At 71.2% G+C, this 57,671-nt stretch carries 46 protein-coding genes (1 of these 46 running past the window's edge); 22 read left to right on the forward strand and 24 right to left on the reverse strand.

What is annotated here, in order from left to right; all coding sequences use genetic code 11:
- Positions 1–773: 773 nt before the first annotated feature.
- On the forward strand, positions 774–1,511 hold the full coding sequence (locus ACZ6S0_RS38630; protein WP_465924291.1) for a YaaA family protein: 738 nt from the start codon (positions 774–776) through the stop codon (positions 1,509–1,511).
- 418 nt (positions 1,512–1,929) lie between these two features.
- Here the strand turns inward: ACZ6S0_RS38630 and ACZ6S0_RS38635 are convergent, their stop codons facing one another.
- From ACZ6S0_RS38635 to ACZ6S0_RS38645, 3 genes are all read right to left on the reverse strand, one after another.
- Positions 1,930–3,585: an RNA polymerase sigma factor gene (locus ACZ6S0_RS38635; protein ID WP_465924292.1), complete on the reverse strand. Its 1,656-nt coding sequence runs from the start codon at positions 3,583–3,585 to the stop codon at positions 1,930–1,932.
- 242 nt (positions 3,586–3,827) lie between these two features.
- Positions 3,828–5,921, reverse strand: a complete 2,094-nt coding sequence (locus ACZ6S0_RS38640) for a SpoIIE family protein phosphatase (protein WP_344887253.1) — start codon at positions 5,919–5,921, stop codon at positions 3,828–3,830.
- 244 nt (positions 5,922–6,165) lie between these two features.
- Positions 6,166–6,735: an HhH-GPD-type base excision DNA repair protein gene (locus ACZ6S0_RS38645; protein ID WP_465924293.1), complete on the reverse strand. Its 570-nt coding sequence runs from the start codon at positions 6,733–6,735 to the stop codon at positions 6,166–6,168.
- A gap of 153 nt (positions 6,736–6,888) precedes the next feature.
- Between ACZ6S0_RS38645 and ACZ6S0_RS38650 the strand changes: the two genes are divergently transcribed.
- The 5 genes from ACZ6S0_RS38650 (at position 6,889) to ACZ6S0_RS38670 (ending at position 11,185) form a co-directional block, all read left to right on the forward strand.
- Positions 6,889–7,113 (forward strand): hypothetical protein, encoded by a 225-nt coding sequence (locus ACZ6S0_RS38650; protein WP_344887249.1) that lies wholly within the window; start codon positions 6,889–6,891, stop codon positions 7,111–7,113.
- A 200-nt stretch (positions 7,114–7,313) separates the two neighbouring features.
- Entirely contained in the window at positions 7,314–8,807 is a 1,494-nt protein-coding gene (locus tag ACZ6S0_RS38655; RefSeq protein ID WP_465924428.1) for a hypothetical protein, read from the forward strand.
- Positions 8,808–8,982: 175 nt separating this feature from the next.
- Entirely contained in the window at positions 8,983–9,738 is a 756-nt protein-coding gene (locus ACZ6S0_RS38660; RefSeq protein WP_465924294.1) for a LamB/YcsF family protein, read from the forward strand.
- Complete coding sequence (locus tag ACZ6S0_RS38665) at positions 9,735–10,352, forward strand: 5-oxoprolinase subunit B family protein (protein WP_465924295.1); 618 nt, start codon at positions 9,735–9,737, stop codon at positions 10,350–10,352. The genes ACZ6S0_RS38660 and ACZ6S0_RS38665 overlap by 4 nt, the downstream gene beginning before the upstream one ends.
- A complete protein-coding gene (locus tag ACZ6S0_RS38670; RefSeq protein ID WP_465924296.1) occupies positions 10,349–11,185 on the forward strand; it encodes a 5-oxoprolinase subunit C family protein in 837 nt (278 codons plus the stop codon). The genes ACZ6S0_RS38665 and ACZ6S0_RS38670 overlap by 4 nt, the downstream gene beginning before the upstream one ends.
- Here ACZ6S0_RS38670 and ACZ6S0_RS38675 read toward each other — a convergent pair.
- Positions 11,163–11,993 carry a PhzF family phenazine biosynthesis protein gene (locus ACZ6S0_RS38675; RefSeq protein ID WP_465924297.1) on the reverse strand — a complete coding sequence of 277 codons (831 nt, stop codon included), beginning with the start codon at positions 11,991–11,993 and terminating at the stop codon, positions 11,163–11,165. The genes ACZ6S0_RS38670 and ACZ6S0_RS38675 overlap by 23 nt on opposite strands.
- A 60-nt stretch (positions 11,994–12,053) precedes the next feature.
- Between ACZ6S0_RS38675 and sthA the strand changes: the two genes are divergently transcribed.
- Positions 12,054–13,457, forward strand: coding sequence for a Si-specific NAD(P)(+) transhydrogenase (sthA, locus tag ACZ6S0_RS38680; RefSeq protein WP_465924298.1), 1,404 nt, complete (start codon positions 12,054–12,056; stop codon positions 13,455–13,457).
- Positions 13,458–13,482: 25 nt separating this feature from the next.
- Here the strand turns inward: sthA and ACZ6S0_RS38685 are convergent, their stop codons facing one another.
- The 4 genes from ACZ6S0_RS38685 to ACZ6S0_RS38700 all read right to left on the reverse strand — a co-directional run bounded on the left by ACZ6S0_RS38685 (position 13,483) and on the right by ACZ6S0_RS38700 (position 19,042).
- Positions 13,483–15,330, reverse strand: a complete 1,848-nt coding sequence (locus ACZ6S0_RS38685) for a ricin-type beta-trefoil lectin domain protein (RefSeq protein ID WP_465924299.1) — start codon at positions 15,328–15,330, stop codon at positions 13,483–13,485.
- A 128-nt stretch (positions 15,331–15,458) separates the two neighbouring features.
- Positions 15,459–16,607 carry a LacI family DNA-binding transcriptional regulator gene (locus ACZ6S0_RS38690; RefSeq protein WP_465924300.1) on the reverse strand — a complete coding sequence of 383 codons (1,149 nt, stop codon included), beginning with the start codon at positions 16,605–16,607 and terminating at the stop codon, positions 15,459–15,461.
- A 135-nt stretch (positions 16,608–16,742) separates the two neighbouring features.
- Positions 16,743–17,477, reverse strand: a complete 735-nt coding sequence (locus ACZ6S0_RS38695; protein WP_465924301.1) for a DoxX family protein — start codon at positions 17,475–17,477, stop codon at positions 16,743–16,745.
- A 35-nt stretch (positions 17,478–17,512) separates the two neighbouring features.
- Positions 17,513–19,042, reverse strand: a complete 1,530-nt coding sequence (locus ACZ6S0_RS38700; protein ID WP_465924302.1) for an MFS transporter — start codon at positions 19,040–19,042, stop codon at positions 17,513–17,515.
- A gap of 253 nt (positions 19,043–19,295) precedes the next feature.
- On the opposite strand from ACZ6S0_RS38700, the gene ACZ6S0_RS38705 reads away from it, so the two are divergent.
- The 6 genes from ACZ6S0_RS38705 (at position 19,296) to ACZ6S0_RS38730 (ending at position 29,295) form a co-directional block, all read left to right on the forward strand.
- Positions 19,296–21,107: a hypothetical protein gene (locus tag ACZ6S0_RS38705; RefSeq protein ID WP_465924303.1), complete on the forward strand. Its 1,812-nt coding sequence runs from the start codon at positions 19,296–19,298 to the stop codon at positions 21,105–21,107.
- Positions 21,108–21,194: 87 nt separating this feature from the next.
- Positions 21,195–23,546 carry an AAA family ATPase gene (locus ACZ6S0_RS38710; RefSeq protein ID WP_465924304.1) on the forward strand — a complete coding sequence of 784 codons (2,352 nt, stop codon included), beginning with the start codon at positions 21,195–21,197 and terminating at the stop codon, positions 23,544–23,546.
- Positions 23,547–23,657: 111 nt separating this feature from the next.
- Positions 23,658–24,641 (forward strand): ABC transporter permease, encoded by a 984-nt coding sequence (locus ACZ6S0_RS38715; protein ID WP_465924305.1) that lies wholly within the window; start codon positions 23,658–23,660, stop codon positions 24,639–24,641.
- On the forward strand, positions 24,641–25,552 hold the full coding sequence (locus ACZ6S0_RS38720) for an ABC transporter permease (RefSeq protein ID WP_465924306.1): 912 nt from the start codon (positions 24,641–24,643) through the stop codon (positions 25,550–25,552). Before ACZ6S0_RS38715 ends, ACZ6S0_RS38720 begins: the two co-directional genes overlap by 1 nt.
- Complete coding sequence (locus tag ACZ6S0_RS38725) at positions 25,549–27,570, forward strand: dipeptide ABC transporter ATP-binding protein (protein WP_465924307.1); 2,022 nt, start codon at positions 25,549–25,551, stop codon at positions 27,568–27,570. The genes ACZ6S0_RS38720 and ACZ6S0_RS38725 overlap by 4 nt, the downstream gene beginning before the upstream one ends.
- Positions 27,571–27,600: 30 nt before the next feature.
- Positions 27,601–29,295, forward strand: coding sequence for an ABC transporter family substrate-binding protein (locus ACZ6S0_RS38730; RefSeq protein WP_465924308.1), 1,695 nt, complete (start codon positions 27,601–27,603; stop codon positions 29,293–29,295).
- A gap of 82 nt (positions 29,296–29,377) precedes the next feature.
- Here the strand turns inward: ACZ6S0_RS38730 and ACZ6S0_RS38735 are convergent, their stop codons facing one another.
- Both ACZ6S0_RS38735 and ACZ6S0_RS38740 read right to left on the reverse strand, forming a co-directional pair.
- Complete coding sequence (locus ACZ6S0_RS38735) at positions 29,378–29,629, reverse strand: hypothetical protein (RefSeq protein WP_465924309.1); 252 nt, start codon at positions 29,627–29,629, stop codon at positions 29,378–29,380.
- Positions 29,630–29,711: 82 nt separating this feature from the next.
- Entirely contained in the window at positions 29,712–30,806 is a 1,095-nt protein-coding gene (locus tag ACZ6S0_RS38740; RefSeq protein ID WP_465924310.1) for an MFS transporter, read from the reverse strand.
- A 77-nt stretch (positions 30,807–30,883) separates the two neighbouring features.
- Here ACZ6S0_RS38740 and ACZ6S0_RS38745 point away from each other — a divergent pair, with 77 nt between their 5' ends.
- On the forward strand, positions 30,884–31,333 hold the full coding sequence (locus ACZ6S0_RS38745) for a hypothetical protein (protein WP_465924311.1): 450 nt from the start codon (positions 30,884–30,886) through the stop codon (positions 31,331–31,333).
- 432 nt (positions 31,334–31,765) lie between these two features.
- The gene (locus tag ACZ6S0_RS38750; RefSeq protein WP_465924312.1) at positions 31,766–31,936 is read left to right on the forward strand and encodes a hypothetical protein; all 171 of its coding nucleotides are present in this window, start codon (positions 31,766–31,768) and stop codon (positions 31,934–31,936) included.
- A gap of 31 nt (positions 31,937–31,967) precedes the next feature.
- Here ACZ6S0_RS38750 and ACZ6S0_RS38755 read toward each other — a convergent pair whose 3' ends face one another.
- Both ACZ6S0_RS38755 and ACZ6S0_RS38760 read right to left on the reverse strand, forming a co-directional pair.
- The gene (locus ACZ6S0_RS38755) at positions 31,968–32,588 is read right to left on the reverse strand and encodes a pyridoxamine 5'-phosphate oxidase family protein (protein ID WP_465924313.1); all 621 of its coding nucleotides are present in this window, start codon (positions 32,586–32,588) and stop codon (positions 31,968–31,970) included.
- 19 nt (positions 32,589–32,607) lie between these two features.
- Entirely contained in the window at positions 32,608–33,141 is a 534-nt protein-coding gene (locus ACZ6S0_RS38760) for a winged helix-turn-helix transcriptional regulator (protein ID WP_465924314.1), read from the reverse strand.
- Between the two features lie 55 nt (positions 33,142–33,196).
- On the opposite strand from ACZ6S0_RS38760, the gene ACZ6S0_RS38765 reads away from it, so the two are divergent.
- Positions 33,197–34,534 (forward strand): MFS transporter, encoded by a 1,338-nt coding sequence (locus ACZ6S0_RS38765; RefSeq protein WP_465924315.1) that lies wholly within the window; start codon positions 33,197–33,199, stop codon positions 34,532–34,534.
- 33 nt (positions 34,535–34,567) lie between these two features.
- Here the strand turns inward: ACZ6S0_RS38765 and ACZ6S0_RS38770 are convergent, their stop codons facing one another.
- Complete coding sequence (locus ACZ6S0_RS38770; protein ID WP_465924316.1) at positions 34,568–35,653, reverse strand: PrsW family intramembrane metalloprotease; 1,086 nt, start codon at positions 35,651–35,653, stop codon at positions 34,568–34,570.
- Positions 35,654–35,713: 60 nt separating this feature from the next.
- Positions 35,714–36,925: an amidohydrolase gene (locus ACZ6S0_RS38775; RefSeq protein ID WP_465924317.1), complete on the reverse strand. Its 1,212-nt coding sequence runs from the start codon at positions 36,923–36,925 to the stop codon at positions 35,714–35,716.
- A 69-nt stretch (positions 36,926–36,994) separates the two neighbouring features.
- On the opposite strand from ACZ6S0_RS38775, the gene ACZ6S0_RS38780 reads away from it, so the two are divergent.
- The 3 genes from ACZ6S0_RS38780 (at position 36,995) to ACZ6S0_RS38790 (ending at position 41,196) form a co-directional block, all read left to right on the forward strand.
- Positions 36,995–37,459 (forward strand): TIGR03618 family F420-dependent PPOX class oxidoreductase, encoded by a 465-nt coding sequence (locus tag ACZ6S0_RS38780; protein WP_465924318.1) that lies wholly within the window; start codon positions 36,995–36,997, stop codon positions 37,457–37,459.
- Between the two features lie 129 nt (positions 37,460–37,588).
- Complete coding sequence (locus tag ACZ6S0_RS38785; RefSeq protein ID WP_465924319.1) at positions 37,589–40,150, forward strand: glycosyl hydrolase family 18 protein; 2,562 nt, start codon at positions 37,589–37,591, stop codon at positions 40,148–40,150.
- A gap of 212 nt (positions 40,151–40,362) precedes the next feature.
- Positions 40,363–41,196, forward strand: a complete 834-nt coding sequence (locus ACZ6S0_RS38790; RefSeq protein ID WP_465924320.1) for a glycerophosphodiester phosphodiesterase — start codon at positions 40,363–40,365, stop codon at positions 41,194–41,196.
- Between the two features lie 23 nt (positions 41,197–41,219).
- Here ACZ6S0_RS38790 and ACZ6S0_RS38795 read toward each other — a convergent pair whose 3' ends face one another.
- The 8 genes from ACZ6S0_RS38795 to ACZ6S0_RS38830 all read right to left on the reverse strand — a co-directional run bounded on the left by ACZ6S0_RS38795 (position 41,220) and on the right by ACZ6S0_RS38830 (position 49,576).
- On the reverse strand, positions 41,220–42,647 hold the full coding sequence (locus tag ACZ6S0_RS38795) for an MFS transporter (protein ID WP_465924321.1): 1,428 nt from the start codon (positions 42,645–42,647) through the stop codon (positions 41,220–41,222).
- 93 nt (positions 42,648–42,740) lie between these two features.
- Entirely contained in the window at positions 42,741–43,187 is a 447-nt protein-coding gene (locus ACZ6S0_RS38800) for an Rrf2 family transcriptional regulator (RefSeq protein ID WP_465924322.1), read from the reverse strand.
- Positions 43,188–43,298: 111 nt separating this feature from the next.
- Positions 43,299–43,871 (reverse strand): hypothetical protein, encoded by a 573-nt coding sequence (locus tag ACZ6S0_RS38805; protein WP_465924323.1) that lies wholly within the window; start codon positions 43,869–43,871, stop codon positions 43,299–43,301.
- Between the two features lie 109 nt (positions 43,872–43,980).
- Positions 43,981–44,193 (reverse strand): hypothetical protein, encoded by a 213-nt coding sequence (locus ACZ6S0_RS38810; protein ID WP_465924324.1) that lies wholly within the window; start codon positions 44,191–44,193, stop codon positions 43,981–43,983.
- 330 nt (positions 44,194–44,523) lie between these two features.
- Positions 44,524–44,940, reverse strand: a complete 417-nt coding sequence (locus ACZ6S0_RS38815; protein ID WP_465924325.1) for a prevent-host-death protein — start codon at positions 44,938–44,940, stop codon at positions 44,524–44,526.
- A 192-nt stretch (positions 44,941–45,132) separates the two neighbouring features.
- Positions 45,133–47,955, reverse strand: a complete 2,823-nt coding sequence (locus tag ACZ6S0_RS38820) for a vitamin B12-dependent ribonucleotide reductase (protein WP_465924326.1) — start codon at positions 47,953–47,955, stop codon at positions 45,133–45,135.
- Positions 47,952–48,407, reverse strand: coding sequence for a transcriptional regulator NrdR (gene nrdR, locus ACZ6S0_RS38825; RefSeq protein ID WP_465924327.1), 456 nt, complete (start codon positions 48,405–48,407; stop codon positions 47,952–47,954). The genes ACZ6S0_RS38820 and nrdR overlap by 4 nt, the downstream gene beginning before the upstream one ends.
- Positions 48,408–49,264: 857 nt before the next feature.
- Positions 49,265–49,576 (reverse strand): LysM peptidoglycan-binding domain-containing protein, encoded by a 312-nt coding sequence (locus ACZ6S0_RS38830; RefSeq protein ID WP_465924328.1) that lies wholly within the window; start codon positions 49,574–49,576, stop codon positions 49,265–49,267.
- Positions 49,577–50,581: 1,005 nt separating this feature from the next.
- Here ACZ6S0_RS38830 and lexA point away from each other — a divergent pair.
- Positions 50,582–51,289 (forward strand): transcriptional repressor LexA, encoded by a 708-nt coding sequence (gene lexA, locus ACZ6S0_RS38835; RefSeq protein WP_465924329.1) that lies wholly within the window; start codon positions 50,582–50,584, stop codon positions 51,287–51,289.
- 610 nt (positions 51,290–51,899) lie between these two features.
- Here the strand turns inward: lexA and ACZ6S0_RS38840 are convergent.
- Positions 51,900–52,763, reverse strand: a complete 864-nt coding sequence (locus ACZ6S0_RS38840) for an aminoglycoside adenylyltransferase domain-containing protein (protein ID WP_465924330.1) — start codon at positions 52,761–52,763, stop codon at positions 51,900–51,902.
- A gap of 164 nt (positions 52,764–52,927) precedes the next feature.
- Here ACZ6S0_RS38840 and ACZ6S0_RS38845 point away from each other — a divergent pair, with 164 nt between their 5' ends.
- Positions 52,928–53,938, forward strand: a complete 1,011-nt coding sequence (locus ACZ6S0_RS38845) for a MalY/PatB family protein (protein ID WP_465924331.1) — start codon at positions 52,928–52,930, stop codon at positions 53,936–53,938.
- A gap of 100 nt (positions 53,939–54,038) precedes the next feature.
- Here the strand turns inward: ACZ6S0_RS38845 and ACZ6S0_RS38850 are convergent, their stop codons facing one another.
- Positions 54,039–57,191 carry a S41 family peptidase gene (locus ACZ6S0_RS38850; RefSeq protein WP_465924332.1) on the reverse strand — a complete coding sequence of 1,051 codons (3,153 nt, stop codon included), beginning with the start codon at positions 57,189–57,191 and terminating at the stop codon, positions 54,039–54,041.
- Positions 57,192–57,351: 160 nt separating this feature from the next.
- On the opposite strand from ACZ6S0_RS38850, the gene ACZ6S0_RS38855 reads away from it, so the two are divergent.
- Positions 57,352–57,671: the 5' portion of a hypothetical protein gene (locus tag ACZ6S0_RS38855; protein WP_465924333.1), read on the forward strand. Its footprint extends 109 nt past the window's final position; the window shows 320 of its 429 coding nt (coding positions 1–320); its start codon is at positions 57,352–57,354; the stop codon falls past the right edge of the window.

Raw genomic sequence — 57,671 nt, forward strand, 5'->3', positions numbered from 1 at the left:
AAACCCATTAGTTTCCCCCCCCGGGGTGGCCCCCGCCCCGCCCGGTTGTTTATTAAAAAAAAAATACCCCCCCCCCCCCCCCGCGGCCCCCCCGGCCCCCCGGGGGGGGGCCCGCCGCTCTGCGCATTGACCACGCTCAACGCCCTCAAGGCAACCGAAGAGCGCGAAACCGAACGACTCCGGAGCGTCCGGACCCGTTCGGAGTGTCCGGACAGACGGCGAGGCCGGGCGGCGACTCCGGACTGTTCGAGGCGGGACTCCGAGATGTCCGAAGTAGTGAGACTCCGGGCTCTCCCAGGCGTTCGCGGCGGTGATGAGTGTGGTGGGCAGGAGTCGTACGCGGGTGGTCAGGGGCTCGCCCGCGCGTATGCGGCCGGCCAGCCGGAGTGCGAGATCGGCCAGGCGTGCGGGGTCCTGGGCGGCGGTGGCCTTGAGGGGGCCGCCGGTGGCGATGGCCGTGGTGGCGGCGGCCGAGCCGTCCACGCTCACCACGGGCGGGGCCTCCGGTGAGGCTCCGGGCCGTCCGAGATGGGGCTCCGCGATGTCCCGGGCAGGGCTGCGGAATGCCCGAGGTGAAGCTCCGCGATCTCCCGGGCAGGGCTCAGGGATGTCCTGGGCGGGGCTCCGCAATGGGCCGGGCGGGGCTCCGCGCTGGGCTGGGCGGGGCTGCGGAATGTCCTGGGCGGGGCTCAGGGATGTCCGAGGCTGGGGCGCGGGGTTGCCGGGCAGCGCGTTGGCCTGGGCCGATGCCTGGGCCAATAGGGTAGGGCGTTGTGTTGATCCTGTTGCCGCCGTCAGAGGGCAAGGCGTCAGAAGGCAGCGGCCCGCCCGTCGGCGAGCTGTCCTTCCCGGCCCTCGACAAGCACCGCAAACGAGTGCTGACCGCCCTCGTCCGAGCCTCCAAACGCCGCGACGCCCTCGACGTGCTCGGCCTGACCCCGGGCCTGGCCGGTGAGCTGGAGAAGAACGCGGCGCTCAGGACGGCCCCCACGCTCCCCGCCGCGGCCCTCTACACCGGGGTCCTCTACGACAACCTCGGCCTGCGCTCGATGGACGAGGAGTCCAGGAGGCGGGCGGAGGAGTCGCTGCTGGTCTTCTCCGGCCTGTGGGGTGTGGTGAGAATCACAGACCACATTCCGCCGTACCGGCTCTCCATGGGTGTCAGCCTGCCGCCGCTCGGCGGGCTGGCGGCGTTCTGGCGGCCGCAGATCGCCAAGCAGCTCGACGGGCTGCCGGGGCTGGTGGTGGATCTGCGCTCGGCCACCTACGCGGGCGCCTGGCAACCGGGTGAGCGGTCGGTGACCGTACGCGTGTTCAGGGACGGCAAGGTCGTCAGCCACATGGCCAAGGCGACCAGGGGCGAGATCGCCCGCGCGCTGCTGCTCCGCGACACCGCGCCCGCCACGCCCGACGAACTGGTCAAGACTCTCGACGACCTGGGCTACACCGTCACCCTCGCCCCACCGCCCCGCGCCGGACGCCCCTGGACCCTGGACGTCCACGTCAACTGAGACCTCCCGCGAGACCGTCCTCTCACGGAAAACGGAAACGGGAGAACGGCCACCTTCGCGGACGTCTTCTGGTGGGAAGCACGCCACCCCCGCGGGCACCTTCCCGCAGGCAGAAGCCGCAGAACTCCCGCAGACGCCTTCCCGCAGACAGGAGCCGCAGGACTCCCGCGGAGCCTTCCCGCAGAAGCCGCAGGGCTCCCGCGCGCGCCTTCTCGGGAAGGCGCGCGCTCCTGCAAGCGGCCACGCGCGGCAGGAGCAGGGATCTCCTGAGCGTTCTCCTGTGGAAGCGCCGGAAGCTGCCTGCGGAAGGCTGCTCGCGAAGAGCCGCGCGTTCCCGGAAAAGTCGCACGCCCCGTCCGGGAACTCCCGGCGGGGCGTGCGGCGACGCGCGTGTGGTCGGCCCATGGCCGACCGGCCGTCAGTCGAGGTAGTCGCGCAGCACCTGGGACCGAGACGGGTGGCGCAGCTTGGACATGGTCTTCGACTCGATCTGGCGGATGCGCTCACGGGTGACCCCGTAAACCTTGCCGATCTCGTCGAGCGTCTTGGGCTGCCCGTCGGTCAGGCCGAAGCGCATCGACACGACGCCCGCCTCGCGCTCCGACAGCGTGTCGAGAACGGAGTGCAACTGCTCCTGCAGCAGCGTGAAGCTGACGGCGTCGGCCGGGACGATGGCCTCGGAGTCTTCGATCAGGTCACCGAACTCGCTGTCACCCTCCTCGCCCAGCGGGGTGTGCAGCGAGATGGGCTCGCGGCCGTACTTCTGGACCTCGACGACCTTCTCGGGCGTCATGTCCAGCTCGCGGGCCAGCTCTTCCGGCGTGGGCTCGCGGCCCAGGTCCTGCAGCATCTGCCGCTGGACGCGGGCCAGCTTGTTGATCACTTCGACCATGTGGACCGGGATGCGGATGGTCCGCGCCTGGTCGGCCATGGCCCGCGTGATCGCCTGCCGGATCCACCACGTGGCGTAGGTGGAGAACTTGTAACCCTTGGTGTAGTCGAACTTCTCGACGGCCCTGATCAGGCCCAGGTTGCCTTCCTGGATCAGGTCGAGGAACAGCATGCCGCGCCCGGTGTAGCGCTTGGCCAGCGAGACCACGAGCCGGAGGTTGGCCTCCAGCAGGTGGTTCTTGGCGCGGCGGCCGTCTTCGGCGATCCACTCCAGCTCGGCCTTGACGTCGACCGGCAGCCCGTCGGTCTCGCCGCCGCCGAGTTGCTCCTCGGCGAACAGGCCGGCCTCGATGCGCTTGGCCAGCTCGACCTCCTGCTCGGCGTTGAGCAGGGGGACCTTGCCGATCTGCTTGAGGTAGTCCTTGACCGGGTCGGCGGTGGCGCCGGCGGCGGCGACCTGCGCGACCGGGGCGTCATCGTCGTCGTCGGAGAGGATGAGGACCTCGTCCTCGCTCTTCTCCGCCGTGACCTCGGCGGCCTTGGGCTCCTCCTCGGTCTCTTCCTCGGACTCGGACTCGCCTTCGGAGTCGGACTCGCCCTCGGCGACGATGTCGTCGTCCTCGACGTCGATGTCTTCGAGGTCCTCCAGCTCCACGTCGCCGTCGAGCTCGATGTCATCGTCGTCGTCGGCGTCGGCCCGCGAGGACTCGGACGCCTTCGGCTTGGTCTCGGCAGGCCCAGCGCTCTTCGGCTCGGCCTTCTTGGCGGCGGCGGTGGCCGCGGCCTTCTTCGCCGCCGGAGCGGCCTTCTTGGCAGGGGCCGCCTTCTTGGCGGCCGGCTCGGCTTCAGCGGTGCCGACGACCGCGGTCACGGTCTCGGGCTGCTGCTCTTTGGCGGCCGCCGCCGTCTTGGTCTTGACGGGGGCGGCGGTGCGGCGCTTTGCTGGACGAGCCTTCTTCGGCGCAGCCGAATCCGCGGCGGTCACCACCACGGTCACGCCCTCTTTGCTGAGGTTCCGCAAGAACGCGGCGGCGTGCGACATGGGGATGTCCGCCTCCTCGAAGGCCTGGCGGACATCCTCAGACTCGAGGAAACCCTGCGAGCGCCCACGCTCGAGCAGTCGCTGAATGACGGGCTCGTTCAGCTCTTGTGGCTTCGAGCGAGTCGAACTTGCAGGCGACACGAACACCTCTCGAACGAACGCGTGGCGACAATGGACCCAGATGCCCGCTGGGGGGCTGTTGCCTCTCTCGGAGATCGTTGAGGCCGTGCGGACCGCGACGGACCTGCACAGCATTGTGACACGACCCCGCGCTTCACACGGCCACCTCCCGGCGGTTGACCTCCACCCTAGGCCGACCAACACAGTAGTGCGTACGTAAGCGGGGCACTGATACCCGAAAGCAACCGTTATGACTGTTTCATTCAGTCACTCTTCGTAGCTGGTGGGACGTGAATTGCGAGCGCGGTAACGTCATCATCCTGTTCATATCCGAACAACATCCGGTCAACCAGGAAGTCCAGCAGCATGTGCGGACTTCTCACCACCTCAGGCGGGGCTTCGGTCACAACACTGCAAAGCTCTGCCAAACCGGCATCCAGCCCGCGCTTCCTGTTCTCGACGAGGCCGTCGGAGTAGAGCACGGCGGTATGGCCGGGCGGCACCACGAACCGGAACTGCCTGCGGCTGGTCGGCCAGCCTAGCGGAGTGCCGGGCTCTGCGTCGCACAGGATCGCCGTGCCCTGCGGAGAGACCAGAACAGGCGGCGGGTGACCGGCCAGGGCCAGCGTGCCCTCACCGGTGACGGGCTCGACGACCATGTACGCCAGGGTCGTGACCTGCTCTTCTTCCTCGGTGGCCTCGAAGACCCGGTCGAGGCCGGTGAGCACGGCCGCGGGCGGCGGGTTGGTCAGCGCCAGGGCCCGCATGGCGTTGCGGATGCGGCCCATCCCCGCAGCCGCCTTCACGCCCTTGCCCATGACGTCGCCGACCACCGCCGCGACACGCCCGTCCTGCAGCACGAACGCGTCGTACCAGTCGCCGCCGACCTGGACGTGGCGGCTGCCCGAGCGGAACCGCTGGGCCAGCTCCAGGCCCTTGACCACGGGCAGGCGGTCGGGCAGCAGGCTGCGCTGCAACGTCTCGGCGGTGCGGTGCTCACGCTCGAACAGCGTGGCCCGCTCCACCGCCAGCGCGCACTGCCCGGCCAGCGCCTCCAGGAAGACGCCGTCCTCCTGCGAGATCTTCTGCGGGCGGGTGAAGGAGAATCGGAGCGCTCCCAGGGCGCGGCCCGCAGCCAGGAGCGGCAGCCCCACCCAGGCTTTCTCGTCGCCGTGGGCCAGGAACCCGGCCAGGACCTCCTCGTCGCCGCCCACCTCGAGGAGCTGGGCCTTCAGCGAGTCGGGCGACTCGGCGAAGACCGGCCTGCGGCTGTTGACCGCCATGGTCATCACGTTGGAGTGGGACAGCGGGATCTCGTCGCCGGTGGCCCCGGACGCCTCGAGGATGCCCTCGCCGTTGATCAGCTTGAGCGCGGCGCGGTCGGTGTCGAGCAGCGCGACCGCCGAGCGGTCGGCGGCCAGGGCGGTGCGGCCCACGTCGATGATGACCTGCACCACCTGCTCGACCGTGAGCGCCTCGGCCAACTGCGCGGTGGCGCCCTGCAGCCGGGCGGTGCGCAGGGCGGCGGCGCCGAGCTGGTCGGTCAGCCTGCCGCGCATCTCCTCGGCCTCGCGCTGCGGCGTCACGTCGGTGTTGGCGCCCACCCACTCGACCACCCTGCCGTGGCGGATGATCGGCACGGCCCGCACCTCGAAGTGGCGGTAGCCGCTGGCCCTGGTGCGCACGCGGTAGTTCCACTCGAACATGGTCCGGCCGCGCAGCGCCTCGCGCCACGCCTCCTCGGTCTGCTGGCGCTCTTCCGGATGGACGACCTCCAGCCAGCCGCTGGCGAGGTATTCCTCGAGGCCCTGGCCGGTGATCGCGCGCCACTGCGGCGCGTCCTCGACGACCGCGCCGGTGGGCGAGGTGATCCAGACGAGCTGCGACTGCGCCTCGACCAGCGAGCGGTAGCGCTCCTCGCTGCGGCGCAGGGCCTCCTCGGTCTGGCGGCTCTCGGTCACGTCGAGGCCGACCAGGGCGATGGCGCGCAGTTCGCCGGCGTCGTCGTGGACCGGCGAGAACGACAGCGACCAGTGCCGGGTGTCGCCCTCGGCGGACCGCACCCGCACGCGGCCCTCGGTGACCGGCGCGTCGGTCTCGATCACGGCCTGTACGGCGTGCGTGATGATCTGGCTGAGGTCGGCGGCGAGCACCTCGACGGGCTGTCGGCCGGTCATGCGCTCGACGGCCACGTTGACGACGTCGCTGAACACGTCGTTGACCCGCTGGATGCGGCTGTCGGCGTCGAAGAACGCGAAGGCGAACTCCGCCTCCGACAACATGCCCCTGAAGAGGGCGGAGTCTGAGATGTCCACATCCGACTCCCGGGGACGGGGAACGGAGGTCTCGGCGCTCATGGTCCGCACCTCCGTCGCGTGCCAGGGTCTCCCACGCGGCACATCTCCATAACTGTGTATCGGCGTAGCGCAGCTCCGGGCGACCGGATCCTGCAGTACATCATCGACGATGGGCAGGTACGGACGGAAGCCCCCGCCGCGGCCCTGTCGCCTCTAGGGTCTACGCATCCTGTCAAAGTCGCTCCACGTTGCGCAGCAAGATCAGGTTACAGCGCCAGATTGCCGGGACGAATGCCCGCCACGACTACTGGGCCTTGGCCGCGCGTTTGGCCTCCTGCTTGGCCGTCCGCACGCGCGCCAGACTGTCGGCGTCGATCACGTCGGCCACCGATCGATGCGAGCCGTCCTCACCATAGAGCCCGGCCGCCTCACGCCAGCCTGGCGGCTGGACCCCCAGTTGCTTGCCCAGCAATGCCAAAAAGATCTGGGCCTTCTGCTTGCCGTATCCCGGAAGGGCCATGAGTCGTTTCAGCAACTCTTGGCCGTCGGCGGCGTCGGCCCATATCCGCTCCGGCCGCCCGTCGTAGTGCTCGACCAGGTAGAGCGCGAGCTGCTGGACCCGCGCCGCCATCGACTTCGGGTAGCGGTGCACGGCCGGCTTGTCCGCCAGCAGCGCGACGAACGCCTCCGGGTCGTAGGCGGCGATCTCGCCCGCGGTGAGGTCGCGGCCGAGCCGCTGCGAGATCGTGTACGGCCCCGTGAACGCCCACTCCATGGGGATCTGCTGGTCGAGCAGCATTCCGACGAGCAGGGCGAGCGGGCTGCGGCCGAGGAGCTCGTCTGCCTCGCTCCGCTGGGCGAGCTGGATGCGCATGGAGACAGCTTCGCACGAAAGCACGCCGGGTGAAGTGAACACAGCCGTCGCTGGGCCTTGACACCTGCCCGAGAAAAGGTGAAATGAGAGCGCAAGTCGCCCTGCAGACATTCCTGGGGGTTTGCCCCGGGGCTCCAGAGGAATCTCACTTCTATGCTCGCTCTGGCCATACGGTTCCTGCGGGAGCCGGTCAGTCTCAGGCTCGCCGAAGAGTTCCTGACCGTGCCCGTGGACACGATCGACCGCTGCGTCGCCGACGTGTGCGCGTGCGCGCAGCACCTGGGCATCTCGGCGACGCCCGAAATCGTGGAACGCATCGCTCGTGAGCACCTGCTCGCGATCGTGAACTCCGCGCCGCCGCCCCGCGGCATTCGCTGACGCGTCGAAGGGGCGAACGCGGGCAGAGTAAGAATCGTCCGGATCGGCGTGCCCGCCGAAATCGCCGTTCCCGATAACATCGAGGTCACCAGGCCGAGTTCTACGCACCGTTTGCGCCTGGAATACGAGAGAGTGAGGGCGTGCGCCGACACCGACGAGATCCCCGGGAGAGCACCCCTCCGGACGACGTGTTCAAGGAGATGGTGCAGGCGGCTCGTGAGCTGCTGGCCGTGCGCACGCCTCTCGACGCCGAGTTGATGGTCTCCGACATGATCGGGGCCTGGTGGGGCAGGCGGGTCAGGGGAGGCGACGTCGAGCAGGTGCTCGGGGAGGGGCTGGTCGACTACGGCGCCAAGGCGGGCACGCCGGCCTCGCTGACGCTGCTGATCTGCCTGGCCTATCTGGGCACCGCCCGCCAGGGCGCCAAGGCCGAGGGCGCGGCGCTGGCGATGATGGAGTCGGGGGTGGCCAGGCCGGGCTGGGCCGACCGGGTGGGCGCGGTCAAGCCGGCCGGCTGCTACGTCTCCCGCGACGCCTACGGCGACCAGGACACGGTGATCTGCGTCTTCGCCTACCGCTCGATCGAGAGCGAGCAGCCGGTCGACCGCCACGCGCTGGTGCTGGTGGTCGACCACAACATGAACGGCATGGCGCGCGACGCCTGGGTGTCCTCCCAGGTCGACAAGCTGCTCGAGCAGGCCAGGGCCGAGGCGGCGGGCAATCCGCTGCTGCTGTTCGAGGAGATCGCGCCCGAGCAGGCCAGGGCGCTGCTGGAGTCGGCCATGAAGGCCACCAGGGAGCAGAAGACGCCGCCGCCGCCGGTCAGCGACAGCTACAGCGCCTACCACGCCTTCGCCCGCGCCCGGCTCAAGGCGCTGCCTCCGGGGCGCAAGCGGCCGGCGCCGCTGCACAGCGAGGCCCCGTACAGCAGGGAGCGGCGGGCCATGCTGGCGGCGGAGTTTCTGGCCTCCGACGCGGCCGAGCACCTGTCCGACCCGTCGGCGGCCTCGCGCTGCGCCGACCACATCATCGACTACGGGTGCGAGCAGGACTTCAACCGGCCGCTGCGGGTGAGCCCGACCAAGTGCGAGACGTTCCTGCTCGACTGGCTGCCGCGCAAGGTGATGCTGAGCGTGGCCGAGCAGGAGGCGATGCCGCACGCGCTGTCGGCCTGGGTACGCTTCGCCGCGCACCGCACCGGCCTGCCCGAGCAGGGGCTCAAGGCCACGCTCGACGCGGTGTGGGGGGCGATCGGGAAGTTCCCCGAGGCGTACCGCGACCCGACGTCGTTCGGGCTCGACCGGCCGCTGCTGGAGCGGCTGCTGCCGGACGGCGACCTGTCGGCGCTGGCCAGGCGGGCCTTCGCGTTCCCCTATCTGCAGGGCACGCACAACGGGATCGAGCTCGACCGGCTCGACCCCGCCGACCAGGCCGACCGGCGTACGTTACTCGAGATCGACCACGGCGGCACGACCGACCAGGAGCACCTGGCCTGGCACGAGGAGATCGCCACCCGGCTGTGGGACGGCGACCCGCCCCAGCTCTGGGAGGCGGCGCAGCGGCTGCTCGACCTCGGCCACGACCGCCACGACGTGCTGCACGTGCTCATCGAGATCGTGGAGCGCATCGGCGGCGACCCCGACGAGCTGGCCGCGGCCCTCGACGACATCGCCGACATACCCGACGAGTTCTGAGCCGCGGGCCCGCCCCTCCGGCGGCTTCGGCGGCGCTCCACTCCCCCGGCCGCACATCGCGCGTGGAGCACATGCCCTGGCTCGTTCCACTTTGTCCGGCGACGGCGGCGAGATCGGCCCGGTCACTCCCACGGTGTCCGTCGCGCCGGAGGGGCGATGCCGCCATGATGGTGCCATGGTGATCGACCTCAACGCGGACCTGGGCGAGGGTTTCGGCATCTGGCGGCTGGGCGACGACCTCGCGCTGCTCGACATCGTCACGAGCGCCAACGTGGCCTGCGGGTTCCACGCCGGCGACCCGGTGACGATCAGGCGCACGTGCGCGGCGGCCGTCGACCGCGGCGTGGCGATCGGGGCGCAGGTGTCCTATCGCGACCTGGCCCACTTCGGACGCAGGGAGATGGACGTCGAGCCCGAGGAGCTGTGCGCCGAGGTGCTCTACCAGCTCGCGGCCGTCGACGGCATCGCCAGGGCGATGGGCGGCCGGGTCTCCTACGTCAAGCCGCACGGCGCGCTCTACAACCGGATCTGCCGCGACGACGTGCAGGCGGCGGCCGTGATCGACGCGGTGGCCGACTACGACCCTTCGCTGCCGGTGCTGACGCTGCCCGGCTCGGTCGTGCACAAGGTGGCGGCGGCCGAGGGCGTGCCGACGGTGAGCGAGGCGTTCGCCGACCGCGCGTACACCGCCCAGGGCATGCTGGTGTCGCGCCGCGAGCCGGGCGCGGTCATCCACGACGAAGCCGCGGTGTCCGCGCGTGCCCTGCAGATGGCCGTGGACGGCTCTGTGACGGCCGTTGACGGGACTTCCGTCCCGATTTCTGCGCGTTCCATCTGCGTTCACGGAGACACGCCTGACGCCGTCAGGCTGGCGCAGGGAGTGCGTGACACGCTGCTGGCGGCCGGAGTGGTCCTGCAGGCGTTCGCGTGATCCGGACGGCCGGGGAGCACGGGCTGCTGGTGGAGACGGGCTCGCTGGAGCTGTCGCACCGGCTGGACGCGGCGCTGCGGGCGCGGCGGCCCGACGGGGTCGTGGAGATCGTGCCGGGTCCTGAGACGGTGCTGGTGGTGGCCCCGGGCGCGGATCAGGGCCGGCTGCGGGCCCGGCTGGAGGAGCTGGCGCGGGAGGAACGCGGCCGGGCGGCCACGGGCGCGCCCGGTGAACGGCAGGTCGTGACGATCCCCGTGGTCTACGACGGGGCCGACCTCGACTCCGTGGCGGCGCTGGCGGGGATCTCCGCCGACGAGGTGGTCGCCCGGCACACAGGGCGGGAGCTGGTGGTGGGGTGGCTGGGGTTCGCCCCGGGCTTCGCCTATCTCACCGGCCTCGACCCGGTGCTGGAGACGCCGAGGCTGGACACGCCGCGCACGTCGGTGCCCGCCGGGTCGGTGGCGGTGGCGGGGCCCTACTCGGCGGTGTACCCGGCCGCGTCGCCGGGCGGGTGGCGGCTCATCGGGCGGACGACGACGCGGGTGTGGGACGTGACGGCCGACCCGCCCTCGCTGTTCAGGCCGGGCATGCGCGTACGGTTCGAGGCGGCATGATCGAGGTCGTGGCGGCGGGGCCGTACGCGTCCGTCCAGGATCTGGGCCGGCCCGGTCTGGCCCATCTGGGGGTGCCCCGGTCGGGCGCGGCAGACGCGCCGAGCCTGCGGCTGGCCAACCGGCTGGTCGGCAACGCCGAAGGGCTGGCGGGGATCGAGCTGACGTTCGGGCTGGCGCGGCTGCGTTTCCTGGCCGGGGCGTGGGTGGCGCTGACGGGCGCGCCCCTGGCGTCGGGGGCGGACATGGGGGTGCCGTTCTGGGTTCCCTCGGGCGTTGAGCTGCGGCTGGGGCCGCCGGTGTGGGGGCTGCGCACGTACGTGGCCGTGCGCGGCGGGATCGCGGTGGAGCCGGTGCTGGGCAGCCGGTCCACCGACTCCCTGTCGGGGCTGGGGCCGGAGCCGCTGCGGCCGGGCACGCTGCTGCCGGTCGGCCGGCCGGAGGGGGTGATCTCCGCCGATCTGGCGCCCCAGGCGGGGCCGCGGCCGGCCGTGCTGCGGGTGCTGCCGGGGCCTCGGGACGACTGGTTCGTCACGGGGGCGGTGGGCGAGCTGTGCGCGCGGCCGTACACGGTGACGCAGGACAGCAACCGCGTCGGCGTACGGCTGCGCGGCCCCGAGCTGGCCCGCGCCAAGGACGGCGAGCTGCCCAGCGAGGGCATGGTCACCGGGGCCGTGCAGGTGCCGCCGAGCGGGCAGCCCATCGTGTTCCTCGCCGACCATCCCCCGACCGGGGGCTATCCGGTGATCGCCGTGGTGCGCGAGGCCGACCTGCCGGTCGCCGCCCAGCTCAGGCCGGGCGACGAGGTGCGCTTCACAACGCGACCCGGCCCGTGACGCAGGTGAGGACGGCGCCGCCGACCCAGACGTCCCCTTCCGCTCCGGCGGACACGTGGATCCGCCCCGCGCGGCCGATCGCGGTGCCCTGGGAGGCCACGTAAGGGGCCGTGGCCCGGCCGGTGCGCAGCAGCCACTGGGCCAGAGAGGCGTTGAGGCTGCCGGTCACGGGGTCCTCCACGGCGGCGCCCTGGTGCGGGATGAACGCCCGTACCTCGAAGGCGACCGGCTCCCCCGCCGGGTACGGGCCCACCACGCCGACGTCCACCGGCACCGCCCCCGGGCGCAGCGCCAGCACCGCCGCGGCGTCCGCCAGCAGCACCCCGACCCAGCCCGGGCCGTTGTCGGCCCATTCGGCGGCGACGACGTCGGCGCGTCCGATGCCGAGCGACCCGGCGATGCGTACCAGGAGGTCCTCGTCCACGGGCCCCGAGCGGATCAGGGGCGGCGCCTGGAACGCCAGGCCGTCGTCCGAGACGCGCAGGCGGACGAGCCCGGCCTCGCACTCCTGCACGACCTCGCCGGTCGCGCGCGGCTCGCCTCCGCCCTCCAGCCAGGCGTGGCAGGAGCCCAGGGTGGGGTGCCCGGCGAAGGGCAGCTCGGACTCGGTGGTGAAGATGCGGACGCGGTAGTCGGCGTCCGGCGTGGTGGGCGGCAGCAGAAAGGTGGTCTCGGCCAGGTTCGTCCACCTGGCGAAGCGCTGCATCTCGGCCGCGGTGAGCCCGTCACCGTCGAGCACGACCGCGAGCGCGTTGCCCTGGTAGGGGGCGGGGGCGAAGACATCGACCTGGGTGAATCTGCGCGACATACTACGGAGTCTCGCAGACAGGTCTTTTCCCGATAACGTGCCGCCCGCAAACTGGACCACGTGGCGGACTTTGACGTTGTGGTCCTGGGTTCCGGACCGGGTGGGCAGAAGGCGGCGATCGCGGCCGCGAAACTCGGCAAGCGGGTGGCGGTGGTCGAGAAGAAACACATGATCGGCGGCGTATGCATCAACACGGGCACGATCCCGTCGAAGACGCTGCGCGAGGCCGTCCTCTATCTCACGGGTCTCAACCAACGCGACCTGTACGGCGCCAGCTACCGCGTGAAGGAGGAGATCACGGTCGCCGACCTGGGGATGCGCACCCAGCACGTGATCGGCAGGGAGATCCAGGTGATCCGCAGCCAACTCGCCCGCAACCACGTGACGGTGCTGCACGGCACCGGCCGCTTCCTGGACGCGCACACGATCGGCGTCACGGGCGACGAGGAGCGGAAGATCACGGCCGAGAAGATCGTGATCGCCACGGGCACCTCGCCCGCCCGTCCGGCCACCGTCGAGTTCGACGACAGGACGGTGATCGACTCCGACGCCATCCTGCACCTCGACCGGGTCCCCGAGACGCTGGTCGTGGTGGGCGCGGGGGTGATCGGCATCGAGTACGCCTCCATGTTCGCCGCCCTCGGCACCAAGGTCACGGTGGTGGAGCGGCGCGAGCGCATGCTGGAGTTCTGCGACCTGGAGATCGTGGAGGCGCTGAAGTACCACCTGCGCGACCTGGCGGTGACCTTCAGGTTCGGCGAGAGCGTGGCGGCCGTCGAGCGCCGCCCGCGCGGTGCGCTCACCCTGCTGGAGAGCGGCAAGAAGATCCCCGCCGACTGCGTGATGTACTCGGCCGGCCGCCAGGGCAAGACCGCCGAGCTGTGCCTGGACGCCGCGGGCCTGGCCGCCGACGACCGGGGACGGATCTCGGTGGACGAGAACTTCGCCACCGAGGTGCCGCACATCTACGCCGTCGGCGACGTGATCGGCTTCCCCGCGCTCGCGGCCACGTCGATGGAGCAGGGCCGCCTGGCCGCCCAGCACGCGTGCGGCGAGCCCGCGGGCGACCTGACCGAGCTGCCGCCCATCGGCATCTACACCATTCCGGAGATCAGCTTCGTCGGCCGGTCCGAGGACGAGCTGACCCGCGACAAGGTGCCGTTCGAGGTGGGCGTCTCGCGCTACCGGGAGCTGGCCAGGGGGCAGATCATCGGCGACTCGTACGGGATGCTCAAGCTGCTGGTGTCCTCCGAGGACCGGCGGCTGCTCGGCGTGCACGTGTTCGGCACGGGGGCGACGGAGCTGGTGCACATCGGGCAGACCGTCATGGGGTGCGGCGGGACCGTCGACTACCTGGTCAACGCCGTGTTCAACTATCCGACGCTGGCGGAGTCGTACAAGGTGGCGGCGCTGGACGCGATGAACAAGATGCGGACGGTCGCCCGGCTCACCGCGGAGATGTGAGCCGGGCCGAACGTCTGTCAGCGGGTCAGTTGAGCGTCCACTTCTGGTTGGCGGCGCCCGTGCAGGCCCAGATCTGCAGCCGGGTGCCGTCGGCGCTGGAGTTTCCCGTGGCGTCGGCGCACTTGTTCGTGACGGGGTTCACCAGGTCGCGGCCCGCGGTGTGGGTCCATTGCTGGTTCGCGCCGCCGGTGCAGGACCACAGTTGCAGCATGCTGCCGTCGGCGGTGCCCTGGCCGACGACGTCGAGGCACTTGCCGAGGGCCCGCAGCGTGCCGTCGCCCGGCCTGGTCCACTGCTGGGCGGCGGTGCCGTTGCAGGCGTAGAGCTGTACGGCGGCGCCGTCGGCGCTGCTGCCGCCGGCCACGTCGACGCACTTGCCGCCCAGGCCGGTGATCTGGCCGCCCACGCCGGAGCCCGGCGTGCCCGACCAGGTGAACGTGGCCGTGGTGCGGGCGGGCAGCGTGTACACGAAGGACTGTGCGCCCCAGTTGACCCTGACCGACTGCGCCGAGGTGCCGCCGTTGTGGGCGATGAGCGCCTTGGAGCCGTCGGGGTTGCGGTAGGCCACGTTCTGGACCGTGGAGTTGGCGGTGGAGTCGATCCGGTACGCCCCCGGCTTGACGAACTTGGTCAGGTGGCCGGTCGTGTAGTACTCGACCGTGTAGTCGACCTGGCCGGCGCGCGGGCCGCCCTCCTGGACCGTGATCAGGCCGGTGCAGGTGCCGCAGCCGCCGTTGTGCGGGCCCATGTTCTGGTTGAGGCCCAGGCTCCACTTGACCAGGCTGCCGCTCCAGTTGCGGGCGTAGTTCACGATGTCGGCCATGTCCTCGTTGTGCTGGTTGGCGATCCAGGTGCCGCCCGAGTGCTCGGTGCTGAACTGCCGTACCGAGGGGTACTGGTTGTGCACCTGCGTGCCCACCGCCGGGTCACCCCAGTAGCCGTGCCAGGCGATGCCGCCGAACAGCGGGTCGTTGCGCAGCGCCGAGTCGGCCAGGATGGCGCTGCCGATCTGGCCGTAGTCGCCGTAGTTCCAGTCGTGGACGAGCACCTTCGTGGTGATGCCCGCCGCGCGGAAGGCCGGGTAGACGAAGTTCTTGGTCAGTTCGATGAGGCCGGAGGCGTTCCAGGACATGCCGGGGTAGTTCATGGCGGTCGGGTTGGACGCCTGGCAGCAGTTGGGCTCGTTCTGGACGGAGACGTAGTCGACGCGGACGCCGGCCGCCTGGTAGCTCTGGACGTACTTGACCAGGTACTGGGCGTAGGTGCCGTAGTGCTCCCACTTCAGCCAGCCCATCTGGTCCATCCGGCCGTTGTCCTTCATCCAGCCGGGAGCGCTCCACGGCACGCCCTTGACCCGCAGCGCCGGGTTGAGCTGCTTGGCCTGGGCGGTCAGCAGGCGCACGTTGGTGTCGTAGCCGTTGGCGCCGAAGTCGTTGAGGTCGCAGCAGGTGTCGTCGAGGGAGACCATGCCGGGCCGCGACAGGTCGGAGGCGCCGATCGGGTTGCGGACGAAGGACAGGCCGATGCCGTCGGTCGGCGAGAACAGCCCGCGCATCACCGCGTCGCGCGTGGCCGCGCTGACGGGACCGCCGCGCAGCAGGTAGGCGGTGGTGTCGGTGATCGACGCCCCGCCACCCTCGAACTGCTGGTACGTGGTGCCCTCGTTGACGGTGATCGTGTGGTTGGCGGTGCCGCCCGCGGGGCCGAACGCGATCTGCGTCTGCTGCTGGAGCCCCCGGGTGACGTTGCGTCCGCCGGAGTCGGAGGTGGTCGTGAGCCAGACGTTCACGGGCTCGTTGGCCGCGAGGGCCGGGGCGGGCGCGGCCACACATAAGGCGGCCGCGCAGGTGAGCGCGAGCAGGATCCTGGACACGGCGTTGTCCTTTCAGGGCTTGGGGGGTGATGCCCTTGAAACAAATGAAACAAATGCGTAACACTGCTTGCATTGAGCAGAAGAGCATGAGTCAAGCGGGCAGTCAAGCCATGTAACAAATGAAACAATCAGCGCGGAGCCGGGCCCGTCGAGCCCCGGACGACCAGCTCGGTGCCCAGCGAGACGTGCAGCGCCTCAAGGGTGTGCCTGCTGATCAGCCGCATCAGCAGCGTGACCGCCATCCGGCCCATCTCCTGCAGCGGCTGCCGCACGGTGGTCAGCGCGGGCGAGGTCGCCCTGCTGATGTCGATGTCGTCGAAACCGGCCACCGACAGGTCGCCCGGCACGCTCAGCCCGCGCTCGGCCGCCGCCCGCAGCGCGCCCACCGCCATCTTGTCGTTGAACGCCACCAGCGCCGTCGGCCGCTCCGGCAGGTCGAGCAGCTCGCCGGCCGCCCGGTAGCCGTGCTCGATGTTCGGCTCCGGCACGCTGCGCAGCAGCTCGGGCGCCGGCAGCACCCCGGCGTCGGCCAGCGAGGCGGTGTAGCCGGCCAGCCTGGCCTCGCTGGGCAGCCACTTGAGCGGGCCGCCGATGATGCCGACCCGGCGGTGGCCCAGCTCCACCACGTGCGCCATGAGCGTACGCCCGCCCGCGAAGTGCGCGGCAGAGACGGCCACGATGTCCTTGGGCGGCGGGGTACGCGGGTCGATGACCACGAAGGGGAAGCCGCGGTCGCGCAGGCGTACGAGCTGCTCCCCCGGCTCGGGCGGCAGGATCAGGATCGCGCCCGCGACGCCGGGACGGTCGGGCAGGCCGGGCAGCACCGCGCTCCCCTGCGCCGCCTCCCCCGCGCCGAGGACCATCTGCCGGCCGTGCAGCTCGATGGTCTCGCCCACCGAGGAGACGATGAGCCCGAAATAGTCGGTCAGCACGTACGGGCAGCGCACGTAGACGGCGCCCGTCGCGAGGCCCGTCGCGGCGTCCGGCCCGGGAACGAGCCCAGCCTCGGGCCCCGCTTCGGACCGGGCGTCGGGCCTGGCGTCGGGCCTGGCGTCCGGCAGGGCGCGCGGTCTCGGCGCCTGGTCGCCCAGCCGGCCCACGGCGCGCAGCACCAGCTCGCGGGTGTGCGGGGCGACGTTGGACTGGCCGTTGAGCACGCGCGAGACCGTGGCGATGGACAGGCCGGTCTCCGCCGCGACGTCACGCACCGTCGCGCGCGCCCTGCCCGGCCGCTCCTCCATCACGTTCCCCCGCTCGCCTGGCGTCAGGATATTCACCGGCCGGACCCGATCTCCACCCCGCGCCGCCGGGCGGGACCGGGGGCGGGGCGCACCGGCCAGGAGCGGGACGGATCGACCGGCGGCACGGTGGGTCAGCCTGAGACGCGGTGGGTCGGCCGGAGGCGGGGTGGGTCAGCCGCCGGAGGAGGAGCGGCGGCTGCGGGGTGCGGGTTTCTTGCGGCCCGCCACCAGGGTGTCGCCAGGCGCGGGCGCGGGGTCCTCGGTGCGCTTGGGCTCCCCGGCCGACGCGCGGGCCCGCGGGTGCGGGGCCGTGTCCTCCGTGGGAGAGACCGGCTCGCCGGGCGGGGGCGCGTCCGGCCCCGAGTCGTCCTGTGCCGGGTCGCCCGGCACCGGGTCGCCCGGCGGGGACGCGGCGGGCGACGGCAGGGACGCGGGCGTCCCTGGAGGTTCTCTGAGGGAGGCGATGACGCGATCCGCCTCCGTGTCGGCCGCGAACTCGTCGGCCGCCGCCGACTCCCTCCGCCGGATCACGACCATGTGGTCCACCGATACCCGTCCCGCGCCGACCACGGCGAGCAGGAAGGAGGCGGCTCCGAGGAGGATCAGCTCGTTCAGGCTGATGGGGTTGAGCGGCGGGGCCACCACGAAGACGGCCAGCGCCTCGGCGAAGAGGATCAGCCCGGTCATCGAGACGGCGAGACCGGCGATCAGCAGGGCGCCGCCGATCAGCTCGGCGAGCATGGTGACCGTGGCCCAGGCGCCGGGCGCGGGGGCACCCCGCTCCAGGAACCTCGCGCCGGTGACTTTCAGACCGTCTTCCAGCTTGGCCCAGCCGTTGGCGAAGAAGATGCCGCCCACGCCGAGGCGGGCGACTAAAGCGGCAAGATCACGAAGGGCCTGTTTCACGGTAGTTGTCTGCCCTGAACGGGACATGGCACACCTCAATCACGGCTGAGCAGCGCGGCCACCGCCACGGCGGTCACGCTGAGCAGGACGACGCTCACGACCACGGTCGTGTGCAGGGCATTGACGAAGGCCCACCGGGCGGCGTCGAGCAGTGCCCCACCCGCGTGGCCGCCGACCTGGTCGGCGACGTGCGCCGCCGCGGCCAGCGACTGCCTGGCCTCGTCCATGCCACGGGACGGCACTCCTGGCACGGTGGGGAGCCCGGGGGCGTACACGATCGTGGTGATCGTGCCGAGCACGGCCACGCCGAGCCCGGCCCCCAGCTCGTACGCGGTCTCCTCGATGGCGGCGGCCCCGCCCGCCTTGGACTCGGGCGCGGCGGCCATGATCGTGTCGGACGCGGCCAGCAGCGCCACCTGCACCCCGAACCCGATGCCCACGAAACAGACCGCCAGCATCACGGGGTGCCCCTCGACACCCCAGGTCAAGGTGGGGGTGAGAGCCAGCGCGACGAGGGCGAGGCCGCCGCTCATCGTGGCCCGCAGGCCGAGCCTGGGCAGGATGTGGGCCGCCGCGAGCCCGCCGGAGACGGCCGCGACGACCAGGGGCAGCATCCGCAGCGCCGCGCGTACGGGGGTGTCGCCGAGCACGAGTTGCAGGTACTGGGCGAGCATGAGCTGCAGCCCCACCAGCGCGAACACGCCGAGCAGCACACCCACGACCCCGGTGGTGAACTCGCGCCGCCGAAACAGCCCGACCTCCAGGAACGGCTCGCGCAGCCGCGTCTGCCGCCGGACGAACGCCACCAGCAGCCCCAGCCCGGCCAGGAACACCGCCGCCGACGCCCACAACGGCATCAGGCTGCCCGACCCCGCCTCCTTCAGCCCGAACGCCAGCGCCAGGATGCCGAACACCGACAACAGGGCGCTGGCGCCGTCCCACGGCCGGTCACGGCGTTCGCGCGACTCCGGCAGCAGGCGTACGGCCGCGGGCAGCAGCACCAGCAGGATCGGCACGTTGATGAGGAAGACCGCGCCCCACCAGATGCCGACGAGCACGCCGCCGATGAGCGGCCCGACCGCCGCGCCGGCCGCCGCGACCGCGCTCCAGACGCCCAGCGCGATGGCCCGCTCGCGCCGGTCGGTGAACACCTGCCGGATCAGCGACAGGGTGGCCGGCATGATCATGGCCCCGCCGACGCCGAGCAGCGCCCTGGCCAGGATCAGGGTCAGCGGGGTCGGGGCGAACGCGGCCGCCGTCGAGGCCAGCCCGAACAGCACGAAGCCCCACAGGACCAGCCGTTTGCGGCCGTACTTGTCGCCGAGCGTGCCGAACATGATCAGCAGCGGCGCGACCACCAGCGAATAGACGTCGATGATCCACAGCAGTTGCACGGCGGAGGGCTCGAGCGCGGCCGTGAGCGTGGGCACCGCGATGTGCAGGACGGTGGCGTCGACCGTGATCAGCAACAGGCTCAGGCAGAGCAGCACGAGAACGGCCCAGCGGCGCTGCTGGGGGTCGCGGTCGGCCATGCGGACGGGGGGTGCGGCCTGTGTGACGGTCATGGGCCTCCTTGCAGGCCGATCCCGTCGACGATCCGTTCAGACAGGGCCCGCACGTGCTGGTGGTCGGCGACGGCGGACCAGCGACTCACCGGCTCACCGCCGCCCGGCTCCGGCGCTCCGGCTTGCGTGGCAGCTTAGGCCATGCCACGCGCTTGTCATAGCGGTATCGCCTGATCCGGGAGCCCGGCGCGACCTCTCTAGAGAGATACAGCCATATGTCGGGATCTATCCAAGTTTGGACCACCCGCCGATCATGGGACTCGTGGGGACCGACGCACGTGGCACACGAGGCAACCCTTCCGACCGGTCCGCACGCGAATGGTGTGACGAGGCCCTGTCCGAACTCAACGCCGGGCGTCCCGAATCCGCCCTGGACGCCGCCCGCAACGCCGCCGACCTGGACCCGTCCGCCGAATGGCCGCAGCGGCTCGTCAGCCTCGCGCACGAACGGCTGGGCCGCGACGCCGACGCCGTGTCCGCCGCCGAGCGGGCCGTGGACCTGGCCCCCGGCTCCTGGCCCGCCCGGTTGCGCCTGGCGGCGGTGCTGCGCCGCGTACCGGGACGCTGGGGTGAGGCGGTCGAGCACGCCACGCTGGCCGGCCGGTTCGCGCCCGAACTGCCGGGGCCGCAGGTCCTGCTGGGAGATCTCGCGTTGCAGCGCGGCGAGCACGTACGCGCCGAGCGCTCCTACCGGGCCGCGCTCGCCGTCGACCCCGGCGACCCGCAGGCCCGCGTCAACCTGGGCCTGGCCCTGCTGCGCTGGGACCCGCCCCGCCCCCACCACGACCCGGCCTGGCCCGTCGACCCGCGCGAGACGGGACGCGCCAGGCGCGCGCTGGAGGTCTGGTCCCGCCAGGTCCGCCTCCTGCTCGCCGTGGCCACGGTCGCGATCGGCGCGAGCGCGCTGCTGCTCGACCAGGCCGCCCAGGCGCGTCTGAGCGGCCTCGCCGTGCTGGTGCTGCTGGCCCCGCTCACGGTGCGGCAGGCGCGGCGGGTCGGGACGTGGGCGTACGTGGGGGCGATGCTCGGCCGTGATCCCTGGCTCGGCGGGTCGGTGGTGTCGGCGGCGCTGTCGGTGGCCGCGTACGCCGCCTGGCTGCTGCTCGGGACGGCGCCGGGCCTGCCGTCCACGCTCGACCCGGTGTGGGCCGGGCTGGCGGGCATCGTCGTGCTGGGCTGGCCGGCGCCGGCGGCGGTGCGCGCGCTGGCCGGGTGGTGGCGGGGACGTCCGCTGCGGGCCCTGGCCGAGACGCTGCCGGCCCGCGAGAGTGAGCGCGCGGCCAGGCGGAACACCGGCGTGCTGCTCTGGATCGTGCTGGGCAGGACGTGGTCGGTGCTGCTGGCGGCGGCGGGCGGGGCGCTGGCGGTGGAGCCGCGGGCGGCGGTGGCCGCGGTGGCCGTGCCGTACCCGGTGGTGCGCGGCTACCTACGCGCCCGGCGGCGCGACAGCGAGCGGGCGGGTGACAGGCGGGGGAGTGACCGGCGGCCGGGTGACCAGTGGCCGGGTGACAGGTGGCTGGCGGTGGCGATCGGGCTGGTGGTGGCCGCCGCCGTGGCCTGCGCGGCGGGCGGACTGCTCGGCGCGGCGTGGGGGTGGTGGGCCGGGCTGGGCGCGCTCGGCGCGGTGGCGATCGTGTTCGCGGTGCGGGGACTGCGCTCGTGGTGGCGCGGCGGGCCAGGGCCGTGGCGCTCGTCCCTGCTCATGTGCGACCTGCCGATGGGGACCGAGCCGTCCGTCGCGCTGACCTCCGAGGTACGCCGGACCTTCTCCTACGCGCGCAGCGTCGTCCTGTCCTACGGCGACGCGCTCGGGCCCAGGGTCGCCGGCGCGGTCGCCTCGGTCACCTCCGCCGGCGAGCTGCGCCTGATCGCCGAGACCGAGGCGTGGCAGGCCGTCGAGGACGACCCCAGGGTGGCGGTGTTCGCCACCGACCCGCTGCAACGGCGCTTCTGGGTCGAGGTACGCGGCATCGCCAGCGCCGACGCGGACGTCCTGCGCGTCACCCCCAAGCAGGTGCTCGTCGGCGAGTTCCCCGGACGGCACCAGCGTTCGGGAGGCGGATAGCCCTTTTCGTGACCTCCACCTAGCGTGTCAGGACCGCCCAACCGTCGCTTCGGTGCGGTATAACCGGGGGCGGACCGGGGAGGCGTGATGCGTGAGTCCGACAGGGCCCAGGCCGCGGGGCGGGCCGCGACGCGGGATCTGTTCGAGAAGGTTCGGCTGCGTTATTTCCAGATCCCCCCTGCCGTTCGCCGGGTGCTCTACGCGGTCACGCTGGTGGCCGCGATGGGCGTGGGCGCGGCACTCGGGTGGGACCTCATCAAGACCTTCCCCATCGTGCTCGTGCTGCTCGCGTTCGTCGCGCTGACCATGCGCTACCCGCGGGCCGCCGCCACCGCGCTGGTGGTGGTCGGCTGGGGCGCGCTGGCGCTGTGGGCGTTCTCCGGGCTGTTCCCCCCGGGCGCCGGCACCGTGCACCTGATGGTCGGGCTGAGCCTGCCCGTGGCCGCCGCCGCCCACCTCATCCGCTGGGTGACGCCGTGGGCGAGCACGCTGATGTCGCTGGCACCCGCGGGCGTGCTCGCCGCCGCGCTCTCCCCCGTCTCCGACGGCACCGCGACCTGGACCGCCTACGCCGTCGCGGCCGCCGTGCTCGTCCACCGGCTCGTGCTCGCCCGCCGGGCCCGCGCGGCCAGCGTCGCCGCGGAGGAGCAGAAGGTGCGCGTCCGCGCCCGCGAGGGCAGGCCCGAGTCGCCGGCCGACAAGACGGGCGCGCCGCCGCAGATCTCCGTCGAGGAGGCGCTCGGCGAGCTGGAGAGCATGATCGGGCTCGCGCCGGTCAAGGAGCAGGTACGCTCCATCGCCGCCTCCATCGAAGCCTCCCGCCTGCGGGCCGAGGCCGGCTACACCACCGGGCGGCCCACCAGGCACTTCGTCTTCGTCGGGCCGCCCGGCACCGGCAAGACCAGCGTGGCCCGCGCGCTGGCCAAGATCTTCTACGCGTTCGGCCTGCTGGAGACCCCCTACGTGGTCGAGGCGCAGCGGGCCGACCTGGTGGGCGAGTTCCTGGGCGCCACCGCGATCAAGACCAACGAGCTGGTCGACCGGGCGCTCGGCGGCGTGCTGTTCATCGACGAGGCGTACGCGCTGATGAACTCCTCCGACGGCCAGCCCGACAGGTTCGGCGCGGAGGCCGTGCAGACCCTGCTCAAGCGCGCCGAGGACGACCGCGACCGGCTGATCATCATCCTGGCCGGCTACGAGCAGGAGATGGGCACGTTCCTGTCCAGCAACCCGGGACTGGCCAGCCGGTTCGCCACCCGCGTACGTTTCCCCGGCTACTCCCCCGCCGAGCTGGTCGACGTCACCGAGCTGCTCCAGCGGCGCAGGGGCGACCAGATGGGCTCCGAGACCAGTCGGGTCCTGCTCGGCCTCTTCGACGACGTGCACCGCCGCGGCCTGGTCGACGAGCTGGGCAACGCGAGGTTCGCGCGCAGCCTGGTCGAGGCCGCCGCGCAGGCCCGCGACGTCCGGGTGGTGGGCGCCGGCGGCACCCCGACCACCCAGGACCTGGTGACGACCACGACGCCCGACGTGACCAAGGCGTTCGAGGAGCTGACCGCCCGCTTCCGCGGCTACGTGGCCACGCCCACCCTGGAGGAGGCGCTGGCCGACCTCGACCGGATGGCCGGGCTGGCCCCGGTCAAGCGGCAGGTGCACGCGATCGCCGCCCAGCTCCAGGTGGCCAGGATGCGCCAGGAGCGCGGCCTGCCGACCCCGCAGCAGATGCGGCACTTCGTGTTCGCAGGACCGCCGGGCACCGGCAAGACCACGGTCGCCCGCGTCCTGGGCCGGATCTTCGCCGCGCTCGGCCTGCTGGCCAGGCCCGACGTGGTCGAGGCGCACCGGGCCGACCTCGTGGGCCAGCACCTCGGCGCCACCGCGATCAAGACCAACGAGCTGGTCGACCGGGCGCTCGGCGGCGTGCTGTTCATCGACGAGGCGTACAGCCTGGTCAACCCCGGCTACCAGGGCGGCGACGCGTTCGGCGCCGAGGCCGTGCAGACCCTGCTCAAGCGCGCCGAGGACGACCGCGACCGGCTCGTCATCGTGCTGGCCGGCTACGAGCGCGAGATGGACTCCTTCCTGGCCACCAATCCGGGCCTGGCCAGCCGGTTCAGCCAGCGGGTGGCCTTCCCCAGCTACTCGCCGCAGGAGCTGTCGCGGATCGCGGTGCTGCTGGCGGAGAAGTCGGGCGACACGTTCGACGACGAGGCGCTGCGGCGTCTGGACGAGGTGTTCACCTGGGTGTGCGACGACCGGCTGATCGACGGGCTGGGCAACGGCCGCTTCGCCAGGTCGCTGTTCGAGCGGGCGGCCATGCGCCGCGACGTGCGGCTCGCGGCCCACGCCCAGCGCGGCGGGTCGGCCAGCTCGGCCGATCTGACCACGATCACCAGCGAGGACGTCCGCACGGCCGTGGACGAACTCTCCGGACGCTGACCTTCTTCGCAAGTTCCGTGCGGCGGCACCCTCACTTGGTGTAGCTATATGACTACGATGGGCCACGTTCATTGGCTCGTCGTACGTGCGGTGCGCGTAGGAGGGGGAGCGATGGCGGGGTTCCTGGCCCGCAGGCTGCTCAACTACGCCGTGCTCGTCGTCGTGGCCGCCAGTTCGGCCTACCTGCTGGCGGCCACGGCGCTCGACCCCCGCTCCAACTACGCCGACCGCACCCCCAAGCCGCCGCCCGCCGTGGTCGACGCCCAGCTCACCGCGCTCAACCTCAACGACAAGACGCCCCTGCTGCAGCGCTACGCCACCTGGGCGGGCGGGGTGCTGCACGGCGACTTCGGCAAGACGGTCGCGGGCGCGCCGGTCAACGACGATCTCGAGCGGCGCATGGGCGTCACGTTCCGGCTGGTCGTGCTCGGGCTGTTCTGCGGCAGCCTGCTCGGGGTGCTCATGGGGGCGTTCGCGGCGGCCCGGCAGTACGGCTGGTTCGACCGGCTCTCGACGGGCCTGTCGTTCGTGGTGCTCGCGGTGCCGGTGGTGGTGCTGGCCAACATGCTGATCCTGATCGCGGCGTGGGCCAACGAGCGCGTGTTCGGCCGCCAGGTGCTGCTGGTCAGCGGCGAGTACAGCGACGGGCTGACCGCCGGGTTCTGGGGCCACGTGGTCGACCGGCTGCAGCACCTGATCCTACCGACGATCTCGCTCTCGATGGGGCTGATCGCGGTGTTCAGCCGCTACCAGCGCAACATGATGCTCGACGTGCTGGGGGCCGACTTCGTCCGTACGGCCAGGGCCAAAGGGCTGAGCAGGCGCCAGGCGCTCGTCCGGCACGCGCTGCGCACGGCGCTGATCCCGGTGGCGACCTATTTCGCGTTCACGTTCGGGGCGCTGCTGACGGGGGCCACGTTCACGGAGAAGATCTTCGGCTGGCACGGGCTGGGCGAGCAGCTCATCAACTCGATCTTCAGCAACGACGTCAACACCGTCGCGGCCATCTCCATGCTGGCCGCCGTCGCCGTGCTCTGCGCCTCGCTCGCCTCCGACCTGCTGCACGCCGCGCTCGATCCGAGGGTGCGGGCCTGATGACGCTGTCCGAGGAGGAGCTGGCCGAGGAGCTGACCGACGGCGCGCTGACCAGGGCGCCGTCCAGGACCCGCGTGGTCGCCGGGCGGTTCTTCCGCTCCACACAGGGGCGGATCGGGTTCGCGGTGCTGGCGCTGATGTTCCTGCTGGCCTTCGCGGGCCCGCTGTTCAGCCCGTGGACCTACACCGACAAGGACTTCACCGCGTTCCTCCAGCCCCCGTCGGCACGCCACTGGTTCGGAACGCTCCAGACCGGCTCCGACGTCTTCGCGGTCACCCTGCGCGGCATGCAGAAGTCGCTGGTCGTGGGGCTGCTGGCGGCGCTGGTGTCCACCGCGCTGGCGGCGGTCGTGGGCGCGTTCGCGGGCTATTTCCTGGGGTGGACCGACCGGGTGCTGAGCTGGGTGACCGATCTGCTGCTCGTGCTGCCGGCGTTCCTGGTGCTGGCCATCCTGTCGCCGCTGTTCGGCCCCGGCCAGTGGCCGCTGTTCGTGGTCATGCTGGCGCTGTTCCTGTGGATGGTGACCTCGAAGATCGTGCGCGGGATGGCGATCTCGGCGAAGGAGCGCGAATACGTCCAGGCCGCCCGCTACATGGGCGTGCCACCGGTGCGGATCATCTTCCGCCACGTGATCCCCAACCTGTCGTCGCTGCTGATCGTGGACGCCACGCTCAACGTCAGCAGCGCCATCCTCACCGAGACCTCGCTGTCGTACTTCGGGTTCGGCATCCAGCCGCCCGACGTGTCGTTCGGGACGCTCATCGCCGACGGCTCCAAGACGGCCGTCTACGCGCCGTGGACGTTCTGGTTCGTGGCGGGCCTGCTGGTGGTCACGGTGCTGGCGGTCAACCTGGTCGGCGACGCGCTGCGCGACGCGTTCGACCCGTCCTCGGCCAGGGGGGCGCGATGAGCCCGGTGCTGGAGGTCAGCGACCTCAACGTGTCGTTCGGCGACGTACGCGCCGTGCGCGGGGTGAGCTACTCCGTGAGTCCGGGCGAGGTGCTCGGCATCGTGGGCGAGTCCGGCTCGGGCAAGTCGATCACCTCGGCGGCCGTGATGGGCCTGCTGCCGCCGGGTGCGCGGGTCACCGGCTCGGTACGCCTGCACGGCAGAGAGCTGATCGGCGCCCCCGAGCGCGCACTCAACTCCTTCCGCGGCAGGTCCATGTCGATGGTCTTCCAGGACCCGCTCTCCGCGCTCACCCCGGTCTACCGGGTGGGCGACCAGATCGCCGAGGCCGTACGCGTGCACCAGCGGGTCAGCAAGGAGACCGCCCTGATCAAGGCCGTCGAGCTGCTCGACCTCGTCGGCATCCCGCATCCGTCCGAGCGGGCGCTGGCCTTCCCGCACGAGTTCTCCGGCGGCATGCGGCAGCGCGTGGTGATCGCGATGGCCATCGCCAACGACCCCGACGTGATCATCTGCGACGAGCCGACCACAGCGCTCGACGTCACCGTCCAGGCGCAGGTGCTGGAGGTGCTCAAGCGGGCGCAGGCCAAGACCGGCGCGGCCATCATCATGATCACGCACGATCTGGGGGTGGTGGCCGGGTTCGCCGACCGCGTCCTGGTCATGTACGCCGGCCGGCCCGTCGAGGTGGGCCCGGTGGACGACATCTACTACCGGATGCGGATGCCGTACACGGTGGGCCTGCTCGGCTCGATCCCGCGGGTCGACCGCGACGGACGGCAGCCGCTGGTGCCCATCGAGGGCAACCCGCCCTCGCCCGCGGCGCTGCCGCCAGGGTGCCCGTTCGCGCCGCGCTGCCCGATGCGGATCGACGCGTGCGAGGAGAGCGAGCCGCCGCTGTTCGAGGTGGGCGAGGAGCACGGGGCGGCCTGCATCCGCTGGCAGGAGGTGGGCCAGCGGCCCCCGGGCCGCCACGCCGCCCCCGGGGACGGGGTGCGCCTGCGGGCCCGCGGCGAGCGCACCGTGCTCGACGTGCGCAACCTCGTCAAGGACTACCCGCTGTTCAAGGGCGCGGTGTTCAAGCGCAGGGTGGGCACGGTGCACGCGGTCGCCGGGGTCAGCTTCGACCTGCGCCAGGGCGAGACGCTGGGCCTGGTCGGCGAGTCGGGCAGCGGCAAGACGACCACGCTCACGGAGATCCTCGAACTGGCCGCGCCCCAGGAGGGCGGCATCGTCGTGCTCGGGCACGACACCGCCCGGCTGACCAGGTCGGAGCGCACGGAGATCCGGCGCGACATGCAGGTGGTCTTCCAGGACCCGCTGGCCTCGCTCGACCCGCGCATGACCGTGCACGACCTCCTGGCCGAGCCCTTGCGCACGCACGGCAGGGGCGACCCCAGGCGGCGGATCGGCGAGCTGCTCGCGCTGGTCGGCCTCGACCCCTCCCACGCCGCCCGCTATCCACAGGACTTCTCCGGCGGGCAGCGGCAGCGCATCGGCATCGCCCGTGCGCTGGCGCTGGAGCCCCGGCTGCTGGTGCTCGACGAGCCCGTCTCGGCGCTCGACGTGTCGATCCAGGCCGGGGTGATCAACCTGCTCGACTCGCTGCGCACGCGGCTCGGGCTGTCCTACCTGTTCGTGGCGCACGACCTGGCCGTGGTGCGCCACATCGCCGACCGGGTGGCGGTGATGTATCTCGGCAGGATCGCCGAGATCGGCCAGGTGGACACCGTCTACAACGCCCCCGGCCATCCCTACACGCAGGCCCTGCTCTCGGCGATCCCGCTGCCCGACCCGGCACGCGAGCGTTCCCGTGAGCGGATCCTGCTCGAAGGTGACCTGCCCAGCCCGGCCAACCCTCCGACGGGCTGCAGATTCCGCACCAGGTGCCCGAAGTTCCGCGCCGAGCTGACCGACGACGAACGCAGGCTCTGCGTCGCCGTCGAGCCCGAGGTGCGAGCGCTGGGCGACGACCAGGGTGCGGCCTGCCACTACGCAGACAGGCGCGAAGTCGTCTAGACCTCGCTCGATCCAGGAGGAAATCGCTCGATGAAAGCATCACGTGTGGCCGTGGCCGTCGCCGTGACGGGCTCGCTGCTGCTGGCGGGCTGCGGAGAGGGACGGGGAGGCGGCCCGGGGGGCCAGGAGAGCGCCGGGGACGAGCGTACGATCAGGGCCTTCGACATCAACCCGCAGCCGCGCGAGAAGGTCAAGGACGGCGGGACGCTGCGCTGGGGCATCAACGAGTTCCCCGCCCAGTGGAACAGGAACCACGTCGACGGCAACCTGGCGATGGCCGCCGTGATCAGCAACGCGCTGCTGCCCTCGCCGTTCACCTCCAACGAGAAGGCCGAGATCTCGGTCGACCACAACTACGTGGTGGACGCCGAGGTGACCGACCAGCGGCCCAAGCAGGTCGTGACGTACACGCTGAACCCGAAGGCCAGGTGGTCCGACGGCAAGCCGATCACGTGGGCCGACTACCAGGCCCAGTGGCACGCGCTCAACGGGCGCGACCCCGCCTTCCGCATCGCCTCCTCCACCGGCTACCAGGACATCGAGAAGGTGGCCAGGGGCAAGGACGACCACGAGGTGGTGGTGACGTTCGCCAAGCCGTTCGGCGACTGGCAGGCGCTGTTCGGGCCGCTGCTGCCGGCCGCCACCAACCGCAGCTCCGAGGCGTTCAACAACGCGTGGCTGAACAAGATCCCGGTGACGTCCGGGCCGTTCAAGTTCGGCGGGTTCGACCAGACGGCCAAGACGATCACGTTGCTGCGTGACGACGCGTGGTGGGGCGAGCGCGCCAAGCTCGACCGGATCATCTACCGCGCGTCGGAGCAGGACTCGCTGATCAGCGCGTTCAGCAACGGCGAACTCGACCTCATCGACGTGGGGCCGTCCGCGCCCGACTACGCGCGGGCCAGGGCCACCTCGGGAGCGCAGGTGCGGCAGGCGGCCGGGCCCGACTTCCGGCACTTCACCTTCAACGGCTCCAGCGACCTGCTCAAGGACCGCACCGTACGGCAGGCCGTCCAGCTCGGCATCAACCGCCAGGCCATCGCCCAGTCGGACCTGCAGGGGCTCGACTGGCCGATCGCGCTGCTCAACAACCACTTCTTCATGAACACGCAGGAGGGCTACCAGGACAACGCCGGCGACCTCGGCGTGTACGCCCCCGACCGGGCGAGGCAACTGCTCGACGCGGCCGGCTGGAAGCTGAACGGGGCCGTCCGCCAGAAGCACGGCAAGCCGCTCGACCTGCGGTTCGTGGTGCCGTCGGGGGTGCAGATCAGCAAGTCGGAGGGCGAGCTGGCGCAGAGCATGCTCGCCCAGATCGGGGTCAAGCTCACCATCAAGGCCGTGCCCAGCGACGACTTCTTCACCAAATATGTGATCCCCGGCAACTTCGACATCACGCCGTTCGCCTACATCGGCACGCCGTTCCCGGTCTCCAGCAGTTACGGGATCTACGCGAACGCGGCCGACGGCCGTACCTGGAACGCGAACTTCGGGCGTACCGGGTCGGCGGCCATCGACGAGGCCATGAACCGGGCCGCGCAGAGCCTCGACCCGGTGCGGGCCCGCGCGGCCACGAACGAGGCCGACAAGCTGATCTGGCAGGAGGTGAACGTGCTCCCGCTGTACCAGCGGCCGCAGATGGTGGCCGTGCGGCAGAGCCTGGCGAACGTGGGCGCGCGCGGGTTCTACGACCTGCGCTACGAGAACATCGGCTTCACGAACTGAGCGGCCTGCCGAAGCAGGGCGTACGGGACTGGGCAGCCGAGGGTCGACGACCCCGGCCGCGGAGGCTCGGCGGGATGGCCGGTCAGGTGGAGGTGCCGGCCATCACGCGGTCGACGAGGCCCTCGGTGCCCTCTTCGCGGGCGCAGTGGGCGCAGCAGTACCAGTGCTCGCCCGACTGCACGCCGTGCCCGATGACCTTGGTGCCGCAGTGCTCGCAGATGGGCGCCATCGCCTCGATCGCGCACTGGAAGCAGTCGAACGTGTGCACCGACCCCTGCGCGTGCACCTCGAACGCCATGTCGTACTCGTTGCCACAGGTCTCGCAGACAGCCATGGTGGTCCCCCTTACAAGTCGGTCCGCCGGAGGGATACCCCGTTCCATGGCCTCCTTTCCCCAATGACCCCCCATATTCCCCCTATCTTGCTCGTTCCACCACAAAGCGGGCCACCAGCGGCAGGCCCAGCAGCCCCAGCGCGGCCAGGGCGAGGGGCAGGCCGAGCCACCCGCTCAGCCCCGCCACGAGCAGCGGGCTCACCACGAACCCCGTGTACGAGATCGTCGACACCCCCCACACCATCGTCCCGCTGGGGTCGTCGGCCGCCGCCCGGCTCAGCACGGCGGGCAGCAGCGGCCCGAGCGCCAGCCCCGTGAGCGCGAACCCCGCCAGCGACACCAGCGCTCCCCCGCCCAGGCCGGCCAGCGCGATCCCGGCCCCGCCGCCGACCCCGGCCACCAGGTAGAGCGCCCTGAGCGGGGTGCGGGGCAGCGCCTGCACCACCAGCCGCCCCGCCGTCAGCGCCGCCATGTACGCCGACGGGGCGAGGCTGGCCAGCAGCGGCGTCGCGCCCCTGTGCTCCTCCAGCAGCAGGACCGACCAGTGCTCGACCGAGTTCTCGACGACCAGCGCGCAGGCCGCCAGCACGCCCAGGACGACCGCGGCGCCCCACAGCCGCCGCCCCTCGGAGGCGGGAGTCTCGGACCGCCCGCTCCCCAGGCGCAACGCCGGCAGGGTCAGCGCCGAGGCGGCCACGATCAGCGCGATGATCACGAGTACGGTGCCGACGTCGAGGCCGTACGAGCGGGCCAGGCCGGTGAGCGGGGCCGCCGCGATGACCGTGACCGGGAAGGCGGCGTGCACCTGCTGGAAGAGCCGGCGCCCCGTCTCACGTTCCGCGCGGCCGGTGGCCAGGTTCAGGGTGATGTCCAGAGCGCCGCTGGCGGCGCCCACCACCAGCAGCGCCAGCGCGAGCTGCCACCCGTTGGACACCGGCACGATGGCGGCCACCCCGCCCGCGAAGAGGACCACGGTCACGGCCAGCGCGGCGCGTTCGCGGCCGCGGGCCAGCCGCCCGGTCAGCGCCATCGCGGGCAGCGCCCCCACCGGCACGGCGCTCAGCGCCAGCCCCAGATCCGCGGACGAGAGGCCCAGCTCCAGCTTGACGGCGGGCAGCAGGGCCGACCACGACCCCCAGAACACGGCCCACGCCGCACACACCGCGATCAGCGGCATCTACCTACACCCCTTGAAATTTCGGTCAAATCTTAGTAAAGATCGTGCTTACCTCATTCTCTGCAGAAGGAACCCTCGTGCTCCTCCGTACGATCATCGCGGCCGCCCTGGCTGCCGCCGGGATCGCCGCCGTCCCCTCCGCCGCGTACGCCACCTCGGCCGCGTACACCCCCGAACGGGTCTGCGGCAAGGGCTTCGACCGGGTCGACGACGGCCACCGGGCGATGAAGACCCGCGAGGGAGCCGTGTTCGGGCACGTGTACCTGTTGTACAACAAGCGCACCGGCAAGAACTGCGTGGCCGCGATCAAGACCGCCTACACCGGCACCCGTACGCTCACCGGCGCCTCCATCGAGGTGAAGGGCGGCGGGAAGAGCAAGGACGCGCGGAAGTACCGCTACTACGCCGAGACCGGCCACATCGACGGCGCGTGGAAGTGCGTGAGGTACGCGGGCTGGACCCGCGACCCCCGGGGCCGCGTCGAGGCGTGGGGCGGACGCACGTCGTGGAACAACTGCGCCGGCTGATCGACGGGACGACCGCGCGGGCCGGTCGGCGGGATCGTTCGTCGGCGGGACAACTGCGCCGGCCGATCAGGGGTAGGAACCCAGGGAGGAGGGGTTCCGGCAGGCACAGCCCGCGTCATCCGTCCCCGTCCCCGACGGACTTTCTCCGGCTCTTCCGCCGAGCCGCCGCACCCGGACCGTCCCGCCACGCCGGCGCCGGGCGACCCGCGACGCACGTCGGGAGCGGGAGAGGGACGCGCCCGGAAGGGGGAAGAGCATGAAACGCGTCAGAGTCACGAAATCGGCGGCCAAGCGGCGCATCCGGCCGCTCGTGGAGCTGGATCTGCGTTCCCCGTCGGGCCGACGACTTCCCTATTGAGTTGCTCCTTACACCGAACTTACGGGGGTATCTGTAGATAACATAGGTAACAGGAATATCACGGGGGGCTCACGATGAAGAGGCTAGTGGCGGTGCCGTCACCCGTCGCCCGGCACAAGGTGCGCGACATCTGCGTGGCCGACCGCCGGAGCAAGCCGGCCACCGACTCCAAAGTGGTCGACCTGCGCGCCTACTCCGGGCGCAACGTCATCCGCTTCCCCGGCGGCCCCACTCCCGCCGCCTGAGCCCGCCGGCCCAGGCAAGGGCCCCGGACCGTCAGCCGTAGAGGCGCTTGGCGTACGACGCCCCATAGTAGCTCTCCAGCTCTTCGAGCGACTCGTCGACCTTCTGTACGTCCTTGACCAGCCTGGCGTGCGACGGCAGCCGGTCGGGACCCCACTGCTCCGGCTTCCACAGCGCGGAGCGCAGGAACGCCTTGGCGCAGTGGAAGAAGATCTGCTCGATCTCGACCACCAGGGCGAGGTGCGGGCGGTGCCCCTTGACGATCAGCTCGTCGAAGAACGGGGCCTCGCGCACGAGCCGGGCGCGGCCGTTGACCCGCAGCGTCTCGTTGCGGCCGGGGATCAGGAAGATCAACCCCACGTGCGGATTCCTCAGGATGTTGCGGAACCCGTCGGCCCGGCGGTTGCCCGGGCGGTCCGGGATCGCGATCGTGGCGTCGTCGATGACGTGGACGAAACCGGCCGGGTCGCCCTTCGGCGAGACGTCACAGTTGCCCGCCTCGTCGGAGGTCGCGATCAGGCAGAAGGGGGAGGCCGCCAGCCACTCCAGGTCACGCTCGTGCAGTCGGGCCCGCTCCTTGGCGGCCGCCCGCGGCGCGACCTCGCCGAGCAGCTCGCGCAGTTCCGCCTCCGACCCGATCTCTGCCCAGCCCATGTGATCTCCCTTCGGGGTATTACCCCATTTTGTCAGGTATCGGGGCCAGCATCCGGTGCGGCGTCCGAAGGGCGAGACTCACCTGGTCCTGCCGGGTGTCACCGCGCAGGCCCGGCCCCGGGCGCACCTCGACCTCGTCGAGAGGGACTTCCCTGCGGCAGGCCGGGCAGACCGCGGCCCGGTCGAGGCGGCTGCCGCAGGCCAGGTGGTGGAACTGGCGCCGGGCGCCGCGCTCGGACAGGTGCCGCTCGCCCCACTGGGCCAGCGCCAGCACGGGGAGCCACAGCTCGCGCCCGACGGAGGTGAGCACGTACTCGTCGCGGGGCGGGGACTCCTGGTAGCGGCGCCGTTCGAGGAGGCCCGCCGCGACCAGCGCGGACAGCCGCTGGGACAACACCGCCTTCGGGATGTCGAGGTGGGCCTGGAAGTCGCCGAAGCGGCGCACGCCGTACATGGCGTCGCGGATGACGAGCAGCGTCCAGCGCTCGCCGATCACCTCCAGGGCACTGGCCAGCGCACAGTCCTGGCCGTCGTAGTTCTTGCCGAGCGCCATGGGCCCATATTAGTTCATTCACCGAACCGTGCTAGCGTGCGCTCTCATGAGTTCAATGACCGAACTGACTGCGCCGACCCGGTCGGGCACGCTGGCCGTGGCGGCGTCGGCGCCGCTGCTCGTCCTGACGAATTTCACGCTGCCGATGGTCACGCTGCGGGACACGGCGCGCTCGCTGGAGGCGGGGCCCACGGGCCCGGTGTGGATCCTGGGCTCGATCGCGCTCGGGTTGTCCTCGCTGCTGCTGGTCGCCGGCGGACTGGCCGACGACCACGGCCGCCGGCGGGTGCTGGTGACGGGCCTGGGCGTGCTCGGGGCGGCCGCCGCGGTGGCCGCCCTCAGCCCGAACCTGCCGGTGTTCGTGCTGGCCAGGCTGGTACAGGGCGGGGCGAGCGCGGCGGTGCTGGCCGCCAGCCTGGGCATCGTGGGACACGCCTACCCGACGGGGACGGAGCGGGTGCGGGCCGCCGGCCGGTACGGGGCGATGATCGGGCTGGGCACGGCCGTGGGGCCCCTCGTCTCCGGGGTGCTGGCGACGGTGGCGGACTGGCGGGCGGTGTACTGGCTGATGGCGGCCAGCGGGCTGGCGCTGGCGGTCCTGTCTGCCCTGATGCTGGAGGAGTCGCGTGCGGAGCGGCCGCGCCGGTTCGACGTGCCGGGCGTGGTGCTGCTCACCCTGGGCGTGGCGGCGCTGGTCGCGGGGGTGACGGAAGGGCGGGCCGGATGGTCGAGGCCGGTCGTGCTCTGGGCGTTCGCGCTGGCCGTGGTGCTGGTGGCGGCGTTCGTGGCCGTGGAGCGGCGGCGGCCTGAGCCGCTGCTGGATCTGGAGCTGTTCGGGCGGCCGGCGTTCCTGGTGGCGACCGGCGGCGCGCTGGTCGTCGGGGCCGCGGTGGTGGGGCTGCTCAGCTACCTGCCGACCGTGCTCCAGGAGGCCCACGGGCTGACCCCCATGGAGACCGCGCTGCTGTTCGCCCTCTGGTCGGGGCTGTCGTTCCTGGCCTCGCTGCTGACCCGCCACGTACGCCTCGGCGCGGCCGGACGGCTGGCCCTCGGCCTCGGGCTGAGCGCGGCCGGGTTCGCCGGGCTGCTCGGCGTGGGCGCGTCGCTGGCGCTGCCGCTGGTGCTCGGCGGGCTGGCGGTCAGCGGGGTGGGCTCAGGGCTGATCAACTCCTCGATCACCCACCTGGCCATCGAGAGCGTGCCCGCGCACCGGGTGAGCATGGGCTCGGGGGCCAACAACACCGCCAGGTACATCGGCTCCTCGCTGGGCGCGGCCGGGATCGCGGCGGTCGTCGGAGGGCTCGGGATCGTGCCGGGGACGACGGTCGCGGTGGCGGGCTGCGTGGTGCTCACGGGCGGGACGGCGCTCGCCGTGCTGCTGGTCCGTTCCTGACCGCCGTGCCTCCGACGCCCCCGTACGCTCGCGTCACCAGCGGCGGGCCTCGGCCATCACCCCCAGGTACGCATCGCGTTCCAGCGCGAACCTGCCCGGGTCCATGCCCTGTCGCTCCGCCCGCAGGTGCAGCATGGTCAGCTCGGTGGCCGCCTGCTGGTAGTCGCTCATGGCCCGGCCGAGCCCGGCCCCCCTGGCCCACTTCCTGGCCGTCTTGCGCGCGGGCAGCGTGGTGAGCATCCGTACGTCGGCGTCGGTGACCAGCCCGGTCTCCTGGTAGGCGGGCAGGTAGAAGGCCATCCTGGCGACCAGGTGGCGGCGCTCGGCCACGGTCACGACGATGAGCCCGACCAGCGCCGCCATGATCACCAGGTACGCGCCGCCGAGCCAGGAGAGCGAGCCGGTGCTCGCGGCCCCGTTCCAGAGGCCGTGCAGGAAGACCGCGCCCAGGTAGCCGAGCGGGATCGCGGCGTACCTGCCCGCCGTGCGGCGGGTGAGCGCGTAGGCGACGCCGAGGCCGATCATGGAGGTGTAGATCGGGTGCCCGAGCGGGTCGATCAGCCCGCGCACCACGAAGAGCTGCACCGCCGCCCCGGCGCCCTCCTCGCCGAACGCCAGCAGGTAGTAGCCGACGTTCTCCACGGCGGCGAAGCCGAGACCGGCCATGGAGGCGTACACGATGCCGTCGGTCAGGCCGTCGATCTCCGTGCGCCTGCGCAGGAGCAGCAGCAGGGCCAGGCCCTTGAACGCCTCCTCGACCACCGGGGCGAGCACGATGACGCCGATGTCCTCGACGGTCGCGGGGCCGTACCCGACCCTGGTGAAGAACTGCTGGCCGGCCAGCGTCAGCGCGATGCCCGCCACGATCGCCACCCCCGCGCCCCACACGAAGGCGAAGACCAGGTTGAGCTTCGGCTCGGGCTCGATCCTGTCGAGCGAGAGCACGGCCGCGAGCAGCACGGGAAGGGGCGCCACGGCCAGCAGCGCGGACAGGCCGAAGCCGACAGGACCACCGCTGTACAACATGACGGCCAGCACGACCATCGCGAGAACGCCGGAGACCACCAGCCCGATCAGCAGAGCCTTGCTGGGACGCTGGGCGAGCAGTGGAGCTGTCATCGTGGTGCCCTCTCTTCCCGTCGGCTCGGCCCACTATGTGCCCGGCGCATCTACGGGCGCTTAACGCTCACTTGATTCGCGGTAGTAAGGATCCGCCACCACGGATTCACCGTCCGTGTACGAATACACCTCCCGGCCGGAAATGAACACCCTCAGCGCCCGGCTCATGACGTCCAGCGGGTCGCCGGACCAGATGACCACGTCACCGTCGAGCCCGGACCGCAGCGCGCCCACCCGGTCGTCGAGACCCATGATGCGGGCGGGGTTCACGGTGATCGAGCGCAGCGCGGCGGCCGGGTCGAGGCCCTCCTTGACCGCCAGCGTGGCCTGGTGGACGAGGAAGTGGATGGGCACGACGGGGTGGTCGGTGGTGATGGCCAGCTCGACGCCCGCGCGGTCCAGGATGCCGGGGTTGCGCAGCGAGCGCTCGCGCAGCTCGACCTTCGACCGGCTGGTGAACAGCGGGCCGATGATGACCGGCACGTTCCGCTCGGCCAGGGTGTCGGCCAGCAGGTGGCCCTCCGTGCCGTGGTTGATCACGAGGCGGTAGCCGAACTCGCCGGCCAGCCTGAGCGCGGTCGCGATGTCGTCGGCGCGGTGGGTGTGCTGGCACCACGGCAGCTCGCCGTCCAGCACGCGGACCAGCACCTCCAGCGTCCCGTCACGGTCGAACGGCTTGTCCTCGGCCGCGGCGGCGTCCCGCTTGGCCCGGTAGTCCTGGGCCTTCATGAACGCGTCGCGGATCACGGCGGCGACGCCCTGCCGGGTGGAGGGCAGCTTCTTCTGGTCGCCGTACACGCGCTTGGGGTTCTCGCCGAGCGCGCTCTTGACGCTCACCGGCTCCTTGATCAGCATCTCGTCCACGGACCTGCCCCAGCACTTGACCGCGACCGTCTGACCGCCGATCGGGTTGCCGGAGCCGGGCTTGATCACAGCGGTCGTGACGCCGCCGGACAACGCGTCGCCGAAGGCCAGGTCCGCCGGGTTGATGGCGTCGAGCGCGCGCAGGCGGGCGCCGTTGGGGTCGGTCATCTCGTTGGTGTCCTGGCCCGCCCAGCCCTCGGCCTCCTCGTGCACGCCGAGGTGGCCGTGGGCCTCCACGAAGCCGGGCAGCACCCAGGCGCCCGCGGCGTCCACGACCGGGATGCCCTCGGGCACGGCCACGTCCCGGCCGACCGCGGTGATCTTCCCGTCCTGGACGAGTACGGTTCCGCCGTCGATGGGGTCGCCGTCTACCGGCACGACATATCCACTGGTAATGGCAACATTCATGACTCGTAACTTATCGGTGGGCTAGGGTGAGGACTCTCTACCCGGGCTCATCCATGTGAAGGTCAGTCAATGCCGGACACCAGCGACCTGGGCGTGAGCCCGCTCTCGCTGCGCGACGAGGAACTGTCGGACCTGCTGGCCGGGCAGCGGTTCGGCGCGCTGGCGACCATGACCGCCGGTGGCCGGCCGCACCTGTCCACCGTCGCCTACACCTGGGATCCGCGACGGCGCGTCGTTCGGATCTCGACCGTCGCCGACCGGCCCAAGGTGCGCCAGTTGCACCAGGACCCGCGCTGCGCGCTCTATGCGGCCAGCGACGACTTCTCGTCGTACGTGGTGGCCGAGGGCGAGGCGGAGCTGTCGCCGGTGAGCGACGAGCCGGGCGACGAGGTGGGCAGGGAGTTGCTGGCGCACCTCGGGCCGGTCGCCGACGAGGAGACGTTCCTGCGCCGGGCGGTGACCGACCGGCGGCTGGTGATCAGGCTCAGGGTGTCACGGCTGTACGGGAGCGCCCTGCCCGTCGCCTCCGCGTAGCGCGCCACCGGTCGCGATCACCACCGGATCTGCGCCAGGGGCTTCGGCGAAGGCGCCCTTGCAAGTTGCCCGGCAGCGGCTTACGATCCGCGTAATTGTTAGGAAACTTTCTTTAAAGAAAGGTCCGACGTGCGCCGATTAGCCACCCCCCTGATCGCCGTTCTCGTGATCGTCGCGCTGTGCGGGCTGCCCGCGCAGGCCGCGAGCCGCCTCGTCGCCACGTTCTCACTGTCCGGGACCACGGGCACGTTCGTGGTGAGCAACCCGGGTACGACCGCCGTGACCGGCTGGTCGATCGTCTTCGAGTTGCCCGCCGGAGTCACGGCGTCCAGCCCGCAGAACGCCACCATCCGGCAGAACGGCACCAGGGTGACCCTCACCCCCGCCTTCTACATCAACACCCTCCAACCGGGCAGGACCACCGAGCCGTACAGCCCGAAGGTCACGCTCAGCGCCGCCGTGCAGCCCGTGAGCTGCCTGATCGACGGCGCGAACTGCGACGGCAGCGGCGGCGACCCGCCCGCCAAGCCGCCGGTGAGCGCCACCTACGACGTGAACGGCACCTCGGCCAAGTTCGTCGTGGCCAACAACGGCACCGCCCCGCTCAACGGCTGGACGATCGTCTTCGACCTGCCCGCCGGGGTCACCGCGAGCAACGCCCAGAACGGTTCGCTCAGCCAGAGCGGGCGCACCGTGACCCTCACCCCCGCCCACTACAACACCACCGTGAACGCGGGCGGGACCACCGAGCCGTACAGCCCGGCGTTCACGCTCAGCACCGCCAACGCCGAGCCGACGAGCTGCCGGATCAACGACGTGAACTGCGACGGCTCCCCCGACGCGCCGCCGGCCGCGCCGGGCAACCTGCGCTCGCCCGCCCACACCACGAAGACCGTCTCGCTCGCCTGGGACGCCTCCGTGCCGGGCAGTCTCCCGATCACCGGGTACGACGTCTACAACGGCACCTCGCTCGCCACCTCGGTGACCGGGACCTCGGCCACGGTGTCCGGGCTGACGCCCTCGACCGAGTACACGTTCACCGTCAAGGCCAAGGACCGCAAGGGCACGACGTCGCCCGCGTCCTCGGCACTGAAGGTGACCACCCGCAACCCGGCCGACGACACGCAGCCGCCCACCGCACCCGGCGATCTGCGCAGCACGGCGAGGACGTCGTCCAGCGTCACGCTGGCGTGGTCCGCCTCAACCGACAACTCCGGCATCGCCAGCTACGACGTCTACATCGGCTCCTCGGTGGCCGCGACCGTCACCGGCACCACGGCGGTCGTCTCCGGACTGTCCCCCTCGACCGAGTACGCGTTCACCGTCAAGGCCCGCGACCTGTACGACAACGTCTCCCCCGCCGGCGCCGTGGTGCGGGCGACCACCGCGGACATCGTCGAGAACGGCTACGCCCGCGTCGGATACTTCGTGCAGTGGGGCATCTACGGCCGCCAGTACTTCGTCCGCAACCTCGACACCACCGGCGCGGCGGCCAAGCTCACGCACATCAACTACGCCTTCGCCAACATCGACCCGCAGAACCTGACCTGTCTCCAAGGCGTCACCAAGGGCACCACCACCAACCCCCAGGACCCGAACCAGGGCGACGGGGCGGGCGACGCCGAGGCCGACTACGGACGGCCGTTCAGCGCCGCCCAGTCGGTGGACGGCGTGGCCGACACCGGCTGGGAGAAGCTGCGCGGCAACTTCAACCAGATCAAGAAGCTCAAGGCCAAGCACCCGCACCTGAAGGTGCTGATCTCGCTGGGCGGCTGGACCTACTCCAAGTACTTCTCCGACGTGGCCGCCACCGACGCGGCCCGCAAGAAGTTCGTCTCGTCGTGCATCGACATCTACATCAAGGGCAACCTGCCCGAGTACAACGGCGCGGGCGGCCCCGGCACGGCGGCGGGCGTCTTCGACGGCATCGACCTCGACTGGGAGTGGCCGGGCGCAGAAGGGCACCCGGGCAACCACGTCAGCCCGGCCGACAAGGCCAACAACACGCTGCTCATCGCCGAGTTCCGCCGCCAGCTCGACGCGCTGACGACCACGACGGGCAAGAGGTACCAGCTCACGGCCTTCACCCCGGCCGACCCCGCCAAGATCGCCGCCGGCTGGGACCTGCCCGAGGTCGCCAAGCACCTGGACATCTTCAACGTCCAGGGGTACGACTTCCACGGCGCGGGCAGCGACAACTCCTGGGAGCCGAACCGTACCGGCCACCAGGGCAACCTCTATCTCGACAGCGACAGCCCGTACAACCCGGACTTCAGCGTCGAGAAGGCCGTGGACGTCTACCTCCAGGCCGGGGTGAACCCCCGCAAGATCACCATCGGCCTGGCGTACTACGGCCGCGGCTGGCAACAGGTCACCGACGGCGGCAAGTACGGCGAGTGGCAGCAGGCCAACGGCGCCGCGCCCGGCCAGTTCCAGGAGGAGGCGGGCACGCGGGGCTACAGCAACCTGCTGGCCATGGTGCCGGGCTGCACGATCCGGCACGACGAAGTGGCGGTGGCCACGTACTGCTACACCGGGAACGGCGGGCAGTGGTGGACGTTCGACGACGCCTGGTCGATCGGCAAGAAGACGGCCTGGCTGCGGAGCAAGGGGCTGCTCGGCGCGATGATCTGGGAGATGTCCGGTGACACCGGCGCCCTGACCACCGCCCTGGACGCCGGCCTCCGCTGACCTTCGACACCGGGGCGGGACCACGGACGCCACCCGCCCCGGCCCACCCTCGCGCACGCACGCCCCCGGCGTCACCGCCGCCGCCCCCGTGAATCCCGCGTGTCGAATGCTCATCCGCCAGGCACCGGCGGGCTACTCTGCTCTCAACTCCAAGTCATGCGGTCTTGTCACCGTCGAGTCGTCGTTGTGTCTCTCCCCATCAGAGGAGATCCATGTTCAGGCGACTCGCCGTCCTCATCGCGACCTCCCTCGTCCTCCCCCTCGCCTCGACCCCCGCCGAAGCCACCAACGCCGCCGCGGCGGTCGTCAACGTCGCCCACCGGGGCGCCTCCGCCTACGCCCCCGAGAACACGATCGCCGCCTTCGAACTGGCCGCCCGGCAGGGCGCCGACCTGTTCGAGCTGGACGTCCAGGAGACCAAGGACCACGAGCTGGTCCTGATGCACGACACGACGCTCACCCGTACCACCGACGTCGAACACGTCTTCCCCGGCCTCGCCCCCTGGAACGTCGACGACCTCACCCTCGCCCAGATCCGCAAACTGGACGCCGGTTCGTGGCTGTCCGACAAGTACGACGGCGAGCGCGTCCCCACCCTGGGCGAAGCGCTGCGCGCGATGAGCGGCTCAGGACTGGGCCTGCTGCTGGAGGTCAAGGCGCCGGAGCGCTACCCCGGCATCGAGGCCCGCATCGCCGCCGAGCTGCGCGACCACTCCTCCTGGCCGGCCTCCGGCAAGGTGGTGGTGCAGTCGTTCGACTGGGACTCGATGCGCAGGTTCGGACGGTTGCTGCCCGACGTGCCGATCGGGCTGCTGGGCACGCCTTCGAGCGCCGAGCTGCCGGGGCTGGCCCGGTTCGCCGACCAGATCAACCCGCCGTACGCCACACTCACGGCCTCCTACGTACGCCGGGTCCACTCCCTGGGCCTGGACGTCCTCACCTGGACCGTCGACAACCCGGACACCATGCGCCGCATGGTCGGATACGGGGTGGACGGCATCATCACCAACAAGCCCGACGTCCTGCGCGACGTACTCGGCTCCTGACCCCACGGTTTCGACCCGATCTCTCACGACCTGTTCGGAGCTGGAGCCGCGGCGGGGCGCATCCGGTACGCCACGATCAACGCCGGGACGATGACCACGACCATGGCCAGGAAGGCATCGGAGAAGGCGGCGCCTTCGTGACCGGGGTAGAGAGGGTTGATGGCGCCGCTGCCGCCTTGCTGTCCTGCGGTTACCAGCACACCGAACAGGGCCGGGCCGGTGCCCGCGCCGAGGAACTGGGCACCTTGCAGGATCCCGAGGCCGACGCCGACCTGGTCGGGCGGCAACGCGCCGGCCGCGGCGCTGATGACCGGGGTCATCACGAAGATGAACCCGACGCTGAGCCCGAAAATCCCGACCCCCGCGGGGATCACCGACGTGCCCCCCGTGAAGGTCGACAAGATCAGGGCGAACAGTCCCATGGCGGCGAGGCCCGTCAGCACCAGGGGCCGGGTGCCGCTGCGGTCGGCGAGACGGCCGATCAACGGCGAAACGACGGCGACGGCGACCCCGGCCGGGATCATGACCAGGGCCCCGGCCCCCGGGCCGAGACCGTTGACGTCAACCAGCAGCAGCGGGACGAGCACCAGGCCGCCGAGGTTGACGATCATGGCCAGGAACGCGACGACGACCGCGGCCCGGTAGACCCGGTTGGTGAACAACGCGGGCGGCACGAACGGCTGCGCGACGCGGACGGTACGCCAAGCGAAGAGCGCGATCGCCACGGCCGCCACCACGAGGCTGACCCAGGAGGAGGGCGCGGTCAGGCCGGCGACCTGCGCCTGAGTGATGCCGAACAGCACCAGCCCGGCGCCCAGGCCCAGGAAGATGCCGCCGAGAAGATCGAACCGGCTCGCACCCGCCGGGGCCTGGTCCGGTAGCACGCGCAACGCCGCGGGAAGCAGCACCAGCGCGACCACCAGCATGAGCCAGAACAGCGCGGGCCAGCCGAGGAACTCGCCGATCCCGCCACCGACGGCCGGTCCGGCGGCGGTGCCGATACCCGAGGCCGCGGAGAGGACGCCGATCCCCATCCCCCGCTTGTCCTCCGGCATCAACCTGGTGACGGCGATGATCGAGAGCACGGGTATCGCGGCCGCGCCTATCCCCATCACGATCCGCCCGAACACGAGCACGAGCAGATCGGGGGAGAGCGCGCAGATCAGGCTCCCGGCGGCGTAGGTCAGCAGCGCGAAACCGAACAGCCGCCGCAGGCTCACCCGGTCGGAGATGCGGCCGAAAAAGGGGATCCCGACCGAGAACATCAGCAGGAAACCGGTGACGACCCACGCGAGTTCCGCGTCCGAAGCCCCGAACTGTGCTCCGATCGACGGGAGTACGAGATTGACCATGTCACTGGCGATGACCGTGATGAGCATCGCCGGCATGAGCACTGCCAGCAGGGCCGGCCCGGAGCCGGTTCGCTCGGTTGTCGTCGATGTGAGTGTCATTCCAGGCGTCCTCCGTACGGCAGTTACTGCCACTGTCGTAGTTACAGTTAGGGCAAAGAGAACGGCGGAGGACCTGCCTCCGCCACTGCTCAGCTAACGATTCTGGGCCGCGAGTTCGCGCTCCCTGTCCAGCACCTGCCGGAGCAGGTGGGCGATGGTCGTCCGGCCGAGCCGCTCTTCCATGGCCCGTTCGGCGTCCCGGAACTCCACCTCGAGCAGGCCCTGCATGTGGCGCCCGACCGCGCACTCCTCGCTGGGCGGATGGGCGTGCCGCGACAGGATCGGCCCCTCCTCGACCGCGGCGTAGGCGTCGTAGAGGGAGATCTCGCGTGGGGCGCGGGCAAGGGACCAGCCGCCACCACGCCCCTCGGTGGACCACACCAGGCCGGCGTCCCGCAGACTGGCGAGGATGCGCCGTACGAGGACCGGATTGCTCGCCAGGCTGTCCGCGATCTCCGCGGAGGTCAGCGTGCGGTCGCCCGGGCGCGCCAACATCGTGAGCGCGTGAATCGCGACCGCACTCCTGCTGCTGAGACTCACCCTCACCCCTTCGGACTCCGCCGCGACACCGACCGAACTGCAACGAGGCTAGTTGCAGTTCGGTCGCTCGTCAATCCGGCACGATCAGAGACGGTCGAGACCGATGGTTGATCACCAGCCGTCCCACCCTCGGCAACCCCACCAGGGGCCGGTCAGATGCCTGAGCCCGTATTCGTGGTCGTCGGCGCGCGGTTGACCGCGAACAGCCCACACGAAGCAGCGCGAACCCGCGACAGGCCAGTCGCTGATCTGCAATTCGACGCCGGTGAGCCGGCTCTCCTCTGCGAGAACGTGGCCGCATACCGGGAAGAGCCCTGTCCACGCACAGACAGGAAGGTCTCGCGCGCCGCCGCGCAGGACGTCCTGGGCGAAGCCCTCCATGCTGGACCGGGAGAGGGCGAAGCGCGCCTTGAAGGGCAGGTCGGCGTCGACGGCAGACCACAGCACCAAGACGATCAACGGTAACGCGAGCCAGCCGGGGAAACGGCGCCGTACTGCGGTGGCGTCGTGCATCAACGCCACGATGAGGCGGACGGCCCAGTACAACACCAGCGGCACGAGAGCGAAGATCACTATCACGCCGGATTCGGCATAGCTGAAGGGCACGCTCACCCACCATGCGACCACGAGGGCGGTGATCACGACAGCAGCGTGGTAGCCCCGCCCTGGTGGCTTGTTGATCACGACGTCACCCTAGCGCTTGGTCAGCCACGATCTCCAGAGAGCGCCTTCGCCGCCGAGCGCCGGCACCGCACCCACCCGGCGCCCGACCACCAAGGAGAGTGATCCCAGCTCAAGGCAGACCAAGCTCTTCTCCTCCGCTCATGCTCATGCGAAGCGGCCCGTGCGTCCCCGGTTCTTCGGCCTGATGAAGGCGACCACCGGGTTCCTGGCCGCCACGCTGCTGATGCAGGGGATCACCGCCGGGCAGTTCCACGGGCTTGCCCGCGTTCAGCGCCGCGGCGGTGAGCCCACCGATCACGGGCTCATCGGGGAAGTCCCACATCGCGCCATGGCCACCGGCGAAAAAGAGGCCGTCGTGGTCAGTCGTTGCCGCTGTCCCGCAGGGGCAACCGACGCACGCAGCGGCGCTCGCGCCTCGACGTCCTCGTTCAGCCTCCGCAGAGCCACCGTCTCGACGCCCGTGCCGAAACTCAGAGGATCGACCGGCGGGTCGCACCAAGTGGTGATGCGACGACCACCTCGACGCCGGCCTCCTTCAGCACGTAGTACGGCGACGCGAACGTCTGCCAGCCTCCCCGAACGTTCCGCACCAGACGCCGGCCCTCGACCCGACAGAACCGGTCGTGATACTCACGGGTAACCTAGGGCCAGCTCACCGGCCCTTCCCCACCAGCCATTCGCGCAGTCGCTCGTCATCACTGAGGCTGATCAACTGGACAAGCCCCCAGTTCTCACGGTGGTTCGGCGCGTCGAGCAGACGGCCCTGCCAATCCTCCGCGTACTCACGGAGCCCCTCGATCATCTCCGCAATGGCTTGGTCGAAGGTCGCACCGTCCGCGGCGACAGGAAGCCCCGGAATGAAGACCGACCAGCCGCCGGCTTCAGGAAGCACCTGTGCTCGAGAAGGAGTGACCATCGCGAGGTGGTGCCGGAGTCTTTCAACATCCACGATGGCCGTCACGGCTGACTCACGACGCACCGTTGCCACGCGACCTTTCTCGGCCGCGTCCAAAAGCGCCTGGAGATGTGCACGAGCTTCCGTAAAGCTGTCGATGTGAACAGCGGTCATGACGAACCCCTCAGCGGGACGCACCTCCACGACACCACCTAGGTACGTCGCGTACTGGTCATTCAACCGCACGGCCGACCGCACAGTCGCATCAAGCGCAACGACTGGCACCCAGAGTTGCCGACGGGGCGTCGGTATGTCACCGACGCCCCGTTGCCGACCAGGCAGTTCACATCTGCCTGGAGCCCAGGATCAGCTACACCCGCTGGTCGAGCCGCAGCCCTCGCAGACGTAGCAGCTACCGGCGGGACGCATCTTCGTGCCGCACGTCATGCAGAGCGGCGCGTCTGCCGTGAAACGCTGGTGGCTCTCCAGCGTCACCTCCTTGGCGGCCGGCAGCACCTCCGCCGTCGGCCGGGCGGCGGGTTCGATGGGGGCCGACTGCGCCAGCGCCTCGCGGTCCACCGTCTCCTGCAGGGCCGCCGGGTCCTCGCCGCGCTGCTGCGCCGCCCGCTCGGCCGCCGAGAAGATGCCCAGCGCCGCCCGCTCGTCATAGGGCAGGTGGTCGAGGGCCAGGCGGCGGAAGATGTAGTCCATAACCGAGGTGGCCATCCGGATGTCCGGGTCGTCGGTCATCCCGGCCGGCTCGAACCGCATGTTGACGAACTTGCTCATGTACGTCTCCAGCGGCACCCCGTACTGGAGCCCGATGGAGATCGCCACCGAGAAGGCGTCCATGACGCCCGCCAGCGTCGAGCCCTGCTTGGACATCTTGAGGAAGACCTCGCCCAGCCCGTCGTCGGGGTAGGACGAAGCGGTCATGTAGCCCTTGGCGCCGCCCACCGTGAAGCGGGTGGTCATGCTCGGCCGCTGGTTGGGCATGCGCCGCCGGGTCGGCCGGTTGACCTCGATGACCTTGACCTCGGGCTCCGCGGACTCCTTGGGCTCCTGCTTCTTGGAGCCGTCGCCCACCGACAGCGGCTGGCCCACCTTGCAGTTGTCGCGGTAGACCGCCAGCGCCTTGAGGCCGAGCCGCCAGCCTTCGAGGTAGACCTGCTCGATGTCGTCGATCGTGGCCGACTCGGGCAGGTTGACGGTCTTGGAGATCGCGCCGGACAGGAACGCCTGCGTGGCCGCCATCATCCGGACGTGCCCCATCGGCGCGATCGCCCGCTCACCCATCGCGCAGTCGAACACCTCGTAGTGCTCCTGGCGCAGGCCGGGGGCGTCGACGACGTGGCCGTGCTCGGCGATGTACTCGACGGTCGCCTCGATCTGCTCCTGCTGGTAGCCGAGCTGCTTGAGCGCCCGCGGGATCGTCTGGTTGACGATCTGCATGGACCCGCCGCCGACCAGCTTCTTGAACTTGACCAGCGCCAGGTCCGGCTCGATGCCGGTCGTGTCGCAGTCCATCATGAGGCCGATCGTGCCGGTGGGGGCCAGGAGGCTGGCCTGCGCGTTGCGGTAGCCGTTCTTCTCGCCCAGCTTCAGGCACTCCGACCACTGGCGGGACGCCTCGGCGTGGATCTTGGCGTCCATGGAGCCGATCGTGCGCAGGTCGTCGTTGGCCGCCGCGTGCTTGCGCATGACGCGCTTGTGCGGCTCGGCATTCCTCGCATACCCGTCGTACGGGCCCACGACCCCGGCCAGCTCGGCGCTGCGCCGGTAGGACACGCCGGTCATCAGCGACGTGATCGCCCCGGCCACGGCCCGGCCGCCGTCGGAGTCGTACGCGTGGCCCGTCGCCATGAGCAGCGCGCCCAGGTTGGCGTAGCCGATGCCGAGCTGCCGGTAGGCCCGAGTGGTCTCGCCGATCTTCTCCGTCGGGAAGTCGGCGAAGGTGATCGAGATGTCCATCGCGGTGATGATCAGCTCGGTCAGCTTGACGAAGTCGGCCACGTTGAAGGTGTTGTCGTCCTTCAGGAACTTCAGCAGGTTGATGCTGGCCAGGTTGCAGGAGGAGTTGTCGAGGTGGACGTACTCGCTGCAGGGGTTGCTGGCCGTGATGCGGCCCGTCTCCGGCGTGGTGTGCCAGTCGTTGATCGTGTCGTCGTACTGGAGGCCGGGGTCGGCGCACTCCCAGGCCGCCTTGGCCATCTTGCGGAAGAGGTCTTTCGCGTCGACCTTCTCGATGACCTCGCCGGTCAGGCGGGCCCGCAGCGCGAAGTCGCCGCCCTTCTCCACCGCGCGCATGAACTCCTCGGAGACGCGTACGGAGTTGTTGGCGTTCTGGTACTGGACGCTGACGATGTCCTTGCCGCCCAGGTCCATGTCGAAACCGGCGTCACGCAGCGCGCGGACCTTGTCCTCCTCGCGCGCCTTGGTCTCGATGAACTCCTCGATGTCGGGGTGGTCGACGTCGAGCACGACCATCTTGGCCGCCCGCCGGGTCGCCCCGCCCGACTTGATGGTGCCCGCGCTCGCGTCGGCGCCCCGCATGAAGGACACGGGCCCGCTCGCGGTGCCGCCGCTCGACAACAACTCCTTGGACGAACGGATCCTCGACAGGTTCACACCGGACCCGGAGCCGCCCTTGAAGATCACGCCCTCTTCCTTGTACCACTCCAGGATCGACTCCATCGTGTCGTCCACGGAGAGGATGAAACAGGCGCTGACCTGCTGGGGCGACCGGGTGCCCACGTTGAACCAGACCGGCGAGTTGAACGCGAACACCTGGTGCGCCAGCGCGTGCTTCAACTCGTGATCGAAGATCTCGGCGTCCTCGTCGGTCGCGAAGTAGCCGTGCTCGATGCCGGTCCTGGTGTAGACGCCGACGACCCGGTCGATGAGCTGCTTCAGGCTCCACTCCCGCTGCGGCGTGCCCACGGCGCCGCGGAAGTATTTCGTCGTCACGATGTTGGCCGCGTTGACCGACCAGAACTCGGGGAACTCGACGCCCCGCTGCTCAAAGTTGACCGACCCGTCACGCCAGTTCGTCATGACGACGTCGCGGCGCTCCCACTGGATCTCGTCATACGGGTGCACGCCAGGCGTGGTGAAGATCCGCTTCATCTTCAGGCCCTTGCGCGGACGCTTGCCCCCGCGCGCCACTGAACCGCTGGCCGTCTCCGTCATGACTCCCCCTTCTTCGCCTTCAACTGTGAGATCTCGGCCTCGAAGTCCGCCAGGCTCTCGAAACCGCGATATACCGATGCGAACCGCAGATAGGCCACCTCGTCGAGGTCTCGCAACGGGCCGAGGATGGCCAGCCCCACCTCGTTGGAGGGGATCTCGGCCGCGCCCTTCGCCCTGATGGCCTCCTCCACCCGCTGCCCGAGCTGCGCCAGCGAATCCTCGCTGACCGGCCTGCCCTGACACGCCCGCCGCACGCCCGCGACGACCTTGTCCCGCGAGAACGGCTCCGTCACTCCGCTCCGCTTGCTCACCATGAGCAGAACGGTCTCCTGCGTGGTGAACCTGCGCCCGCATTCGGGACAGGTGCGACGACGCCGGATCGCCGCGCCGTCGTCCGTGGAGCGGCTGTCGATGACCCTGGTGTCAGGGTGGCGACAGAACGGACAGTGCACGCTTTCGCCTCCAAGACCTGCGGCCACCACACACGCCGGAACCACCGTGACGGGACGCTCGCGCACACTCCACGGCTGTCCATGGAGCGGTCACGGAAACACAAGGTGTGGTGAACTACATCGGTGTAACTACTAGATGTTGTGGTCCAACGGTAGAAGCGCGCGACCATGAACGCAAGTTGAGCGCACCCATCCGACCGAAGTCGCTGATCAGCCCACCCTCCCCACCAGCCTCGGGCGTGTCGGACCGGCTCGGGTGATCTTCCCGCAGGTGAGGCGTCACATCTGTTGCGTACAAGCTCACTCGTAAGCAAACCTCACAACCCTACCGAACCCCACACCAACCACCTCTCCTCCGCCAGCCACACCTCTCCGCCCCACCAAACGCCCGCCCCCAACGCCCGCCCGTCACCGCTTCCAACACCTGCCCGTCATCCAACACCTGCCCGTCACCGCCTCCGACACCTGCCCTCTGCGCCCACAAGACCTGACCTCCTGACCCCGGGCCCACAACCCACACGCCGCCTCCGCACCGCCGCCACGCCGCCTCGTCCTGACGGCCGCGCCTCGCCTCTCCGGCCGAGGCGCGACGTGCGCCGCCCCAAGCCCGCCCGATCCTTTCCCAGACGCCGCCCCCCGCCCAACGGACGCGCCGTACAGCATCCCGACAATCGTCGCCGCCGCCTCGGGACCTACCTCCGTCCCAACCCTGACCCCCACGCCGACCTGGGCCCTTACCTCATTTCAACCCTGACTCCGCCCCCAACCATCCCGAAAACCACTCGCAGTCTCCGAGCAGCCGTCCGCGATTCCTCGTCCATGTCCGCGCGCCGGTCACCGGCAAGCGGCCTCGCCCGTCACCGCAAGGCGGCCGTGTCCTTCGGGACGTACAGGCGGGCACCCGGCCGGATGAGAGAGTCGGGCAGCCCGTTCAGCCGCTTGATCTCCTCCACCACAGCCCCGACGTCATCCCCCTCGGCCAGCGCGTCGGCGATCTTCCACAGCGTGTCCCCCTTGTGGACCTCGACCCACGGCAACCCGGCGTGCCCGGTCACCACGACCTGGACCGCCGCGTGCCCGGCCGCCCGCGTGCCGAGCCAGAACCCGCCCAGCGACAACAACGCCACGGCCACCACGAGCACGACCCGCCCACGCCGGGTCAACCGCACAGGCGCGGCACCCCGCCTCCCGACCGAGCCACCGCCCCGACCGACCACACCGCCCCGCCCGACCACACCGCTCCGCCCGGCCACACCATCCGGCCCGGCCACGCCGCCCGGCCCGGTCACGCCAGCCCGTCGCCCCGCCACGCCAGCCCGTCGCCCGGCCACGCGGTCGCTCTCTCCAGTCGCACGACCCCGCCGTCCAGCCGACTGCCCAGCGCCGGGCCTCCGGCGGACCACGGTGTCCTCGCCGCCCCCGGCGGCACCGCCGCACGACGAGCGGATCACCCGGCCGAGCCCTCGCCCGTTACCCGGTTCTCGGTCGCTCGTCCGTCTCGCGCCCCGCCCGCTCTCCGTACCCCGCCCGTTCTCCACGCCGCGCCCGTACTCCGGGTCGCGTCCGTTTCCTCGCCCGTTCTCCACGCCCCGCCCGTTCTCCGGGTTGCGTCCGTTGTCCGGGGTGCGTCCGTTTCCCCGCTCGCGCTCCGCCAGCCGCTGCGGCCTCTTCCCCCGCGAGCCCGCTCGTGCGCCCCTCCCCTGGGGCACGGCTTCGTCGGGCGGGTCGTTGCTTGTGCGCGGCGGCGGTACGAGTCGCAAATGGGATCTTCCCCCACCACTCGCGCGCGCCGCCGACTTCCTACCGGAATTCGCGCGAACGGCACCCCCCGCACGCGTAATGTCTTCCCGTCGGTCCTTGCTCTGTGTGGCTTCGGCGATCAGTGTGAGCCGCTTGACGTCTTCGCTGGTCGCATCCGTACGTATGGGCGTTCGCATGGTTGACCTCCTGCCGTGTGGCCTGAGGAAAAGGCCGAATTAAGATCAGCAAATCGAACACGGTGTCGATCGAACTCCCGTACGATGTTGTACACCACGCTGGCAACAATTTCGAGGAAGACTCGAACAATTGTTTGAAGATGATCTTCAACAGCGATACGGTCGCTGTGTGCGACATCAGGACCACAGACCGGGAGGTTCGCCGGTAAGGCGGGCCGCCAGGCGAGGAGGAAGAGCATGACCGAGCGGGACGACGCGAACGGGGTCAGCGACCTCGCGGTGCGCCGACGAGACTCCCTGGGCCTGACACCCAGGCAGCGCAAGATCCTCGAAGTGATCCGCGACTCGGTGCAACAGCGCGGATATCCGCCGTCGATGCGCGAGATCGGCGAGGCGGTGCAGCTCACCAGCACGTCCAGCGTGTCGCACCAGCTCACCGCGCTCCAGCGCAAGGGCTACCTGCGCCGCGACCCGCACCGGCCGCGCGCGCTCGAGGTGCGCCTGCCCGGCGAGCCCGTGCTGTGGGTCGACCCCGACGCGAGCGACGAGGAGCCCACGGTCAACCGTCCGACGGCCGCCTACGTTCCGCTCGTGGGCCGCATCGCCGCCGGTGGCCCGATCCTCGCCGAGGAGAGCGTGGAGGACGTCTTCGCGCTGCCGAAGCAGCTCGTCGGCGAGGGCACGCTGTTCCTTCTGCAGGTCAGCGGTGACTCGATGATCGAGGCCGCCATCGCCGACGGCGACTGGGTGGTCGTGCGCCAGCAGCCGGTGGCGGAGAGCGGCGACATCGTGGCCGCCATGATCGAGGGCGAGGCCACGGTTAAGACCTTCAAGCGCAAAGACGGTCATGTCTGGCTGGTCCCGCACAACGCCAACTACGAGCCCATCCCGGGCGACGAGGCCAGCGTCCTGGGCAAGGTCGTGGCGGTGCTGCGCCGGCTCTAGCAGGCGAGAGCTCGGGCGCGCGCCCCACCGGTCGTGCCACGTACTGGCGCGCGCCAAAACATCCACCCACGGGGCACAACATCCTCCTCGGCCCCGAGGGTGCCGAGCGGTGCCCGCCGGTCACGCGCTACACGCTTCACCGCAGCGGTACACCTCCGCCGCGACAATGGAACGCTCCAACAGGCGGTCCTGGCGGTCCTTGCACAGCCCACTGGCGCGGGCCCAGCAGCCCCTCACAGCCCCACGGACGCGGGCCCGGGGCGTGCTGCATGGCCCCATGAACGCGAGCCCGGCGAGTGCTTCGCAGCCCCACGGACGCTTGGCCGACGGTGCTTCGCAGCCCCCACCGAGGCAGGGCCGACGGTGCTGCACAGCCTCACGGACGCTTGGCCGACGGTGCTTCGCAGGCCCCTACGGAGGCAGGGTCGACGGTGCTTCGCAGCCCTCACGGAGGCAGGGTCGACGGTGCTGCACAATCCCATGAACGCGGGCCCAGTTCTCGCAGCCCCACCGCCGCAGGCCCAGTGCCCCTACAGCCCCATGGACGCGGGCCCGGCGGTCCTCCGCAGTCCCGCGAACGCCGGTAAAACCCCCGTGCTCACCCCCACCGTCAGGCCCCCTCGATCCTGGCCCCGCTCCCCCCGTACAGCGCATGCGCCGCCCCGATCGCCTGGTCCGCGAAGGCCAGGACGTCGCGCCGACGCTCGAACGGCGACCCGTAGAGCGACCGCCGAGGCGTTCCGAAGTGGTCACCCAGCCCCGACACCGCGCCCGACAGCGTCGCCTCGGCCGTGTCGTCCGCGCGCAGCCTCAGCACCTCGTTCACCACCCGGTGCCAGCGCTGCGGGAAGACCTCCAGGGCGTGCAGCCCGGCCCCCGTCTTCGAGGTGATCTCGCCGGTCGCCAGCGTGTAGTGCAGCCGCGCGACTCCGGTCACCACCCACACCGCGCCGTACCCGCCGAGGCAGGTCAGCCCCCACAGGGAGGCCGGACGCCAGGCGCGGGTGACCAGGCGGCGCCAGTAGCGGTCGAGGTTGCCGTCGGCCCAGGCGGCCAGTACGGCGGGATCGTTCCAGATCTTCAGCTCCTCCGGCTTCGGCCCCCGGCAGGTCAGCCCGTGCCTGGCCAGCGTGTGCCAGGTGACCGGGTTGACCTCGCCCCGCCGGTTGAGCCGCCCCGCGTGCGCCCGGGGCCGCTCGCCCAGGGACGCGGGGTCACGGCCGAGGTCGTCCCAGGTGAGGTAGACGCCGTCGAAGGGATGGACCCCGAGCCTGGTGTGGATGCGTTCGAGTACGCCGGCGGGCGGCGCGGCGGCCGTCACGGCCACGAAGTCGACGTCGCTAGTGTCGGGCCGGTAGTCGCCCAGAGCCGCCGAACCCTCCAGATAGAGCCCCTCCACCAGCCCGGGAGCCTCCGCGTCGGCCAAGGAGAGGTACGTCTCGACGATCGCGTCGATCTTCGGGTGGGGCGTCATGGCCGCCCAGCCTGCCACACTCCGCCCCGCTGCCTCATCACATTCGACAATCCTAGAATGGCCGGGTGAACGACGCATATCCCTCTTTAGACCTTAAATCCACACATGATGGACTCAAGTGGGCAGCAGTCGATCCCGGGGTGATTCCGGCCTGGATCGCCGACATGGACCTGCCCACCGCCCCCGCCGTGGCCGAGGCCCTGCGCCGCCGGGCCGACGGCGACCTCGGCTACCCGACCTGGCTGATGGAGCCGACCGCGGGCCCCCTGGCCGAGGCGTTCACCGAGCGCATGGCGAGCCGCTACGGCTGGCACCCCGACCCCTCCCTCGTACGCCCCTTCAACGACCTCAACCAGGCCCTCCAGGTGCTCCTCCAGATCTGGACCGCGCCCGGCGACGGCGTGGCGGTGCACACCCCCGCCTACCACCCGTTCCTGACCACGCTGAGCGTCATGGAGCGCCCCCTCCACCCCGTCCGGCTCGAACCGGACGGCGACACGTGGCGCTTCGAGGTGCCCGACCTGTCGGGCTGCCGGGTGCTCCTGCTGGTCAACCCGCACAACCCGACCGGCCGCGTCTTCACCCGCGCGGAGCTGACCGAGCTGGCCGAGCACGCCGAACGCCACGACCTGCTCGTCATCGCCGACGAGATCCACGCCGACCTGGTGTACGAACCGCACCGGCACATCCCGTTCGCCACGATCCTCCCCGAGCGCACGGTCACGCTCACGTCCGCGACGAAGGCGTTCAACCTGGGCGGCATCCGCTGCTCGGTCGCCCACTTCGGCCACCGGGGCGCCCGCGAGGCGCTGGAGCGGCAGCCTCCCTTCGTGTACGGCTCGCCGAGCGTGTTCGGCGTCGAGGCCACGGTCGCGGCCTGGCGGCACGGGGACGCCTGGCTGGCCGAGACCGTGGCCCTGCTCGACCGCCACCGGCGCACGATCGCCGCCCGCCTGCCCGGGGCGTTCGGCTACCGGATGCCAGAGGCGACGTACCTGGCGTGGCTGGAGGTGGGCCGGCCTGGCATGGCGGAGGTGTTCGAGCGCGAGGCCAGGGTCCGGCTGAACGACGGCGCGGATTATGGCCCCGGCGGCGAGCACCACGTACGGCTCAACTTCGCCACCACCGAGGCCATCCTCACCGAGGTCCTCGACCGCCTGGCCCGCACCGCTTAGGAGACCGGCCCAGGAGACCGGCGCGGGAGACCGGCTCAGGAGACCGGCCCAGGAGACCGGCGCGGGAGACCGGCTTAGGAGACCGGCTCACGAGGTCGGATCACGAGGTCAGCGGCGGCAGCTCAGGCGCGACCACCGCCGGGCGCTCGTCGAGGGCGGCGAGCGCCAGCTCGACCGCCTTGTCGAGCTGCGGATCGCGCCCCGCCACCCGGTCCTGAGGCGTGATCACCACCTCGACGTCGGGATCGACGCCGTGGTTCTCGACCCCCCACCCGGGCCCGTCGAGCCAGAACGAGTAGCGGGGCTGGGTGACCACGGTCCCGTCCACGAGCGCGTAGCGGCTGTCGATCCCGATCACCCCACCCCACGTGCGTACGCCCACCAGGGGCCCGATCCCGCGGTTCTTGATGCCCACGCTGACGATGTCGCCGTCGGATCCGGCGAACTCGTCCGCGATCGTCACCACGGGCCCGCGGGGCGAGTCCTCCGGGTAACGCGTCGGCCGGTAGCCGCGGGCCAGCGCCCATCCGGTGACCTTGCGCGAGAGCTTCTCCAGGACCAGCTCCGACAGGTGACCGCCGCCGTTCTCCCGCACGTCCACGATCAGCCCGTCGCGGGCCATCTCGGTACGCAGGTCCCGGTGGAACTGCGCCCACCCCTCGGCCGTCATGTCCGGCACGTGCAGGTAGCCCAGCCTGCCCTCCGACACCCGCCGGACGTGGGCGCGCCGGTCCTCCACCCAGTCGTGGTAGCGCAACGAGGACTCGTCGGAGATCGGAGAGACCACGACCCGGCGTACGTCGCCGCCGGAGGCGGGCCGCACGGTCAGCTCGACGGGCTGCCCCGCGGTGCCGGACAGCAGCGCGAGCGGCCCGCGTACCGGGTCGACCGGGCGGCCGCCCACCGCGAGGATCGCGTCGCCGGGGCGGATCGCGACGCCGGGCGCGAGCAGCGGCGAGCGGGCGGCGTGGTCGGACGACTCGCCGGGCAGGATCCGCTCGACCCGCCACTCGCCGCCCGCGTCCCTGGCCAGGTCGGCGCCGAGCAGGCCCTGGCGGCGGCGGGGGTCGCCGCCGCCGCCACCCGCGCCGTACGCGTAGGCGTGCGAGGTGCCCAGCTCGCCCTGCGTCTCCCAGAGCAGGTCGATCAGCTCGGAGTGGGTGCCGATGCGTTCGACGAGCGGCTCGTACCGGTCGAGCACGCCCTGCCAGTCGACGCCGCTCATGTCCGCCCGCCAGAAGTGGTCGCGCATGAGCCGCCCGGCCTCGCGGAAGCCCTGCCGCCACTCGGCCACCGGGTCGATCTGGACGGCGATCCGGTCGAGGTCCACGGTGACGACCTCGTCGCCCTCGCTCGCGGCGCGGGTCTGCAGGCCGTTCTTGCCGTTGGTGACGATCCTGGAGCCGTCGCCGCTGACCTCGAACGAGCGCACCTCCTTGCCCAGCTCGGCCTTGGCGCGCTTCTTGAGGTCGTAGCGCTCGAGCACGGTCTCGTGGTTCTGCTCGCTGCCGTCGCCGAGCCGGCCCGTGACCGGGTGGCGCAGCCACAGCAGCGCGTCCTTGCCGGTACGCAGGTTGCCGTACCGTCCGGCCTGCACCGGCAGGGGCACCACGCGGGCGAAGATGCCCTCGGGGTCGACCTCGGTGCGCGGCGGCTCGTCGTCCTTCTTCTCGCCCTTGGCGGGCTTGTCGTCCTCGCCGTTGAACCCGCGTCCCTGCAGGGAGGGGTCGAACGGCGAGGGCGTGGTGGCCTGCAGCGGCAGGATGTACGGCTTGCAGCCGTACGGGAAGGACAGGTCGAAGACGTGCGCGTCGTAGACCGGGTCGAAGGTGCGTATCGACAGGAACGCCAGGTGTTTGCCGTCCTTGGTGAACACCGGGTCGTAGTCGGCGAAGCGCGGCGGCGTCACCTCGATCACCGAGGTGCCGTCCACGCGTCCCATCTTGATCTGCGTGAGCCGGGAGGAGTGGGGGAACTCCCAGGCCAGCCAGCCGGAGTCGGGCGAGAAGGCCAGCCCGCTGACGTCGCCCTCCTCGGTGCGGTCCAGCTCGCGGAGGTGCTCGCCGTCCAGGTCGGCGACCAGCAGCCGCCCGTCGTGCGTGGCCACGGCCACGTGCTTGCCGTCGGGCGCGGCGACCAGCTCCAGCACACGGCCGAGCTGCCCGGCGGCCAGCGTCCTGACCTGGCCTCCGGGGGTGCCGATCTCCAGCGCGTCCTCCCCGCCCGTGTCGGACACCCACACGGCCCTGCCGGTGGCGTCGAGCACCTGCGGCAGCCGTACGCGTACCCCGGGCTGGACCCGCAGCGCGCCGGCGGGCCCGTCGCGGTGGGTCACCCAGTGCGCGCTGCCGCGGATCTCGACCACGCTGGCCCGCCCGCTGACGTCCGTCGCGAACGAGCCCACCCGCAGCGGCGCCGGCCGCCTGGCCCGCCCGGGGCGCGGCCCGCCCAGCTTGATCTCCAGCCGGTACGGCTCGGCGTCCAGGCTCTCCAGCAGCCACAGGTCACCGGCGTGGGCGTAGACCACCCGCTGACCGTCGCTGCTGGCGTGGCGGGCGTAGAACTCCTCGTGGGAGCTGTGCCTGCGCAGGTCGGAGCCGTCGGGCAGGGCGGAGTGGAGATTGCCCGTGCCCTCGGCGTCGGTCAGGAACACGATCCGGTCGCCGACCCAGCTCACCGACCAGTACTGCGCCGCGCTGTCGGCGAACAGCCTGGTGAACTCGCCGTCGCCGGTGGCGTCCACCCAGATCTTGCCCGCGGTGCCGCCCCGGTAGCGCTTCCAGTGGGACGGCTCGCGCCACATCGACGACACGGTGGCGACCTTTTCCCCGCCCAGCGCGACGTCGGAGACCCAGCCGTACGGCAGCCGGGTGGCCGGGCCGCCGTCGAGCGGCACCGCGTACGCCCAGCGTCTGGACCTGGAGCCCTGCCCGAACGCGCTGGTGGCGAGCACGTCCCCGTCCGCGCTCCACCCGTGGACGGTGGTCGTGCCGTCGCCCCAGTACGTCAGCCGCTCGCCCTCCGCGCCGTCGATCTCGGCCGCGAACACCTCGGGGGCGCCCTCCTTGGTGCCGGTCCACGCGATGCGGCCGCCGTCGGGCGAGAATCTCGGATGCGACACCGGTACCCGGTCGGCGGTGAACCGCCAGGCTCTCCCCCCGGTCAGCGGAGCCAGCCAGATGTCGTCGTCGGCGACGAAGGTGACCAGGTCCCCGTGCAGGTGCGGGTGTCTCAGATATGCGCCGTTTATCACATATGCACATTAATCTGCGGCACCAAGCCCAGCCCAAGATTTCCTCCGCCGGCGGACGGGTCCGGGTCCGCGAACCCCCAAGTCCGGGATGTCGGGCTTTGCGGGGGGAAGGAGCCGAACGCCACTTTCGCGCACCGTCTTCCGTGCCCTGCGAGGAACCATGAAGATCGTCGCCCGTCCGCACCAGCTCCCGCTCCGCCTGGCCACCGGGGCCTTCATCCTGAACTCCGGACTCGGCAAGGTCCACGCCGACGAGCCGACGGCCGCGTCCCTGCACGGCCTGGCCGCGGGCGCCTACCCGTTCCTTCGCCGCCTGGACCCGGCCCTCTTCGTCCGGATCCTGTCGAGGACCGAGGTCGCGCTCGGGGCGGCGCTGATCACGCCGTTCGTGCCGTCACTGGCCGCGGGGGCCGCGCTGACCGGGTTCGCCGCCGGGCTGGTCGGCCTCTACCTCAGGACGCCGGGGATGCGCGAGCCGGG

It is taken from the genome of Nonomuraea sp. NPDC051298 (genome assembly GCF_055586305.1).

What these genes read in the sequence shown, in the direction of transcription:
- ACZ6S0_RS38640 (WP_344887253.1), bottom strand. Translation starts at nt 5,921, where the DNA reads ATGAGCGCCGAGACCTCCGTTCCCCGTCCCCGGGAGTCGGATGTGGAC.
- ACZ6S0_RS38645 (WP_465924293.1), bottom strand. Translation starts at nt 6,735, where the DNA reads ATGCGCATCCAGCTCGCCCAGCGGAGCGAGGCAGACGAGCTCCTCGGC.
- ACZ6S0_RS38650 (WP_344887249.1), top strand. Translation starts at nt 6,889, where the DNA reads ATGCTCGCTCTGGCCATACGGTTCCTGCGGGAGCCGGTCAGTCTCAGG.
- ACZ6S0_RS38655 (WP_465924428.1), top strand. Translation starts at nt 7,314, where the DNA reads ATGGTGCAGGCGGCTCGTGAGCTGCTGGCCGTGCGCACGCCTCTCGAC.
- ACZ6S0_RS38660 (WP_465924294.1), top strand. Translation starts at nt 8,983, where the DNA reads ATGGTGATCGACCTCAACGCGGACCTGGGCGAGGGTTTCGGCATCTGG.
- ACZ6S0_RS38670 (WP_465924296.1), top strand. Translation starts at nt 10,349, where the DNA reads ATGATCGAGGTCGTGGCGGCGGGGCCGTACGCGTCCGTCCAGGATCTG.
- ACZ6S0_RS38675 (WP_465924297.1), bottom strand. Translation starts at nt 11,993, where the DNA reads ATGTCGCGCAGATTCACCCAGGTCGATGTCTTCGCCCCCGCCCCCTAC.
- ACZ6S0_RS38700 (WP_465924302.1), bottom strand. Translation starts at nt 19,042, where the DNA reads ATGACCGTCACACAGGCCGCACCCCCCGTCCGCATGGCCGACCGCGAC.
- ACZ6S0_RS38705 (WP_465924303.1), top strand. Translation starts at nt 19,296, where the DNA reads ATGGGACTCGTGGGGACCGACGCACGTGGCACACGAGGCAACCCTTCC.
- ACZ6S0_RS38710 (WP_465924304.1), top strand. Translation starts at nt 21,195, where the DNA reads ATGCGTGAGTCCGACAGGGCCCAGGCCGCGGGGCGGGCCGCGACGCGG.
- ACZ6S0_RS38715 (WP_465924305.1), top strand. Translation starts at nt 23,658, where the DNA reads ATGGCGGGGTTCCTGGCCCGCAGGCTGCTCAACTACGCCGTGCTCGTC.
- ACZ6S0_RS38720 (WP_465924306.1), top strand. Translation starts at nt 24,641, where the DNA reads ATGACGCTGTCCGAGGAGGAGCTGGCCGAGGAGCTGACCGACGGCGCG.
- ACZ6S0_RS38725 (WP_465924307.1), top strand. Translation starts at nt 25,549, where the DNA reads ATGAGCCCGGTGCTGGAGGTCAGCGACCTCAACGTGTCGTTCGGCGAC.
- ACZ6S0_RS38730 (WP_465924308.1), top strand. Translation starts at nt 27,601, where the DNA reads ATGAAAGCATCACGTGTGGCCGTGGCCGTCGCCGTGACGGGCTCGCTG.
- ACZ6S0_RS38735 (WP_465924309.1), bottom strand. Translation starts at nt 29,629, where the DNA reads ATGGCTGTCTGCGAGACCTGTGGCAACGAGTACGACATGGCGTTCGAG.
- ACZ6S0_RS38740 (WP_465924310.1), bottom strand. Translation starts at nt 30,806, where the DNA reads ATGCCGCTGATCGCGGTGTGTGCGGCGTGGGCCGTGTTCTGGGGGTCG.
- ACZ6S0_RS38750 (WP_465924312.1), top strand. Translation starts at nt 31,766, where the DNA reads ATGAAGAGGCTAGTGGCGGTGCCGTCACCCGTCGCCCGGCACAAGGTG.
- ACZ6S0_RS38755 (WP_465924313.1), bottom strand. Translation starts at nt 32,588, where the DNA reads ATGGGCTGGGCAGAGATCGGGTCGGAGGCGGAACTGCGCGAGCTGCTC.
- ACZ6S0_RS38760 (WP_465924314.1), bottom strand. Translation starts at nt 33,141, where the DNA reads ATGGCGCTCGGCAAGAACTACGACGGCCAGGACTGTGCGCTGGCCAGT.
- ACZ6S0_RS38765 (WP_465924315.1), top strand. Translation starts at nt 33,197, where the DNA reads ATGACCGAACTGACTGCGCCGACCCGGTCGGGCACGCTGGCCGTGGCG.
- ACZ6S0_RS38770 (WP_465924316.1), bottom strand. Translation starts at nt 35,653, where the DNA reads ATGACAGCTCCACTGCTCGCCCAGCGTCCCAGCAAGGCTCTGCTGATC.
- ACZ6S0_RS38775 (WP_465924317.1), bottom strand. Translation starts at nt 36,925, where the DNA reads ATGAATGTTGCCATTACCAGTGGATATGTCGTGCCGGTAGACGGCGAC.
- ACZ6S0_RS38780 (WP_465924318.1), top strand. Translation starts at nt 36,995, where the DNA reads ATGCCGGACACCAGCGACCTGGGCGTGAGCCCGCTCTCGCTGCGCGAC.
- ACZ6S0_RS38790 (WP_465924320.1), top strand. Translation starts at nt 40,363, where the DNA reads ATGTTCAGGCGACTCGCCGTCCTCATCGCGACCTCCCTCGTCCTCCCC.
- ACZ6S0_RS38795 (WP_465924321.1), bottom strand. Translation starts at nt 42,647, where the DNA reads ATGACACTCACATCGACGACAACCGAGCGAACCGGCTCCGGGCCGGCC.
- ACZ6S0_RS38810 (WP_465924324.1), bottom strand. Translation starts at nt 44,193, where the DNA reads ATGTGGGACTTCCCCGATGAGCCCGTGATCGGTGGGCTCACCGCCGCG.
- ACZ6S0_RS38815 (WP_465924325.1), bottom strand. Translation starts at nt 44,940, where the DNA reads ATGACCGCTGTTCACATCGACAGCTTTACGGAAGCTCGTGCACATCTC.
- ACZ6S0_RS38820 (WP_465924326.1), bottom strand. Translation starts at nt 47,955, where the DNA reads ATGACGGAGACGGCCAGCGGTTCAGTGGCGCGCGGGGGCAAGCGTCCG.
- lexA (WP_465924329.1), top strand. Translation starts at nt 50,582, where the DNA reads ATGACCGAGCGGGACGACGCGAACGGGGTCAGCGACCTCGCGGTGCGC.
- ACZ6S0_RS38840 (WP_465924330.1), bottom strand. Translation starts at nt 52,763, where the DNA reads ATGACGCCCCACCCGAAGATCGACGCGATCGTCGAGACGTACCTCTCC.
- ACZ6S0_RS38845 (WP_465924331.1), top strand. Translation starts at nt 52,928, where the DNA reads ATGGACCTGCCCACCGCCCCCGCCGTGGCCGAGGCCCTGCGCCGCCGG.